At 45.0% G+C, this 57,671-nt stretch carries 54 protein-coding genes and 3 tRNA genes (2 of these 57 cut by a window edge); 16 read left to right on the top strand and 41 right to left on the bottom strand.

Annotated features, from left to right (window positions below; genetic code table 11):
- The 3 genes in view from ACYQ2L_RS10205 to ACYQ2L_RS10195 are tightly spaced (each overlapping or abutting the next) and all read left to right on the top strand, a layout consistent with a single transcriptional unit that may run on beyond the window.
- Positions 1 to 167 carry the final stretch of an ABC transporter substrate-binding protein gene (locus ACYQ2L_RS10205; RefSeq protein ID WP_460054970.1) on the top strand. The gene continues 769 nt to the left of window position 1, outside the view, so the window shows 167 of its 936 coding nt (coding positions 770-936); its start codon lies off the left edge, out of view; it ends in the stop codon at positions 165 to 167.
- Entirely contained in the window at positions 167 to 895 is a 729-nt protein-coding gene (locus tag ACYQ2L_RS10200; protein WP_460054968.1) for an ABC transporter ATP-binding protein, read from the top strand. The genes ACYQ2L_RS10205 and ACYQ2L_RS10200 overlap by 1 nt, the downstream gene beginning before the upstream one ends.
- Positions 892 to 1,644 (top strand): ABC transporter permease, encoded by a 753-nt coding sequence (locus tag ACYQ2L_RS10195; protein WP_460054963.1) that lies wholly within the window; start codon positions 892 to 894, stop codon positions 1,642 to 1,644. Before ACYQ2L_RS10200 ends, ACYQ2L_RS10195 begins: the two co-directional genes overlap by 4 nt.
- 45 nt (positions 1,645 to 1,689) lie before the next feature.
- Here the strand turns inward: ACYQ2L_RS10195 and carB are convergent, their stop codons facing one another.
- On the bottom strand, positions 1,690 to 4,917 hold the full coding sequence (gene carB, locus ACYQ2L_RS10190) for a carbamoyl-phosphate synthase large subunit (RefSeq protein WP_460054956.1): 3,228 nt from the start codon (positions 4,915 to 4,917) through the stop codon (positions 1,690 to 1,692).
- 100 nt (positions 4,918 to 5,017) lie between these two features.
- Here carB and ACYQ2L_RS10185 point away from each other — a divergent pair, with 100 nt between their 5' ends.
- The 4 genes from ACYQ2L_RS10185 to ACYQ2L_RS10170 all read left to right on the top strand — a co-directional run bounded on the left by ACYQ2L_RS10185 (position 5,018) and on the right by ACYQ2L_RS10170 (position 8,782).
- Positions 5,018 to 5,773 carry a PilZ domain-containing protein gene (locus ACYQ2L_RS10185; RefSeq protein ID WP_460054951.1) on the top strand — a complete coding sequence of 252 codons (756 nt, stop codon included), beginning with the start codon at positions 5,018 to 5,020 and terminating at the stop codon, positions 5,771 to 5,773.
- A 93-nt stretch (positions 5,774 to 5,866) separates the two neighbouring features.
- Positions 5,867 to 6,247, top strand: coding sequence for a response regulator (locus ACYQ2L_RS10180; protein WP_460054944.1), 381 nt, complete (start codon positions 5,867 to 5,869; stop codon positions 6,245 to 6,247).
- Between the two features lie 33 nt (positions 6,248 to 6,280).
- Positions 6,281 to 6,766 carry a chemotaxis protein CheX gene (locus tag ACYQ2L_RS10175; protein ID WP_460054939.1) on the top strand — a complete coding sequence of 162 codons (486 nt, stop codon included), beginning with the start codon at positions 6,281 to 6,283 and terminating at the stop codon, positions 6,764 to 6,766.
- A 6-nt stretch (positions 6,767 to 6,772) separates the two neighbouring features.
- Positions 6,773 to 8,782, top strand: a complete 2,010-nt coding sequence (locus tag ACYQ2L_RS10170; RefSeq protein ID WP_460054935.1) for an ATP-binding protein — start codon at positions 6,773 to 6,775, stop codon at positions 8,780 to 8,782.
- A gap of 45 nt (positions 8,783 to 8,827) precedes the next feature.
- Here ACYQ2L_RS10170 and ACYQ2L_RS10165 read toward each other — a convergent pair whose 3' ends face one another.
- From ACYQ2L_RS10165 to ACYQ2L_RS10150, 4 genes are all read right to left on the bottom strand, one after another.
- The gene (locus tag ACYQ2L_RS10165) at positions 8,828 to 9,772 is read right to left on the bottom strand and encodes a sigma-70 family RNA polymerase sigma factor (protein ID WP_460054932.1); all 945 of its coding nucleotides are present in this window, start codon (positions 9,770 to 9,772) and stop codon (positions 8,828 to 8,830) included.
- 96 nt (positions 9,773 to 9,868) lie between these two features.
- Positions 9,869 to 10,744, bottom strand: coding sequence for a LysM peptidoglycan-binding domain-containing protein (locus ACYQ2L_RS10160; protein ID WP_460054930.1), 876 nt, complete (start codon positions 10,742 to 10,744; stop codon positions 9,869 to 9,871).
- Positions 10,745 to 10,823: 79 nt separating this feature from the next.
- Positions 10,824 to 10,896: transfer RNA gene (locus tag ACYQ2L_RS10155), tRNA-Pro, on the bottom strand.
- A 41-nt stretch (positions 10,897 to 10,937) separates the two neighbouring features.
- Positions 10,938 to 11,011: transfer RNA gene (locus ACYQ2L_RS10150), tRNA-Asp, on the bottom strand.
- Positions 11,012 to 11,206: 195 nt separating this feature from the next.
- On the opposite strand from ACYQ2L_RS10150, the gene ACYQ2L_RS10145 reads away from it, so the two are divergent.
- A complete protein-coding gene (locus ACYQ2L_RS10145; RefSeq protein WP_460054927.1) occupies positions 11,207 to 12,736 on the top strand; it encodes a peptidylprolyl isomerase in 1,530 nt (509 codons plus the stop codon).
- A gap of 8 nt (positions 12,737 to 12,744) precedes the next feature.
- On the top strand, positions 12,745 to 14,376 hold the full coding sequence (locus ACYQ2L_RS10140; RefSeq protein ID WP_460054921.1) for a 6-hydroxymethylpterin diphosphokinase MptE-like protein: 1,632 nt from the start codon (positions 12,745 to 12,747) through the stop codon (positions 14,374 to 14,376).
- Here ACYQ2L_RS10140 and lepA read toward each other — a convergent pair.
- The 22 genes from lepA to ACYQ2L_RS10030 form a co-directional block, all read right to left on the bottom strand.
- On the bottom strand, positions 14,373 to 16,181 hold the full coding sequence (gene lepA / locus ACYQ2L_RS10135; RefSeq protein ID WP_460054919.1) for a translation elongation factor 4: 1,809 nt from the start codon (positions 16,179 to 16,181) through the stop codon (positions 14,373 to 14,375). The genes ACYQ2L_RS10140 and lepA overlap by 4 nt on opposite strands.
- A gap of 33 nt (positions 16,182 to 16,214) precedes the next feature.
- Positions 16,215 to 17,732, bottom strand: a complete 1,518-nt coding sequence (locus ACYQ2L_RS10130) for an ATP-binding response regulator (protein WP_460054914.1) — start codon at positions 17,730 to 17,732, stop codon at positions 16,215 to 16,217.
- Entirely contained in the window at positions 17,729 to 18,124 is a 396-nt protein-coding gene (locus ACYQ2L_RS10125) for a response regulator (RefSeq protein WP_460054910.1), read from the bottom strand. The genes ACYQ2L_RS10130 and ACYQ2L_RS10125 overlap by 4 nt, the downstream gene beginning before the upstream one ends.
- Positions 18,121 to 19,263 carry a protein-glutamate methylesterase/protein-glutamine glutaminase gene (locus ACYQ2L_RS10120; RefSeq protein WP_460054907.1) on the bottom strand — a complete coding sequence of 381 codons (1,143 nt, stop codon included), beginning with the start codon at positions 19,261 to 19,263 and terminating at the stop codon, positions 18,121 to 18,123. The genes ACYQ2L_RS10125 and ACYQ2L_RS10120 overlap by 4 nt, the downstream gene beginning before the upstream one ends.
- Positions 19,264 to 19,280: 17 nt before the next feature.
- Positions 19,281 to 20,177, bottom strand: coding sequence for a CheR family methyltransferase (locus tag ACYQ2L_RS10115; protein WP_460054905.1), 897 nt, complete (start codon positions 20,175 to 20,177; stop codon positions 19,281 to 19,283).
- Complete coding sequence (locus tag ACYQ2L_RS10110) at positions 20,170 to 22,341, bottom strand: chemotaxis protein CheA (RefSeq protein ID WP_460054901.1); 2,172 nt, start codon at positions 22,339 to 22,341, stop codon at positions 20,170 to 20,172. Before ACYQ2L_RS10110 ends, ACYQ2L_RS10115 begins: the two co-directional genes overlap by 8 nt.
- Positions 22,331 to 22,669, bottom strand: coding sequence for an STAS domain-containing protein (locus ACYQ2L_RS10105; protein WP_460054897.1), 339 nt, complete (start codon positions 22,667 to 22,669; stop codon positions 22,331 to 22,333). The genes ACYQ2L_RS10110 and ACYQ2L_RS10105 overlap by 11 nt, the downstream gene beginning before the upstream one ends.
- A gap of 73 nt (positions 22,670 to 22,742) precedes the next feature.
- Entirely contained in the window at positions 22,743 to 24,524 is a 1,782-nt protein-coding gene (locus ACYQ2L_RS10100; RefSeq protein ID WP_460054893.1) for a S1C family serine protease, read from the bottom strand.
- Entirely contained in the window at positions 24,481 to 26,235 is a 1,755-nt protein-coding gene (locus ACYQ2L_RS10095) for a tetratricopeptide repeat protein (protein WP_460054890.1), read from the bottom strand. The genes ACYQ2L_RS10100 and ACYQ2L_RS10095 overlap by 44 nt, the downstream gene beginning before the upstream one ends.
- A 12-nt stretch (positions 26,236 to 26,247) precedes the next feature.
- Positions 26,248 to 27,615: a tRNA lysidine(34) synthetase TilS gene (tilS, locus tag ACYQ2L_RS10090; RefSeq protein ID WP_460054887.1), complete on the bottom strand. Its 1,368-nt coding sequence runs from the start codon at positions 27,613 to 27,615 to the stop codon at positions 26,248 to 26,250.
- Complete coding sequence (pth, locus tag ACYQ2L_RS10085; protein WP_460054883.1) at positions 27,581 to 28,162, bottom strand: aminoacyl-tRNA hydrolase; 582 nt, start codon at positions 28,160 to 28,162, stop codon at positions 27,581 to 27,583. Before pth ends, tilS begins: the two co-directional genes overlap by 35 nt.
- Before the next feature lie 10 nt (positions 28,163 to 28,172).
- Positions 28,173 to 28,775 carry a 50S ribosomal protein L25 gene (locus ACYQ2L_RS10080; protein ID WP_460054880.1) on the bottom strand — a complete coding sequence of 201 codons (603 nt, stop codon included), beginning with the start codon at positions 28,773 to 28,775 and terminating at the stop codon, positions 28,173 to 28,175.
- A gap of 87 nt (positions 28,776 to 28,862) precedes the next feature.
- Positions 28,863 to 28,934 (bottom strand) — tRNA-Gln (locus tag ACYQ2L_RS10075).
- Positions 28,935 to 28,998: 64 nt separating this feature from the next.
- Positions 28,999 to 29,295: a septation regulator SpoVG gene (gene spoVG, locus ACYQ2L_RS10070; protein WP_460054878.1), complete on the bottom strand. Its 297-nt coding sequence runs from the start codon at positions 29,293 to 29,295 to the stop codon at positions 28,999 to 29,001.
- A gap of 103 nt (positions 29,296 to 29,398) precedes the next feature.
- Positions 29,399 to 29,755: a ribosome silencing factor gene (gene rsfS / locus ACYQ2L_RS10065; RefSeq protein ID WP_460054876.1), complete on the bottom strand. Its 357-nt coding sequence runs from the start codon at positions 29,753 to 29,755 to the stop codon at positions 29,399 to 29,401.
- Complete coding sequence (locus ACYQ2L_RS10060; RefSeq protein ID WP_460054874.1) at positions 29,755 to 30,936, bottom strand: LCP family protein; 1,182 nt, start codon at positions 30,934 to 30,936, stop codon at positions 29,755 to 29,757. The genes rsfS and ACYQ2L_RS10060 overlap by 1 nt, the downstream gene beginning before the upstream one ends.
- Positions 30,936 to 32,126 carry a nicotinate (nicotinamide) nucleotide adenylyltransferase gene (nadD, locus tag ACYQ2L_RS10055; RefSeq protein WP_460054871.1) on the bottom strand — a complete coding sequence of 397 codons (1,191 nt, stop codon included), beginning with the start codon at positions 32,124 to 32,126 and terminating at the stop codon, positions 30,936 to 30,938. Before nadD ends, ACYQ2L_RS10060 begins: the two co-directional genes overlap by 1 nt.
- Positions 32,092 to 33,168: a GTPase ObgE gene (gene obgE, locus ACYQ2L_RS10050; RefSeq protein WP_460054866.1), complete on the bottom strand. Its 1,077-nt coding sequence runs from the start codon at positions 33,166 to 33,168 to the stop codon at positions 32,092 to 32,094. Before obgE ends, nadD begins: the two co-directional genes overlap by 35 nt.
- Positions 33,169 to 33,177: 9 nt before the next feature.
- On the bottom strand, positions 33,178 to 33,432 hold the full coding sequence (gene rpmA / locus ACYQ2L_RS10045) for a 50S ribosomal protein L27 (protein WP_460054863.1): 255 nt from the start codon (positions 33,430 to 33,432) through the stop codon (positions 33,178 to 33,180).
- 37 nt (positions 33,433 to 33,469) lie between these two features.
- Positions 33,470 to 33,796 (bottom strand): ribosomal-processing cysteine protease Prp, encoded by a 327-nt coding sequence (locus ACYQ2L_RS10040; protein WP_460054859.1) that lies wholly within the window; start codon positions 33,794 to 33,796, stop codon positions 33,470 to 33,472.
- Between the two features lie 2 nt (positions 33,797 to 33,798).
- Positions 33,799 to 34,110, bottom strand: a complete 312-nt coding sequence (rplU, locus tag ACYQ2L_RS10035) for a 50S ribosomal protein L21 (protein ID WP_460054856.1) — start codon at positions 34,108 to 34,110, stop codon at positions 33,799 to 33,801.
- Between the two features lie 111 nt (positions 34,111 to 34,221).
- Positions 34,222 to 35,289: a threonine aldolase family protein gene (locus tag ACYQ2L_RS10030; RefSeq protein WP_460054853.1), complete on the bottom strand. Its 1,068-nt coding sequence runs from the start codon at positions 35,287 to 35,289 to the stop codon at positions 34,222 to 34,224.
- Positions 35,290 to 35,429: 140 nt separating this feature from the next.
- On the opposite strand from ACYQ2L_RS10030, the gene ACYQ2L_RS10025 reads away from it, so the two are divergent.
- The 3 genes from ACYQ2L_RS10025 to msrA are packed head-to-tail and all read left to right on the top strand — an operon-like array spanning position 35,430 to position 38,215.
- The gene (locus ACYQ2L_RS10025; protein WP_460054850.1) at positions 35,430 to 36,443 is read left to right on the top strand and encodes a lipid II:glycine glycyltransferase FemX; all 1,014 of its coding nucleotides are present in this window, start codon (positions 35,430 to 35,432) and stop codon (positions 36,441 to 36,443) included.
- Positions 36,391 to 37,701 (top strand): GNAT family N-acetyltransferase, encoded by a 1,311-nt coding sequence (locus ACYQ2L_RS10020; protein ID WP_460054847.1) that lies wholly within the window; start codon positions 36,391 to 36,393, stop codon positions 37,699 to 37,701. The genes ACYQ2L_RS10025 and ACYQ2L_RS10020 overlap by 53 nt, the downstream gene beginning before the upstream one ends.
- Positions 37,691 to 38,215, top strand: coding sequence for a peptide-methionine (S)-S-oxide reductase MsrA (msrA, locus tag ACYQ2L_RS10015; RefSeq protein WP_460054843.1), 525 nt, complete (start codon positions 37,691 to 37,693; stop codon positions 38,213 to 38,215). Before ACYQ2L_RS10020 ends, msrA begins: the two co-directional genes overlap by 11 nt.
- A gap of 11 nt (positions 38,216 to 38,226) precedes the next feature.
- On the opposite strand, the gene ACYQ2L_RS10010 is transcribed toward msrA, so the two are convergent.
- The 5 genes from ACYQ2L_RS10010 to ACYQ2L_RS09990 all read right to left on the bottom strand — a co-directional run bounded on the left by ACYQ2L_RS10010 (position 38,227) and on the right by ACYQ2L_RS09990 (position 45,067).
- Positions 38,227 to 40,269 carry a cation:proton antiporter domain-containing protein gene (locus ACYQ2L_RS10010; protein WP_460054840.1) on the bottom strand — a complete coding sequence of 681 codons (2,043 nt, stop codon included), beginning with the start codon at positions 40,267 to 40,269 and terminating at the stop codon, positions 38,227 to 38,229.
- A 97-nt stretch (positions 40,270 to 40,366) separates the two neighbouring features.
- Positions 40,367 to 41,056 (bottom strand): TIGR00266 family protein, encoded by a 690-nt coding sequence (locus tag ACYQ2L_RS10005; protein ID WP_460054836.1) that lies wholly within the window; start codon positions 41,054 to 41,056, stop codon positions 40,367 to 40,369.
- Positions 41,057 to 41,074: 18 nt separating this feature from the next.
- The gene (locus tag ACYQ2L_RS10000; protein ID WP_460054834.1) at positions 41,075 to 42,817 is read right to left on the bottom strand and encodes an AMP-binding protein; all 1,743 of its coding nucleotides are present in this window, start codon (positions 42,815 to 42,817) and stop codon (positions 41,075 to 41,077) included.
- A gap of 38 nt (positions 42,818 to 42,855) precedes the next feature.
- A complete protein-coding gene (locus ACYQ2L_RS09995; RefSeq protein WP_460054830.1) occupies positions 42,856 to 43,296 on the bottom strand; it encodes an arsenate reductase ArsC in 441 nt (146 codons plus the stop codon).
- 118 nt (positions 43,297 to 43,414) lie between these two features.
- Positions 43,415 to 45,067, bottom strand: coding sequence for an EAL domain-containing protein (locus tag ACYQ2L_RS09990; RefSeq protein WP_460054825.1), 1,653 nt, complete (start codon positions 45,065 to 45,067; stop codon positions 43,415 to 43,417).
- Positions 45,068 to 45,134: 67 nt separating this feature from the next.
- On the opposite strand from ACYQ2L_RS09990, the gene ACYQ2L_RS09985 reads away from it, so the two are divergent.
- Positions 45,135 to 46,568 (top strand): MFS transporter, encoded by a 1,434-nt coding sequence (locus tag ACYQ2L_RS09985; protein ID WP_460054822.1) that lies wholly within the window; start codon positions 45,135 to 45,137, stop codon positions 46,566 to 46,568.
- Here ACYQ2L_RS09985 and ACYQ2L_RS09980 read toward each other — a convergent pair whose 3' ends face one another.
- Positions 46,569 to 47,801 (bottom strand): alanyl-tRNA editing protein, encoded by a 1,233-nt coding sequence (locus tag ACYQ2L_RS09980; RefSeq protein ID WP_460054820.1) that lies wholly within the window; start codon positions 47,799 to 47,801, stop codon positions 46,569 to 46,571. It abuts the gene before it with no gap.
- A gap of 45 nt (positions 47,802 to 47,846) precedes the next feature.
- Here ACYQ2L_RS09980 and ACYQ2L_RS09975 point away from each other — a divergent pair, with 45 nt between their 5' ends.
- The 3 genes from ACYQ2L_RS09975 to ACYQ2L_RS09965 all read left to right on the top strand — a co-directional run bounded on the left by ACYQ2L_RS09975 (position 47,847) and on the right by ACYQ2L_RS09965 (position 49,785).
- A complete protein-coding gene (locus ACYQ2L_RS09975; protein WP_460054817.1) occupies positions 47,847 to 48,854 on the top strand; it encodes an OmpA family protein in 1,008 nt (335 codons plus the stop codon).
- Positions 48,855 to 48,868: 14 nt separating this feature from the next.
- Positions 48,869 to 49,243 (top strand): response regulator, encoded by a 375-nt coding sequence (locus ACYQ2L_RS09970; RefSeq protein WP_460054813.1) that lies wholly within the window; start codon positions 48,869 to 48,871, stop codon positions 49,241 to 49,243.
- Between the two features lie 89 nt (positions 49,244 to 49,332).
- A complete protein-coding gene (locus ACYQ2L_RS09965; protein WP_460054810.1) occupies positions 49,333 to 49,785 on the top strand; it encodes a hypothetical protein in 453 nt (150 codons plus the stop codon).
- On the opposite strand, the gene ACYQ2L_RS09960 is transcribed toward ACYQ2L_RS09965, so the two are convergent.
- The 8 genes from ACYQ2L_RS09960 to serB all read right to left on the bottom strand — a co-directional run.
- On the bottom strand, positions 49,760 to 51,133 hold the full coding sequence (locus tag ACYQ2L_RS09960; protein ID WP_460054807.1) for a hypothetical protein: 1,374 nt from the start codon (positions 51,131 to 51,133) through the stop codon (positions 49,760 to 49,762). The two genes, ACYQ2L_RS09965 and ACYQ2L_RS09960, sit on opposite strands and share 26 nt — an antisense overlap.
- An 8-nt stretch (positions 51,134 to 51,141) precedes the next feature.
- A complete protein-coding gene (locus ACYQ2L_RS09955) occupies positions 51,142 to 51,903 on the bottom strand; it encodes an outer membrane lipoprotein-sorting protein (protein ID WP_460054803.1) in 762 nt (253 codons plus the stop codon).
- A gap of 39 nt (positions 51,904 to 51,942) precedes the next feature.
- A complete protein-coding gene (locus tag ACYQ2L_RS09950; protein WP_460054801.1) occupies positions 51,943 to 53,262 on the bottom strand; it encodes an ABC transporter permease in 1,320 nt (439 codons plus the stop codon).
- A 9-nt stretch (positions 53,263 to 53,271) separates the two neighbouring features.
- The gene (locus ACYQ2L_RS09945) at positions 53,272 to 54,768 is read right to left on the bottom strand and encodes an ABC transporter permease (RefSeq protein ID WP_460054797.1); all 1,497 of its coding nucleotides are present in this window, start codon (positions 54,766 to 54,768) and stop codon (positions 53,272 to 53,274) included.
- 2 nt (positions 54,769 to 54,770) lie between these two features.
- Positions 54,771 to 55,460: an ABC transporter ATP-binding protein gene (locus ACYQ2L_RS09940; protein WP_460054791.1), complete on the bottom strand. Its 690-nt coding sequence runs from the start codon at positions 55,458 to 55,460 to the stop codon at positions 54,771 to 54,773.
- A 102-nt stretch (positions 55,461 to 55,562) separates the two neighbouring features.
- Positions 55,563 to 56,390 (bottom strand): aldo/keto reductase, encoded by an 828-nt coding sequence (locus ACYQ2L_RS09935; RefSeq protein WP_460054788.1) that lies wholly within the window; start codon positions 56,388 to 56,390, stop codon positions 55,563 to 55,565.
- A 20-nt stretch (positions 56,391 to 56,410) separates the two neighbouring features.
- On the bottom strand, positions 56,411 to 56,839 hold the full coding sequence (locus tag ACYQ2L_RS09930; RefSeq protein ID WP_460054784.1) for a DUF2721 domain-containing protein: 429 nt from the start codon (positions 56,837 to 56,839) through the stop codon (positions 56,411 to 56,413).
- A 9-nt stretch (positions 56,840 to 56,848) separates the two neighbouring features.
- Positions 56,849 to 57,671 carry the 3' portion of a phosphoserine phosphatase SerB gene (gene serB / locus ACYQ2L_RS09925; RefSeq protein WP_460054782.1) on the bottom strand. The gene runs 431 nt beyond the window's last position, so only the last 823 of its 1,254 coding nucleotides appear in the window; its start codon lies off the right edge, out of view; it ends in the stop codon at positions 56,849 to 56,851.

The following is a 57,671-nucleotide window of genomic DNA, read 5'->3' as shown; positions in this document are numbered from 1 at the left end:
TTCCCCGGCCTGCTGCAGAGCTGGTAACATTACCTGTATACCGACCTGCCCATCTTCAAGCCGATCATTTTATACAGGAAATAATCGACTGGACCAGTAGAATAATCAAATCAGACCTCGAGATAAATCCTGAGGATTTGATTGATAGATCATTTGTAGTGAACTGATGCTGAACCTTGAGAATATTTCACTGAAATACGGTCATGAGACAGCAATTAAGAATCTTAGCCTCTCCGTAGAATTCGGAGACAAAATTGGAATTATCGGTCCCAGCGGTTGCGGAAAGACCAGCCTGCTGTATGCAATAGCGGGGTTAAGGTCCTTGCACCAGGGTAGCATCAAACGCTGTTATGCAAATTCCGACTGTGGGATCATGTTTCAGGATGACCGCCTGCTTCCCTGGCTATCCGTCAGAGAAAATATCGAGCTCGGCTTACCCGAAAAGAAAACCCGGTCTGACAGCAGTCATGAAGAACTCTACAGCATGCTCGGGCTTCAGAATCAGCTTGGAAAATATCCCACCCAATTGAGCGGAGGACAACGCCAGCGCGCTGCACTGGCGAGAATGCTGATCCGAAAACCAGGGTTGATGCTGCTTGATGAACCTTTTGCAGCACTGGATGAACAAAGTAGGGAAAACCTTCAGCAGGAACTGTTAGAATACCTTCAGCGTTATAACTCAACATTAATCCTGGTCACTCACAGCATTGCCGAGGCAGTATTTCTAGGCAGCAGAATTATAGTAATGAAACAGGCTGGCATATTTCATGAGGTTCGGAATTCATGTCATCTTCAGACTCATGCAAGAGATACTGATGAGTTCTATGAAGGTGTGAAATATATCCGCTCCAAACTGAAGCAAGCTATGCAGTGCAACACAAGGTCTCCATTATGAGCAACGGTAGACGCGGGCTCCAGTATCTACTGGGCTTTATTTCCCTGACAGTTATGTGGTACCTGGCAGCGGCCTACACTAAATCTCCCGCACTTCCCTTTCCACACCGCATAGCCTCAGAAATACTGATCCAGTTGTCCCATCAAGAGATATACCGTCATATCGCAAGCAGCCTGTTTCGAATGTTCTCGGGAACATCACTCGCCCTCGCTGCAGGAATTCCGATTGGCATCATACTTGGCCGCTTGAAGCAGGCAGATTCGATTGTTTCCCCCATGCTTTACTTTCTGTATCCCATACCTAAAATATCACTTTTACCGGTTTTAATGATCTTCCTGGGTATCGGTGAACTTCCAAAAATAACGCTCATTGCATTAATCGTTGTATTTCCCATAATCCTGTCAGTTCGGGATGCGGTAATTCAGTTATCAGGACGATACCTCGAGTTGGCACGGATGCTTGATCTCTCAGCTGGACAGATAATATCCAGAATTATCTGTCCAGGCATTCTTCCCAGAGTCCTCTCCTCTATCCGGGTTTCACTCGGAATAGCACTTTCAGCACTCTTCTTTGCAGAGAACCTTGCTACCAGCTACGGACTTGGCTATTTCATAATGAACAGCTGGATAATGGCTCACTATGTAAGAATGTACAGCGGCATTCTGATATTGGGACTTACCGGAATTATTCTGTACTCATGTCTGGATATCCTGGAAAAACTGACCATCCCCTGGATCAAGCACACATGAGAGGACATTGCATGAGTGTATGCAATGTCCTTCTTTGCTGACGGATTATGAAAGCCTTGAATGCCATTCCTGCACTGAAACTATTTCAGTTCCGCTATCCAGATACATCTCGATTCCCTCTGCTGCAGCAAGTGCTGCCTGGGTAGTCGTAATATATGGAATATTACTGCGAATCGCCGCTTTCCTGATCAACGAGTCATCATGCTCACTCCTGGAGCCATGAGGGGTGTTAATGAGAAGCTGAACCTCACCGTTACGAATGGAATCAACAATATTCGGTCTACCTTCATGTATCTTGTGTACTATGCTGCAATTAATTCCATGTTCTTGAAGAAATGCAGCAGTACCTGAAGTAGCAAGGATGCGAAATCCGAGAGCTGCAAATTTTAAAGCAGCAGATACAATCCGCAATTTATCCCGTTTCGCAACAGTGATCAGTACAGTGCCTGTAGTCGGCAGGGCTTGACCGACAGCTTCCTGAGCCTTGAAAAAAGCAAGAGGAAAAGATGACGCAAGGGCAAGGACCTCTCCTGTAGAGCGCATTTCAGGCCCAAGAAGGGGGTCAACCTCAGGGAACATGTTGAAAGGAAATACCGATTCCTTGACACCAAAATAAGGAACCTTTCTTTCTGTATATGCAAGGCTTTCGAGGGTCGTACCAAGGGCTAAATAGGTTGCAGCTTCCGCCATCGAAAAACCACAAACTTTTGAGACAAGAGGCACAGTTCTTGATGCTCTTGGATTGGCTTCAAGTATATATACCTTCTCATCTGCAATTGCATACTGGATATTCAGCAGACCAACAACTCCAAATCTCAGAGCAATTCTTCTGGTGTACTCCTTGATGGTGCTTATGTGTTCAGGAGATATCCCTGGTGCAGGAATCACACATGCTGAGTCCCCGGAATGAATCCCGGCAAACTCAATATGCTGCATAACCTCAGGTACGAATGCAGTATGTCCATCGGCAAGTGCATCAGCCTCGGCTTCTATTGCATTCTCAAGAAATCTATCGATAAGTACTGGCTTGTTTGGCGTAACGACCGCTGCCTGAGTTACGTACTGATTCAAACCTTCCTCATCAAAAACTATCTCCATTCCGCGACCTCCAAGCACATAGGACGGCCGTACAACCACTGGATATCCAATCTTTCCAGCAATCTGGACTGCCTCATCAAGTGAGGAAGCAAATCCCGATGCAGCCATGGGTATGCCAAGTTCAGTCATAATACTCTCAAAACGCTCGCGGTCTTCAGCCAGATCAATTGTTTCAGGACTGGTACCTAAAATCCGAACACCTGCCTCTTCAAGTTCCCGAGCGATGTTGAGGGGAGTTTGTCCGCCGAACTGAATCAGTACACCATAAGGCTTTTCATGTTCATAGATAGCAAGTACATCCTCAACAGTCAGCGGTTCGAAATATAAAGTGTCGGATGTATCAAAGTCGGTACTCACGGTTTCAGGATTACAATTGACCATTATAGTCTCGTAGCCTGCTTTTCTCAGGGTGAATGCTGCATGGACACAGCAATAATCGAACTCTATACCCTGCCCAATGCGATAAGGACCGCCACCAAGAACGATGACTTTTTTACTGCTTACATCCGATCTATCTGCTTCCGGATATATGCCATTCCCGGAAACACCATTGTAACTCGAATAAAAATATCTGGCATTCACAACACCACTGACAGGAATAACGTCCCAAGCGGCTGTAATGCCTGCCTCACAACGCTGTCTGCGAATTTCTTTCTCGGGAATATCCAGAATTTCAGAGAGATATCTATCCGAAAAACCATCAAGTTTAGCTTGTTTCAGAAGAGCCGAGGGTACAATTCCCTCAGCTGTTTCTGACAGGATTCGTTCTTCAAGCTGAACAAGCTCCTGCATCTGCTGGAGAAACCATTTTGTTATGTGTGTTCTTTCGAATAGGTCCTCAACACCTGCACCTTTGCGAAAGGCTTCATATAAAATGAATTGACGCTCACTGCTTGGTTCTGCCAGGAGTCCATATAGACTTTCAAGATCCAGTTGATTGAAATTTTTGGCAAATCCCAATCCGGACCTGCTGTTTTCGAGACTGCGAACCGCTTTGTGAAATGCTTCCTTGTAGTTGCGGCCGATACTCATGACCTCACCTACCGCCCGCATTTGAGTTCCCAGTTTATCTTCAACTTTCTTGAACTTTTCGAATGCCCACCGGGCAAATTTCACAACAACATAATCCCCGGAGGGGGTGTACTTCTCAAGGCTGCCATCACGCCAATAAGGAATTTCATCCATGGTCAATCCACACGCAAGCAGAGAAGAAATCAAGGCAATAGGAAATCCGGTAGCCTTACTGGCCAGTGCAGAAGATCTCGATGTACGAGGATTGATTTCAATTATGACTATCCGGCCGGATTCAGGATCCCGTCCAAACTGGACGTTAGTACCGCCAATTACCCCGATTGCATCAACAATTCTGAAGGCATAATCCTTCAATTGATCCTGCACGTCTTGCGGGATTGTAAGCATTGGAGCCACACAAAATGAATCTCCGGTGTGAACCCCCATTGGATCCACATTTTCGATATAGCAAACAGCGACCTTCTGACCTTTAGTATCTCTTACAACTTCAACTTCAAGTTCCTGCCAGCCAATTACAGATTCCTCAATCAGGATCTGATGAACTCGACTTGCCTGCAATCCTCTATGAGCAATTTCCCTGAATTCATCAATATTATAGACATGACCGCCACCGGTTCCGCCCATAGTGTAGGCTGGACGGATAACAAGCGGAAATCCAAACTTCTCTGCTATAGATTCTGCTTCCTCAAAACTATCTGCGGCTGCACTTCTCGGCATGCCGATCCCTAGCTGTTCCATTGTCTTCTTGAACTCAATACGGTCTTCCCCACGCTTGATTGCATCAAGCTGAACACCTAATACCTCGACATTGAACTCATCAAGGACCCCTTCTTCTGACAAGGCAGTCGTCAGATTGAGACCGGTTTGTCCTCCGAGGTTCGGAAGAATTGCATCAGGCCGTTCTTTTTCGATGATTCTTCGCAGACTGGCCGTATTCAGGGGTTCAATATAGGTAGCATCCGCATATGCTGGATCTGTCATGATCGTCGCCGGGTTCGAATTGACCAGAACAATATGGTACCCCAGGCTTCGCAGGGCTTTACAAGCCTGCGATCCGGAATAATCAAACTCACCTGCCTGTCCGATTACAATCGGTCCAGACCCAATAATTAATACCTTATGAATATCTGTACGTGCTGGCATGGGGCCATTATGAGTATCATAAAGAATGTTGTAAAGCACTATTTTTAAATATAAAGAAAAGTGACTGGTAAAATTCAGGATCTGCCAATAAGATAAGCAGATGGAAAATTGTGAATCACGTCGGGTTTTCTTTCTTTACCCGCATTCAGTATTTCAGGAACATCTTCTCGACATTCTTGTCCAGGGCGAGTTTGAAGTGGCTATTGTAAATGACCACAGTAGAATCCATGCACTGCTTGCGAGATTTCCCAATTCAATCCTTTTCATTAACGTCGAACACAGGCTTCAGGACACCAGCTGGGAAAAAATCATCACAAACATTATGGAAAACGAGACTACCAGGAATACCAGAATTGGTGTACTTGCCTATAATCCGGATCCTGAGTTAAGCAGGAAATACATCGCCGATATCGGTATCCAGTGCGGAGTAATTACTCTCAAACTCGGAATAAAAGAAAGTGCAGCGATCCTGTTGAAAACACTGGCTGTGAACGAGGCTCGTGGAAGACGGAAATACGTCAGGGCAAATTGTCCATCAGGAAAAGGCAGCTTGAATATACGATTGAATCTTGACGAAATAAAAGGTCAGATTCTGGACATCTCCAGTGCAGGTTTTGCAGCCATTCTCGATACTGCCATTGAAAAGGAAACTGAATGTGACGATGTACAGCTGAATCTATGGGGAACACGCCTCCAGATAAGCTGTAGGTGTTACGGCTCACGAACGATAGACTCAGGTGAGGTAGTCTACATCTTTCTTTTTGAACCCGCGCTTTATGGAATCAACCGTGGCAAAGTACATCAGTTTATCAAGAGGATTATTCAATCCGAAACAGATAACCTTGTAAGTAAGTAGGAATGTCAGCAAGTAGTCCTTTGTAATAATTCAGTCTCATATTGCCAGGATCCTCTTGCATTCCCGTAAGGAATTCATAGACTTAGTGTAGCTATGAATATACTTGTGGTTGATGACTCACGCATCATGCGGAATATTGTAAAAAACACTGTCGCTAATCATAGAATATTGAAAACCTCAACATTCCTTGAAGCAAGTGATGGTATCGAAGCCCAAAACGTGATGGATGAAAACCAGATTGATCTATTGCTCCTTGACTGGAATATGCCAAGGCTGAATGGAATTGAACTCGTGCAGCAGCTCAGGAATGATCCTCGCTACAATAAATTGCCGATTATCATGATCACCAGCGAAGCAGCAAAATATAATGTAATTGAAGCCGTAAAAACCGGAGTGTCAGACTATCTTATAAAACCTGTCTCAGAAAAGAATCTGATGCAGAAAATAAAGCGTCTGTTTCCGGATATTCCATGATCTGCCCATTCCATAACAAAACAGGAGTTTTCAATGAGCATTAAATATATCGAGCCCTTCGTAGATGCAACCATCCGGGTTTTCGAGGACTTCTTTCAGGAAACACCTTTGCCAGGCAAGCCCTATCTCTTTCACAGGGATGAACACCAGAACTGGGACTTATCAGCATTGATAGGAATCGGAGGTGATTCTCGTGGTGTCGTTGCAATTATGCTGACCGGAAAGCTCGCCATTAACCTCACCAATACATTAACGGGTACTCAATCCACTGAAATCACTGATGATGCTGTTGATGCAATCGGTGAGGTAGTCAATATTATTGCCGGAAACGCCAAAAAAGGCCTGGAACAATACATACTCACTATATCATTGCCTTCGATCATCTGCGGTTCAGTTCATAACATAAGCTGGCCATCAAGTATCCCGATTATTGCAGTTCCTTGCAGGACTTCACATGGAGAATTCGTACTTGCTGTGGGCCTGGAAAATATAATCAGCAACACAGAGACAGGCAGGTGATACTAAATGCAGATTAAGAAAGTTGGCTATAATATACTTACGAGCGGCACATACGATACCTACGAAATTTCCATGAAGAGCCGTGTTATTTTTCTGAATACAGTCATGATAGTAGGTTTTATAACCCTGCTGCTTTTTTCTGGACTGAGCTTTTATCAGCAGAATCTATTTCTGGCTATACCGACAGCAGCTACTGCAGCACTGCTTGTAATCGGCTTTGTCTATATACGCCTGACCAAAAATTTCCAGACAGGTGATTATATTGCATCATTGGTGAACTTTGTACTGTTCACGTACCTGTATTTCTCAGGCGGTCTGGATGGTTCCGGAGTGCTATGGTTGTTCAGTTTCCCTCTTATTGCACTCTTCCTGCACCAGGTAAAAATGGGAACATTTCTTTCCGCCCTGATGCTTGCAGTTATTCTCTCCGGCTTATTTATTCCAGGGATAGGCGCACATCAGTACTCAATTGCTTATGGCTTGAGAATTATCGGGACTTATATTTTCATTTATCTTTTCAGCTTGATATATGAAATCGTACGTAATAAGACTTTATCAAACCTGTCAGAAGTGAATAGTAATCTGAACAGAACTGCACACGAGTTGAATCAGGAAAAGGTTCAGACTGACGCAGTTTTGGCCAATGTACAGGAAGGCATTTTTCTCCTGAACAGTGATTTTATCGTCGAACCTTCATACAGCAAACATCTAACAACCTTATTTGAAACTGATGAGATTACCGGTAAAAAACTTACAGATTTAATCGGTCCGTATCTGAGTCAAAAAAATGAGGAGGCATTAAAAGATTATCTTCCAATGCTGCTGGATGAAACGATGAACCCTGAGCTTATTCGTGACATAAACCCCCTTGAACAGATACGATTTGCCATTCCCCTCTCGGGAGATGCAGTCAAGGAAAAAACTCTGGAATTCAGTTTCTCTACAATCAATATCGAGGGCAAAAACAAACACATTCTAAGCGTCGTGCGGGATGTAAGTGAACAGGTCGAATTAAGCGCCCAGATGGAAGCAGAACAGCACAAACACCAGAGAAACATGGAAACACTTTTTCAGGTACTCCATGTTGAGCCTGAGTTAATGGCAGAATTCATAGAAGATTCAGAGCTTGAACTGGAAAGTATAAACACTATGCTGAAGGATCAGGATTTAGGTATTCCCGAAACCTTGCTGCAGATGTTTCAGGTAATTCATGGAATCAAAGGCAACGCATTGTTACTGGGTCTGGAGGAAATGGCAATAACGCTTCATAATCTTGAAAAAGAGATTCAGGACAGTATTGAGATTAAATCTGTTACATGGAAAGATATACTTCCGCTCACGGCCTCTATTGGATTTATCCAGCAGGCTTTTGAGGAAACACGCGGTATTATCCAGAAATTGATGAGCTTCCAGCATGCTTCTAATCTGGCAGGGCTCAATAAAACAGGTATGCTTGAACGAGCCATCCGCAGAATAGTGGACCGGGAGAGCCTCGAGACAGGCAGGACAGCTCAAATTGCTTTCAGGAACCTGGATATCCTCCCGGATTATGCCAGACGTCAGACCCGCGATATACTGGTTCAATGCGTAAGAAATTCATTTGCACATGGACTTGATAGCGAAACTGAGCGGGCTCTATATAAGAAGAGCCCGGATTTCCAGATACATGTATTGGTAAATGATGTAGGTGATTCAATCAGTATTACATACCAGGATGACGGCAAAGGCATTGATATAGAGAAAGTAAGAGACAGAGCAGCCTCCCTTCCCTCCTTACAATCAACAAATATTGCGGAAATGTCGGATTCCGACCTGATAAGATTGTTATTTCACCCAGGACTTTCAACGAGTAATGAGGAATCATTATCTGCGGGCAGAGGAATTGGAATGTCGCTGGTACATACAAGAATCAAGGAATTGAACGGGCGGATAAAAATATCAAATAATCCAACACTCGGTATGAAGCTAAGCCTGATCTTTCCGAAAACAGAAGTTCTGGCGATACAAAGTGCGTAAATATCCTGTGCAGTCTGAGATTCTTATCCTGAATCCGAATCCTGGCTATCTGAACTCCTGATATTCACGGATGCAGTCCGCACTACGAAGTTTTTGAATCGCCTTCTCCTGGATCTGACGGACACGCTCTCGGGTAATTCCCAGAAAACGACCGGTTTCTTCAAGTGTATATGGACCTTGACCATTCAGACCGTATCTCAGGGTAATGATGCGTTTCTCTCTTTCTGTCAACTCCAGAAGCACATCCTGAAGGGTATCCCGCAGAGATAGGTAAAAGACTGATTCGAATGGAGGTTCACTGAATTCATCCATAATAAGATCAGAAAGCGCAGTACTATTTTCTTCGTCAACTGTAGTATCCAGAGAAGTAGTATCCTGACTCAAGCGCATTATTTCCTTGATTTTTTCCTCAGGGAGATCCATATACTCAGAAATTTCCCGGTTATCCGGATCTCTGCCCAACTCTTGAGTCAGGTGCTTTGCAACATAAAAACATTTCTTGATAGTATTAAGCATATGAATAGGGATTCGGATAATTCTGCCCTTATCAGCCAGTGACTTGATTATTGCCTGACGGATCCACCAGGTTCCATACGTAGAAAAACGGCACCCTCTGGTATAATCAAAGCGCTCTACAGCCTCGATGAGTCCGATATTACCTTCGTCAATAAGATCAAGCAGACTCAGTCCCCTATGCTGATATTTTTTTGCAATGGATACTACAAGTCTGAGATTGGCATTAATCATGCGCGATTTATGTTCGCGCAGGTCTTTCTCCAGTTGTGTGCTGTGTTTCATGTACTCCTGAACACAGCCGCCACTCTTGTGATAGTCAGCGGTAAGATCGTTTAGCTCCTGCTTCAGATCTACAATCTTCTTGCCGATTTCAAGTTCCTGTTCGACAGTCAGAAGTTTGTACCGCGCTATTTGCTTCAGATACAAGGACAGCGAATCACCGTCGCCAGCGATTACTCGGGCATCTTTCCCCACGTTTTAACTCCATACACCACAGTATTGCAAACCCTCTCCGCTTATAAACTATCTCGCATTTTCAACGAAGTCAATTTTTTAAAGAAAAAAAGTTAATTAAGTCCTTGGAGCTGTATCAGGATGAAGAAATTCATCATCCTTCCATATACTGAAAAAGACAGTTTGCTCTCTTGTCAGAGGATTAGTACCGATTCTTCCAACTACGGTCCCTGGATTAACAGAATCGCCTACCTTCACATTTGTGCTAGCATTACCACCATATACATAAATATACCCATGCTGTGATTGAACAAATACTACATGACCAAAAGCAGAATGAGGACCTGAATATATAACCCTGCCTGAGCTTACACTGACAATATCATCACCTTGTTCACCGGAAATATATACACCAGGGAATTTGCCGTTAGTGGGTACTCGATTTCCGTTATGCGGCCAGCGCTGTTCGTTACGGGAAGAGATATCGGCACCTTCGTTTTTGCCTTCAGCATTCAATGCTGTATCTGTTCTGCCGGAGTTATGTTGAGAATCAGTATCTGCAGAGTCCGTCACTGAAGGTTTCTGTGAAGAATCAGAGGAGGCATTGCTTGTGCTCACAGAATCTGAAGGAAACATGAGTTTCTGCCCGACTCTGAGCATATCAGAATCAAGACTGTTAATTTTACGGATTTCACTGACACTCGTTCCGAACCTTCGGGACAAACCATACAGTGTATCTCCGCGTACAACGGTGTACTGATCAAACTCTTCCATTTCAGGAGGCGCAAGTTTCAACTCCTGACCTATATAAATGCGCCCTTCCTCATCGATATTGTTTAATGCACGAAGTTCCTGTACGCTCATATCGTATTTTCTGGAAATTCCAAAAAGGGTATCCCCTCGTACAACTGTATGCACAGGCTGCTGTGCATAGACCACTGGCAAGGAAAACATAAAAAACAGACATGATATAATGATTATTTTTCTTGTCATAAACGCACCTTCTGTTGCATTAATCGACAGAAACAGGGTTGAGCATAAGGGAAGAATTACAATGGGCAGAAGATTGGAATCGGGCTGAGTGGATTCGAACCACCGACCTGATCGTCCCGAACGACCCGCGCTAGCCCCTGCGCTACAGCCCGATTGAGAGAAAAAGAAAAACCCCGCCTTACAGCGGGGTTTACGGGAGCGACGGGACTTGAACCCGCGATCTCCGGCTTGACAGGCCGGCGTGTTAACCGACTACACCACGCCCCCTCAACGCTTACGGAATATATCAGAGTGCAGTTTTCCTGTCAATCATTCATTGACTATTTTTAGAAAAACTTTTGCATCACATAATCCAGAAAGACAGAAAACACCCCTCCGGTCTGATTCGTTGACAAAGGGGGGGACGCATGGTAATTTTAGCAATCAATATCCAATCAACAGGATCGCAAGGAATACACACGTATGGGATCAAACAAAGACACCAACATTTCAAAATTCCCGGGAAAAGAACCAACCGAGAAAAAAACCAATAACCGTAAAGGTCTGTACATATTCAGTATCGTAATTCTGGTACTTATTATTGTCACCTTTGTAGGCGGACCGCTTGTAGGCTCTTTCGGCTCCGGAGCTGCCGGTCAAAGACTTATTTTTGGTTATTACCGAAACCGTCCAATTGAATACGCTCCCGGAAACTACTTTGCATCACAACTGCAGATGCTTGAGCGCCAGGCTCAACAGGATGAGATGCTCCAGCAGCAGAATCCCCAGATGCAGGTTTATACAGTATGGCGAGGTGCTTTTGACCGCACACTGATTCATGAGGCAATCCTCTACAGAGCTCAGCAAAGCGGAATCAGTGTTACCGATGAGCAGATCGACCGAGTTATAGCAATGAACCCGGATTTTCAGGAAAACGGGAGATTCAGTGACCGACTTTATCAGCGCCTTGGAGCTCAGCAACAGAGCGCACTTAGAGATCTAACCCGCGAACAGCTGATTCACCAGAAGTACCTGAACGATGTCCTGGGCTACAATAATGTTTCAAGTCAGGAATCTGCGTTTTTTGCAGGAATGGCATCACCAGAGCGTCGCATTCAATATGTCAGTCTTTCATACTCGAACTATCCGGAATCGGAGCTCAGCTCATTTATAAGTGAGAGATCAGAGCTGTTCCGCAGTGTTTCAGCATCAAGCATCAGCCTTCCAAAAGAACAGTTTTCACTACAGAGGGCAAATGAAATCAGAAAAAGTATAATTGATGGAGACCTTCTTTTTGAAGATGCGGCACGCGAATATTCAGTAGACATGTACGCCGAAATGGGCGGCAATGCCGGTGAGATTTTCTACTACGATATTCTCCCTGATTTTTCCGATGAAGCTCAGCTTAATGCGCTGTTTTCAGCATCTGCGAATACAATTACTGATCCACTGGAATCAAATTTTGCTTATATTATTTACCAGATCCATGAGTCAGTTTCAGAAGCTGATCCAACAGATCCTGCATCGATTTCTGCTGCACGCAGTTACCTGCAGCAGTTTGAACGGGGTCGTATTGCGGATTTCTTCGAAGCAGAAGCAGAAAGACTTGCCGCAGCAGCACAGGCTTCAGACCTTGCAAGCGCAAGCTCCGAACTGGGCTACAACCTGCATGAAACTGATTTTTTTGCAAAAAATTACGGCAGTTTGCCCTACTTCAGTTCTGTGCCATCCAATCAGCCCTTGGGAACCGTCAATACAAGCATGCCTTTTTTTGAAGCTGTTTTTGGCACACCCCTACTTGCAAGCTCTGCTCCGGTAATACTTCAGGATCGAATTCTCGTAGTATCGCCTGTAGAAGAAAGACAGGCGCAAAACGCAGAAATGCTTGAATCATTCTATCCAAATTTTGCCCAGCAGGCGAAAGGTGAACAACTCGAGACTATCCTTCTGGATCCTGAACATATAACAGATAACTTCCTGGATATTCTCTTCAGCCGAATAATTCAGCTGTAGGCAGAAATATGATAGGGGCAAATGGTCCCGAAATCCTTGTTTCAGGGGACCAGGTTTATTATGGAAACCGGCCCCTGTACAGTGATATTGCGCAGGATGGAGTAAACAGGCGATTAAATAGCGTGCCGGTGCATGCTAATTGCCTGTACATCCTGTGCAGCCCCCTCCTTGGAATTGGACTGAAAGAACTACAGAGAATCATTCCAGAAAGTTCAACCCTGATCCTCCTTGAACTTGATACAGATTTACACCACAGTCTTCACACCGCTTCCTGTCAATATTCCGATGAATATTTCGGGCCTGATGAAATAGGTAGGCTCGAGGAATTCGCTATACACAGTTTTTCCAATGGCATAAGGCGAGTTCATATGATCAATCTGAATGGCGGATATCGTATACGACACCGACAATACGACCTGATACATGAGCTGCTAATCAAATTACTGCGAGCTAAGTACCAGAATACTGCAACAGAGCTGGCTATCGGCCGCTTATGGATCAAGAACAGTATTTCCAATTTTCCGTATGTCTATGCAAATCAACAAATCAAAAGATTCTATAGGAATAAACTACCTGTACCAGCAATATTGCTTGGGGCCGGTCCTTCAGCTGAATTATTGTATCCGTGGATAAAGCAGTTATCAGAATATGCCTTGATTATTGCGGTAGATACCATATTACCGGCATTTTCAACTCTGGATTTTCAACCTGATATTGTGGTAGCTCTCGAATCACAGTTTGCCAACGTTTTCGATTTCATTAAAAATCGACCTGAAAAAACGCGATACATTCTTGATACAAGTTCATTTCCTGGAATTAACCGAATAATTCCTGAAAAAAATATCACCTGGGTACATACCGCATTCAAGGATCTTGAACTGCTGAGGCGTTTATATTCTGATGTGACCAGAATCTCTCCGGCAGGTAGTGTCGGTCCCGCGGCTATGCAGTTAATCGAACAGATGCTATCCGGACCGGTCCTCTGTGCCGGGATAGATTTTGCATACACCTATGAAAAGACGCATGCAAAAGGTTCAGCTCCGGACATCAGCAGGCAGCTGAATCTACAACGGATGCATTCTTCGCCTTGGTATAAGCAGGCAATCGACAGGAATGCAAAATTAACAACGGCTCGCAACGGCGAACCGATTTTCACTGATCTTGTGCTCAGGCGTTATCAGGAAACTATTTCAGTCTGGAATCCAGGGAATAAGTTCTATACAGTAGCCGGACCGGGACTACCCATCGGCCTGGAGGAAATTTCCCCGCTTGATTTCTACAACATGATCAGGGATGAATTTCCAGTACTGCCGCATCCAAACAGCTGCACAACTGATAGACTCAGCACACTGCAGGAAAAATCTTTATCTGCTTACCCCAAGCCGGAAACAGCTGAGGCATGCTTGAATGCAGAGCAGGATCTGGAAGGCAGGATAAACGTTGAAATCAGCATTCTGGAAAAAGCTATCGATACGTTCAACAGAGACTCCAGACTTGAACAGGATGCTGACTATATACAGTTCGGGTTACCGGAAAATCCTGGTAACCAGCATGTACACATTATGTTAAGGTATTATCTGGAGCGCTGGCAGCAGACAGCTGCCAGCTTCAGAACAGGACCTGAGAAAGACTGTTTTTAACTGTCATCACTCGATTTGAGTACCGACAGGAAAGCCTTTTGAGGAAGCTCGACATTTCCTACCATCTTCATTCGCTTCTTACCCTCTTTCTGCTTTTCAAGCAGCTTTCTCTTTCTGGAAATATCTCCACCATAACACTTGGCAGTAACATCTTTCCTGAGGGCTGCAATGGTTTCCCGGGCGACAATGGTTCCACCAATTGCACCCTGGATCGGTATCTTGAATTGATGTCTAGGAATTTCATCCTTCAGTTTTTTACAGACATTTCGTGCCCGGTGCGCTGCACTGTCTCTGAACACAAGCATGGACAGGGCATCCACTATGTTCGAATTCAGAAGAATATCCAGACGGACGAGGTCAGTTTTCCGCATATCGATTACTTCATAATCAAAAGAAGCATAGCCTCGACTTAAGGATTTGAGCTTATCATAAAAATCGTATAAGACCTCTGATAAGGGCATTTCATATATGAGCTCAACTCTTTTGCGGTCAAGATATATCATGTCCACCTGAATGCCTCTTTTCTCTGTACAGAGGGTAATCAGATTACCAAGATATTCAGTAGGCATAATTAAAGTGGCACGAATAAAGGGCTCATAAGTTGCTTCAATTGAAGTCTGAGCTGGATAGTCCTGAGGATTTGTTACCGTAATACTTTCTCCATTGTTCAAGTCGATACGATAGCTAACCGAAGGTGCAGTAAAAACAACAGAAAGACCAAACTCACGTTCAAGGCGTTCCTGTATGACTTCCAGATGCAGCAATCCCAGAAAACCACATCTATATCCAAATCCAAGCGCGGCAGATGAGTCCTTTTCAAAAAATAAAGAGGCGTCGTTCAGCTTCAGCTTTTCCATTGCGGTAGACAATTCTCGATAATCATTCGCATCTACAGGAAAAATCGAAGAAAAAACAACAGATTTCACCTCTCGAAAGCCGGGCAGAGCTTCAACACAGGGCCGCTTTTTGTGAGTAACTGTTTCACCGACGCGTATATCACTAATTGTTCTGATACCGGCAATAATATAGCCAACCTGCCCCGCCTGCAGCTCTTCACATGGTTCGAAGCCAATTCGGAATCTGCCTACTTCCTCTACACCGAACTCAAGTTGAGTCTTCATGAAGTAGATGTTATCCCCTGGTCTGACCACACCATCAAACAGCCGGCAATGCATTATACCACCACGAAATGTATCATAATGTGAATCAAAAATCAGAGCCTTTAGAGGAGCATCATAGTCGCCTCCAGGTGGAGGAATCCGCTGAACAACCGTTTCCAGAAGCTCGTCAATGCCGATTGCGTTTTTTGCGGAAATGCATACGACATCATCTGCCAACAAGCCCAAATCATGTTCAATCTGTTCAATTACACCTTCTACGTCAGCACTGGGCAGGTCTATCTTGTTAATTACCGGTATGATTTCAAGATTATGTTCAACCGCCATATAGAGGTTAGCCAGGGTTTGGGCTTCAACCCCCTGACTTGCATCGATGAGCAAAAGAGCACCTTCACAGGAGGTAATTGCACGTGAGACCTCATAGGAAAAATCGACATGGCCCGGAGTGTCGACCAGATTAAGGTGATACAGGTTGCCATCCTGAGATTCAAATGGAACCGTTACTGCCTGTGATTTAATGGTAATACCGCGTTCTCGTTCAATGTCCATATTGTCCAGGATTTGATCCTTGAAAAGCCGATCTTCAACGACGTGCGCACGTTGAATGAATCGATCTGCAAGTGTGGATTTACCATGGTCAATATGTGCAATAATACAGAAGTTTCGAATAAATTGCTGTGGAATCATGTAGCCTGACTATATCCTAATACGATCTTCAATTCAAGTTGGCGCTGCATGCAGAGGAAAATAGATATCGAAAGCGGTACCTTTACCTGGAACTGTATTAATCTGAATATATCCTTTACTTTGCTTCACAATTCCATACACGATTGACAATCCCAGACCAGAACAGCCATTGCCTTCCTTCGTTGAATAAAAGGGTTCAAACACATGTTCAAGCATCTCTTTCTGAATACCTGATCCTTCGTCGACGACGCTCACAACAAGATAATCGCCGGGAGGAACAGAATCCATAACTGTCTCCAACGGGTTGTCAATATGTTGTGTGCCAGATGAAATACTGATTGTTCCGCCGGTATGCATTGCGTCCCTGGCATTGAGCACGAGATTGATGAGCACCTGCTCTACACTCGAATAATGAGCATAGATCTGTGCCTCTCCTGCACGTTTATGTATTTTGACATTAAAATCACCTATCAGTAATTTTGGAAGGTCCTTTTCCAATTGATCGAGTAATGAATCAAGTCTGAAAGAAGACATTCGTGTGACATAGTTCCTGCTGAATGCCAGCAGCTGCTTTACAAGAGATCCTGATCTCTTCACTGCAGCCTGTGCTCCGCCGATGCTATTGTCAAGCCTATCTCCGGGGTCAGCGTTCATGCTGTCTGGAAATGCTTTGATATCATCCCAACTCTGCTGCAGAACAGCCATATGCCCGCTGATTATAGCCAGAAAATTGTTGAAATCATGAGCAATACCCTCAGACATCCGGCCAAGAGCTTCCATTTTCTCGGTATATCTAAAACGCTGCTGGGTTCTCTTTAAATCTCTCTCTGCAGCAACTCTTTGGCTGACATCCCGGAAAATGTAGATTTTCCGGGCAACATTCCCCTGCAGTGGACGGATATAAATTTCGAGCCAGAAATCATTATGTCCTTCGACCTGACATGGTGATCCATCAATCCTCAGACCGAAATCGCTGAATATTTCTGAAGAAATCCGAGCAGATACATCTTCTTTTTGAATGCCAAACATCTGGCTGAACTTCTGGTTAACTTCAATGACTCGATCTGATTCATCACTGATCATTATTCCATCCGGCAGGCCCTCGACAGCAGAGAACAGCAACTCTTTTGCCTGCAATGTTTCCTGTTCAACACGATGCCGCAGCAATGCAATTGTAATAGTTGTCTTCAGATCCCTGATATCAAAGGGTTTGACCAGGTATCCATATGGTGAGGCACCAAGAGCCTGGGTAATTGTTTTCTGATCTGAATATGCAGTAAGAATAATTACCGGAAGAAAGAAATTTTGTATGACATGATCCGCGGTTTGAATACCATCCATATGTCCGGCAAGATGAATATCCATGAGTACAATGTCCGGGAGATGCGGAGATTGTTCAAGTAACTGAATTGCCGCTTCACCGCTTTGACAGACAGAGAACAAGATAAAGCCACAACGCTGCAGACTTGTCTGTATGTCCAGAGCGACTATATGTTCATCTTCCACTACAAGTACAGAGGCAGGGCTGCTCAGGGCATCTACCAGGGTCATATAAGCTTAAGTTTCCTGAGCTCGTTTATGACTTTGTCCGGATCTATAGGCTTGACCAGATAACTGGATGCCTCACCGTGATAATATGCCTTGATTACCGTCTGAGGGTCTTCCAATGCGGTGACCATAATAACCTTGACTTCCTTCCCTGGCTTGATACCATTTTTCTGCTCAATCTTCCGTATTTCGCCCAGGGCTTCGAGGCCATCCATTTCGGGCATCATGATATCAAAGAAAATCACATCATAAGGATTGGATTCCTGCCAGGCAAGTGAGAATGCCTCCACAGCTTCCAGGCCATTCACTACCACATTTCCGAAGCCATGCTTTGACACAATGGCCTCCAACAGTCGCCGGCTGGTCAAGTCATCTTCTACAATTAGATATCTCATTCCGATTCTACTCCCCCTCGCACACCTGATGATCTGAGAACTGCTCCGGCTATTGCTTCTAACGGAAGCTGCTCCTTTACTGCACCTAATTTATGCGCTTCCTGCGGCATTCCATATACAACACAAGTTTCCTCATTCTGTCCGATGGTGTACGCACCACAGTCCTTGAGTTCCAGCATCCCCCGGGCTCCATCATCCCCCATACCGGTCATGATAACTGCAACGGTATTTTTTCCGGCATAACGGGCCGCTGATCGGAAAAGCACGTCAACCGAAGGACGATGCCGGCTGACAAGCGGGCCGTCAATGACTTCGACATAGTACCGTGCCCCGCTACGTTTTACGAGTGTGTGCTTGTTCCCTGGAGCAATGAGTGCTCTCCCCCTGATGATTGTATCATTGTTTTCTGCCTCTTTAATTGAAATTCTGCAGAGCCCGTCAAGTCTCTTTGCAAAAGCTGCAGTAAACTTTTCCGGCATATGCTGAACTATAACTATACCCGGAGCATCCGGGGGTAATTCCTCTAGAAAGACTCGGAGCGCTTCAGTACCTCCGGTAGATGCACCAACAGCAACTATTTTCTCGGTCGTCTCTATGACCTGATTATTCCTGGGTAATGAAAGAACAGCATCTGCTGTCAGCTTTGGCTGAGGAACATCTCCGGAAGAGTAAGAGGACGGAACAGATGGCGGAATGGCTGTACGTCCGGGATTTATTTTCACAGATTTCAGTTTTGACAAGCGAGCTGAAGCCGCAGCCTTTACTACATCACATATCTGTGTCTGTGACTCAAGCAGAAACTGCTTGGTACCGACCTTGGGTTTTTCTATTATATCGACAGCCCCATATTCCAGGGCTCTCAAGGCATTTCCCGATCCATCTTCTGCTTTACTTGAGCAGATTACAACCGGAAGAGGGTGTTGACTCATCAATTTTCTGAGGAAGGTCAAACCATCCATTCGTGGCATCTCTATATCCAGGGTTATTACATCCGGCACCAGTGTCTGCAGCTTCCTGGCTGCGATATAGGGATCCGCAGCAGTAGCGATAACCTCTATACCTCGATCTGAACTGAGGACCTGTTGGAGAGTTTCCCGTACAACAGCGGAATCATCTATAATCATTACTTTTATTGACATATCCTACCCTGGTCCTTTCATCCTTTCTTTCTGTATACGGTCGGTGCGACAGAAACAAATGGAACATCCATTCCTGCAAGCGTCTCGGAATGACCTAAAAACAGATATCCCCCCGGCAGCAAATGTGAATGCAGCTTGCTCATTAACTCAATCTGCCGCTGCCTGTCAAAATAGATGATAACGTTTCTACAGAAAATAATATGAAAATTATCACGAATACCATAATCATCATCCATAAGATTCACTCTGTGAAACATGGTTTTTGCTCTTAGTTCGGGCTTGATTTTCACCAGACCAGCTGTTTTATCTTTGCTTCGCAGCAAATATTTCTTTTTCATTTTCTCGGGTACCGGGATCACCCGATCAGAAGCATATACTGCGGAAACGCATCTATCGAGCATTCGGGTTGATATATCCGTTCCAAGAATCTTGAACTGATAAGGTCTGTGTTCATCTGCAAAGTCCTGAAGAACCATTGCCAGGGTGTAGACTTCCTCACCACTTGAACTGGCACAGGACCAGATCTTCAGTAGTCCTTCCTTACCCCAGGAATCCTCTTGAAGATGCCTGGGCAGGAGTACGCTACTCAAATATCGAAAATGCTCGGATTCCCGAAAGAAATCGGTCTTGTTGGTAGTAACCGCATTAATCATATGGATGAGCTCGGTGTGAGTTCCCTTTTCACTGAATACAAGATCAATGTACTCCCGAAAACTTCTCAAGCCGAGGGTACGCAGGCGCTTGAGCAAGCGGGATTCAAGCATAACCCTTTTTGCGGGAGGCATCTTGATTCCTATCTCTTCCTCAATATATTTTCTGAATACATTGAATTCCTTATCCTGTAATTTGGGAGCAGGCCCTATGTGACTCTGATTTTCAGCATCCTTGAGCTGTTTTCCATTTGCATCAAGCATTTATTTTCTCCCGCTCTGACTGTGCTACTTCGCTTGATAGACGCTGAATATCCAGTATAAGCGCGACAGATCCGTCACCTAATATGGTCGCTCCTGAAATACCCGGTATATCCTTATACAAACGGCCAAGTGGTTTGATCACGGTCTGATGACTGCCAATTACCTGATCTGCTATAATCCCGATTTTTTCATTTCTGTGGTTCACGACAATAGCCTGGTGAATATCCGGCCATTGCTCATCAATAGAAAAATAATTCCGCAGTAAAATAGATGAAATCATTTTTCCTCTGTTCTGAATTGTAAGCACTTCTCTGCCCATGCCCGATTCTGAAGATTTCCCGGAATCCGGAGACCACTCAATGCATTCTTCAACCACTGACAGGGGAATTACATAGTATTCGGTGCCGGTTTTAATAAGCAGTCCATCAATAATTGCCAGAGTGAGTGGGAGCACAAGGACAAAACACGTCCCCCCTCTCTCACTGTCGTAGACCTCGAGGGTTCCATTGAGTGCATCTATCTGCTGCTTTACAACATCCATACCAACACCACGGCCGGAGACTTCGGTTACCTCTGACACAGTGGAAAAACCTGGCATGCTGATCAGATCCAGGATATCCTTATCATTGAGTGAAGAAGTATCAGAAATAAGATTCCTGGCGATTGCTTTTTCAAGAATCGCATCACGATTCAAACCTCTACCGTCATCTTCTATACTGATGAGAATGTTGGCACCGAATTGTTCCGCCTTGACCAGTATTGTGCCACATGAGGGTTTTCCGGCAGCAGTACGTTCAGCAGGATACTCTATTCCGTGATCAACAGCATTTCTGATCAGATGCATAAGAGGATCTGTCAATTTATCCAGAATCGTCTTGTCAAGTTCTGTGTCTTCTCCTCGAGTCTCCAGCTCAATATTCTTGCCGAGCTTCTGACCGAGGTCACGAACCAATCGACGGAATTTTGAAAACACCCCACTGATAGGAAGCATTCTGATACTCAGCGTGCTCTCTCTCAGTTCATCGGTGAGGTGCTGAAGGTTTTCTGCGAGGTTACTCATGGTCGCATGATCCAGTTCATGAGCAGTACTACTTACCCTCGCCTGTAAGGTAACCAACTCTCCTACGAGATCAATGAGATCATCAAGCTTTTCGGACGCAACACGAACACCTTGTCTGGATGGATCATCGAGCAAACGCTTCCTGCTTCGTTTTATGTGCTCCTGTTCCTCCAGTGCTGCCTCGATATCAAAAGCATTTACACCTTCATCCTGCAGAACCTGTCCGATTCTCATCTGTTTATCCAGGGCGGCGGATACCTGTTCTGGCTTCACCACACCTCGCTCAAGCAGAATTTGACCGAGTCGTTTGGAAGGTTCAAGATCATCCATTGAGAGTTCATCAATACTATCTATTTTCAGAGCACAGCGATCCCGAACAAAAAGAAATACATCTTCAATCTGATGGATTTCTGCACAGCTGGTTAAAATAATATCCCAGTAAAAATAACTGGATTCAGGTTCGATATCTATCAGATCAGGAACATTATGTGTATAGGGAATACAGGTACAGTCACCTAATTCACGTAATTCACGGAGTAATGCCAGGGGATTTGAGCCGTTTCTGAAAAAATCATTGTCAGGTACTAAACGGATTCTGTAGGTAAGCATCTCTGTACTTGTAAAGCCGGATTCAGTAATCTGGTTTGCACCTGATAATGAGGACTGAGTTGTGGATGCATGAACCTGAGAAGCGCCTGACTGACTGACGGGGCTGTCATTTGTACTCCCGCCTCCAGCCTGCCGAACTTTTTGAAGTATTTTTTCTGAAGCTTCCAATAATTCTGATGGCGGTGGATCGGCTTCGTCCAGCATATCTCTTATATGATCCCTGCTTACAAGAAGGATATCTATCAGATCCTGATTAACGGCCTTTTGACCCTGCCGAACCATATCCATGAGATCTTCAATCTCGTGTGTAAAACGAGATATATGAAGAAACCCGAACATGGCTCCCGAACCTTTAATTGTATGCATTACCCTGAAAACTGAAGAAATAGATTCTGCATCTCCGGGATCGCTTTCAAGATCCAGAATAGTACCCTCAAGTGTTGACAGTAGTTCAAGCGCTTCCAATTTGAAGGTGTCGCGGAACTTATCCTGCATGCTTACCTCCACTTATACCAACAAGTGCTGAAGCAAGATCTTTTGCCTGCCTCGGAACTTCTCTGCAAAAACCACCGGACAAAAGGGCTATCTCCAGGGGTTCCGTGACCTCACCAGAAAAATCTGCTCGGATACCTCGTGCCTGCGCCAGACGAAGAACAGAATACAGAAGCTGAATACCGCTGCTGTCTATTTCCTCAATAGCCCCTACATGAAGCAGGATATTTTTAGCATTGCCTATATCTTTCACAAGTTTACTGTGAACAACGCTGATATGTTGGATTGTCAGCTTTGCCGGTACATTTATTACTTTCATTCCAACACCCATACACCCTCCATGGTAACAGTACTTAAACTATAGAAGCTGAAAGCCAAAAAATCCAATGTAGAGATGCAAACAATCAAAGAATGTTACTAGTGAGTATATGAACCGGAATTTGAATGGAGCTGTCCATGTATCCAGATTGCCGTTTTTTTACCCGGAGTTGCAGACGAAGGATCTCGGTTTCTTCATTGTACTCCCATTTTTGCAGACTCAGGGGATCATTAACTGATAGCCCTGCTTCATCGGCAATCGAACCTGACAGGACTCTCTGAATGCTGTAATCATTCACAAACCAACCGCTCCTGATTTCTTTTACAAACATACCGAAAAGTGCTGGAAACAGGCTTTCAGGAAAACTGGAGACACCTCGAATACTAGCCTCCAGCGGTCTCTCCGGCCTCGCGGTCAACTGCACTCGCTGAATAATATTTGTGTTCTCTTGTATTCTTAACCTGACAGTCATCAAGCTGCCTGGTCTGTACTGCAGCATGATACGGTTCGCCTGTTCAATGCTGTTAACGGAATTCCCCTGGATTTCGACAATGAGATCCCCAACCTGAAATCCCGATCGATCGGCTGGTGATCCCACAATTACATGGGTTATTTCAAGACCATTGTGCCGCTCAAAAACTGAAGCCCCTAAATAACTGTGCTCTATTCTACCTGGTTCATATAGCCTCTCGAGAATACCTCTGAGCCAGAACGAGGGTACTGCAAAGTTTACTCCGTCAAACTGGGCAATACCTGCATAAACAACACCAACCAGATTACCATCGATATCAAGAACAGGGCCGCCACTATTCCCGGGATTCAGAGGAGCATCAACCTGCAAAGCCTCACCAATCTGTAGAAATCTACGTCCTCCAGCGGATATGATCCCAGAAGTTATGGTATTCGAAAGCCCGCCAGGACTGCCAATGGCGAATACCTGACTTCCAACGGGTCTATCACGCATCCCGGTCAATGGGAAGACATAGTCAGGGGTATAGGGAACCTTTAACAAAGCAAGGTCAAGTATCGGATCGAATCCGATTACGGTTGCAGGTATCCTTGTCTCTGGAGCATCAGGAGGGCGTATGTACACGCGGGAATAGCCGGAATATCTTGGATTCACCTCACTCTCAATTACGTGATAATTAGTAAGCAGGTGACCCTGATTATCTATAAAAAAACCGCTTCCGATCATGCGATCCGGCATGCCCACTCCTCTATCAAGTCGGATGCCCTTATTTACCCAGATCATGGCTGTGCCTTTTATCTGTTCAGAAATTGGTACAGAAGAAAATCTGAATTCCTCAGCATCATACTCGAAATCGGAACCTATTATGCGAAGTGCACTCTCAAAAGCGAACTCATCATTTTTTGAATGTATGTACCGAAGCCCTTCCTCAATCCTCTCCTTTGACAGATAATCATAAGAAAGCAGCTGCAGAAAACTATTTATTGCCAGAGGTCTATTCTCATTCTCAATATGCTTGAGCCAATGCTGTTCCAGTAGAGCGAGATAGCTGTCCTCATCGGGGGCATACCCAATGTTTCTGAGACTATGATACAGTTCTATTGCTTCAGCCACATAGCCTTCTGCCGAAAGACGCTGATATTGATTCTGAAGCCCTGCAACGGCGGTTCTATCGACAGATTTCAGCCAATCATAATTCCATCCACTGCGCAGCTGGTATAGATCTACCAGCACAAGGGCTTCAGAGAAATTTTCTTCTTCAATCAGCCTTTCTATGTTTGATCTGGCAGCGTCCTCCCTCGCCGGAGCTACAGGAATTGGGCCAGAACTGGCACAGCCGGATAGAATGATAAAACTAACGAACAGGAAACAAATCGGGAATTTCGTTTTCAATTTCATGTAAGTACAATATATCAACTTCTGGCACTGAATCAAAGTGGGGGTACATCCGCAGCCCGAGAAGCGGGTCATTGCTCAATTTCCAGATATGCTGAGCTCGTTCATTACTGTAATCCAGCCAGTAATCAGCTTTTCCATCCCGATTCAAATCAAAAGCATCAGATGTCAGAAGCCCAGGCGAATATTTTCTGACCCTGTCAAAGTAGCCATCTTCCTGCATCGATATGCTGCTGCGACTTGGTTCACCATCTGTAAATTCTGTAATTCTGATCATGGTGCCAACCGGGTTATATGCATACTCCATCACAGGCAATGCCCTGAAATACTCCTGCACCTGACGATAGCCGGTGCTTTGTATTACTTCGCGTGTCCTTATATGCACTGATAAATCAGAATCAATTCCCATACTATCCGGAAGTAGATTCAACTTTCCAGGCAACTGCCCTCGCTCAAATTCAAACAGATTCGAGAAAATTCTGTGCTCAAGTGAAAAAGGGATCAGTTCATATCTATAACGCTCACCGCTTTTATCATCATGTATGATATATTGTATTACCCAGGGATACATATGATATCTATAATTCTCGTATTTCATCCGACCGAAAGCCTCTATGGATTGAGGTATGTTGTCCGAAAAATGCACTATGTAATCCAGTCTTCCATTCGAACCCGAATCAAGATGCCAGCGGATAATTTCTCCATCGCGGAATTCTATCCATTGACCAGGAAACTGTTTGAATGCGTCGTACCAATAAAGACTGCCGCTGAATGAAGCCAAATGGTCAGATATTTCCTGAATTAGTTCTGTGGGGAAATCAAGGTTGGAGTTCTCAATAGACCGTAAAAGATCCCAGCGCAGCAGCCCCCCGGAATCTTTAAACCTGTTCCATCTATCAAGAACGGTGTCTTCCTGCCCTATCAGTACAGCGTTCTCCAGATATATCAATGCTCCGTCAGCCGATCCACCGCCGAGGGAAAAATACTGATCAAGAATTTCTTCTCTGATCACAGGCGTCTGACTCTGTGCCAGACGAAGCAATGCCTGCAGATAACGGGGTGAAGACTGCATTGCATACTCAATATACGCTCTGGTAAAAAAACCGGGAAGCGGATCTCTTTGTATAAGGATATCCGCAAGAACATCACTTTCCGGAAATAGTCTGATTCCCTCATACAGCCACCTGTCTGCCAGGCTGTAGTCTCTCATGAGATACATCAGTTCTACATTTGCTTCGATTAGCCTGCGACCCGGCAGCTGACTGTCTTCCGGAAATGGTAATACCTCCCGGGCTTTTTCATATTGACCGGACGCCATATATAACTCAGATAGATATATCCGCGAATCTTCGGGTCTGAAATACCGGAATCCGCCAAGTTCTATTGCTCGCTGCATTTCAGATTCCAGTAGTTCGAGACTGATTACGTCCCTGCCAATGCTGAAAAAATATAACAGAAGCGCATCGGGATTGTCAGGATTATAGGTCAAGGCAATCTCTGCAAGTTCCTTAGCCTCCTGCAGGGATCCTTTCTCAAAAAAATCATAGGCCATAGATGTATAAATATCTGCAATCGATTGCTCTGAAGCTGTAAGCTGAATCGAATTAAACGACAGGGCCAAAGCGCAGACGACAGCAAGTACACGGTAAGCAACAGTCCTCCGGGCAGAATAAACTGTATGGAACGCAGTTGTAGATACTGAAAAAATATACATGATTCAAATCCTTTATCGCCCTGCCGGCTTCTGTTTCCAGACAACCTTTGCTGCAGGTGAGATGATCGCATATATTCCTTTGTGTATGTGCTCGGCTATAAAATAAGCAGGCCGCAAATGCTGAGGAATCTTATTCCTCTGAAACCATTGTTTAGCTGACTCTGAGCTGCCAATCCGGTCTCCAGGCTGAACACTTCTAAGATAAATACATGCACTCTCATTAAGTGAAAACGAGTCCTTTAGATTATCGGCCAGTGTCACTGAAAACAGTAATTCAGCTGCTGACAATCTACAGCGTATATGCTGAAGACTGATCCGTTCAGATGCAAAGTCAATCGATTCAACATTGATCCATACTGCGATGCCGCCAGCATTCAGAAGCTTGGTCCATTTTGATTCCCTGCTGTTAATGAATATGCTGTCCAGATTTTCAAAGGCTGCAATACTCTTTCTGGATATCCGGGCTGGAATTCCGGTATTACCATGTTCACCCTGGGAGAGTGCATTTTGAATTGTACAGAAAAGCCGGAATCTAAGAACAGGAGGTAGAGATAGTACACCGACAGTTTTGCATCTAATAATGAGTCCATTAAGTACTGAATGCATTTCAGAATGCTCAGCGATAGTTCGATCCTGCCAATCGAGCAACTCACCGAAATCTTTACTTATTGATTGAACTCGATCCGGCAAATCAGGAAACTGTGTATACAGATTTGGTACTATCAAATTCCGCACTGCATTCCTGCTGATATCAGTATCATGATTGCTTGAATCTGTGTGGAATTGAAGCGGATATACCGAATAGGCGACCCGGAGATCCTCTTCTTTCAGACATAATAGAGGCCGGATAATTTTAACCGAAGGATTCAACTCGCGTATCGAGGGAATAGCACTCAAAGCTGATAAGCCTGTGCCGGAAGCAAGTCTCAGGAGCAGGGTTTCCACCTGATCATTTCTATGATGGGCAAAGGCAAGGAGCACTGGAGTGGTTTTCCCGCTTGCAATAGAAAGACTCGTATCTTCAAGAAATTGATGACGGAGAAGTCTTGCGGCAGCTTCCATCCCCAGAGACTTTCTGAGTTCAGTAATTTCTGATTTTAGAACATTCCCGGTTCGCAAGGGAATTCCAAGTTCATTACATTGGGCAGTAACGACGGCTTTCTCTCTGGATATTTCATCTACCGGCCGCAGCGAATGGTCAAACCAGGCCGCTGTTACGCTGTCTAAAACCTTGCAGACTTTCAGATCAGATAAAATATGCAGGAGCAGCATACTGTCCCGACCACCGGACAGAGCAAGGATTACATGACGGCAGTCAGCAAATGAATTACTGTCCCACCAGGTTCTAATTTGATCCAGAATGAAATTTCTGTCGACCATTCAGCACTTCCATTGCTTTTTTGCTATCATCTGACAACCAGAGCCTGCAGGCCTCAATAACCGTATCTTTGTTACTGTTCAGTGATTCAATCTGCTGTTGAGAAAAATCACCCAGCACATAATCGATAACCGAGTCCTCTCCGCGTCCGATTCCAATGTACAGCCTGGAAAAACCAGAGTCGCCTATACTGGAAATTAATGATTTAAGGCCGTTGTGCCCTGCACTGGATCCGCCTTTTTTCAGCCGGGCTTTGGCACAAGGCAGATCCATATTATCCACAAGGACCAGAATATCGTCCGGGCTATCCAGGGAAAATTTTGACTGTAGAAAAGGCAATACTGAACCCGAACGATTCATATAGGTTAAGGGCTTGATGAGAACAAATTCCGGATCCGGAAATACTGCATACAGAAATGGCCGCAGAAAAGCTTTTTTCCAGCGGCCACCATAATACTCACACAGCATGTCTGCAAGAATGAATCCCGCATTATGCCGTGTATTTATGTATTTTGATCCGGGGTTCCCAAGACCAATAATTACCTTCACAGATAATTCCTTACTCTGCTGTCTCCTCGACAACCTCTTCTTCGGAATCCTCATCACTGGCCGCAGCAGCTTTTGCATGTACAACGGCAGCAACAACAGCGTCGGGATTTGTAAGAATCTTTACGCCTTCCGGAGGTGTAATGTCACCTACATGAAGAGCGTGTGCACTGCTCAGGTTCTTGATATCAATTCTGATATCTTCAGGGAGATCCTTCGGAATACACTCAATTTCTACTTCATGCAATGGATTTTCAAGAATACCACCTTCTCGAACTTCGTCGGGAGTGCCGGTAAGATGAATCGAGACATGAGTTCTGAGTTTTTTACCCTTTTCGATCTCGTAAAAATCGACATGCAGAATTCTGCCGGAAATAAAATCTTCCTGATAATCCTTTATAAGGACCTCAAGGCTCTTCTTTTCAAACTGAAGGTTCAGGATTGTACTTTCAGATACTTTATGAAATTCCCTGGAAAACTCCCGTTCATTGAGGGCGATACTGACAGCATCCGAATGGCCGTATACAACAGCAGGGATTTTTCCACTGCTTCTCAGACGATTATTGGGACCTTTACCGGTTTCAGTACGCTTTTCTGCGGTAATTACATGTTCCATATTAAAAAATCTCCTTATATGACATAGCGGCACATGACTATCTGGATAATCTTCACTACCGGAAGCACACCTGAACCGCATGAGAATCTGGGACGGCAGGATTCGAACCTGCGCATGACGGGACCAAAACCCGTTGACTTACCACTTGTCCACGTCCCAAGGCAACGGGCGATATAATACGAGAAATCAAAAAAAAAATCAATCGTTATTACATTTATTTTTATTAGTGATCCTCGTCTTCTTCAGTGGATTCCACAGAGCCGTTGAGTACATGCTCTTCGTAGGCCTTTAGAATCTGCTCCTGTAATGAAGCTCGAAAATCAGCGTGAATCGGATGAGCAACATCCTTGAATTCGCCGGATTTTGTTTTGCGGCTGGGCATTGCTATAAACACCCCGGTTTTACCTTCAATAATCTTAAGGTTATGAACCACAAAGCTGTCGTCAAATGTAATTGTCACATAAGCTTTTAACTTGCCTCCGGATGACACATTACGAATACGTATGTCGGTAATTTCCATGTCTCCACTCCTCCAAGCAACTACCGGTATGCAATTGATAACGATAGCATACATGGTATTCCGTGAGAATGCCAGAAAAAAAGGAAATAAACGCGAATTTCAATTATTCAGACTGCTTGTAGACCACTTCTGCTTCATGCCAGAGTCTTTCCAAATCATAAAATGACCGTGCTTCCGGGCGCATAATGTGAATTACAAAATCTCCACAGTCTACATAAGCCCACTGGTCATCGTTTGGACGTTTTGTAGGATTTTTGCTTGTTACATCATGAGATGAAAGCTCTTTATCCAGACCTGACATAAGACCCTGCAGCTGAGCCTGACTCTGAACCGTTGTTATTATCAAATAATCGGTATAGCCCGAGATCTTGCTCACGTCCAATGCTACCGTTCCTGCCCCAACCTGTTCTGCAATAAATTCAGCCACAGCTGTTACTATTTTTCTTGTTTGATCTTTCATCAGTTTTGTACCTTCCATCCGTCAAAATCTGCTCCGAGTATAATTGTTACATCAGTAACTACATCCGTATCATAATTTGGTTGAGACTCAACCCTGCGGGCATTGATTACATCTGCCACTGCCTGTGTTTTTTCCATTGCCCCTTGCCTGTCAAATACTAGCGTATGGGGGTAATCAGAACTGTCAGCGTTACCAACAGAGACCACCTGGAACCCATACCCCTCAATCACTTCACGTGAGCGGGCTGCGAGCCCCGTTCGCGTAGTTCCATTCAATAATTCAACTCTGATCATCTCTCCTCTACCAATTGCATCACCGGCAGCAAGTGTATTCTGTACCTGCCTGACAGTATCCTTTAGAAGTTGCCCCTCAAAATGCGGGAAAAGAAGTTCCCTGCTCACACCTTCTATATCAACAGTCCTGATGGTACCAAGCACCCTTTGCTGAATCAGAGTATCAATCTCAAGCGTACGCATGAAAGAGGCAAACGCAGCAAACTCACGCCGATCAAGATTTTTATCCATTCTTCTCTGCAGAAGCTGATAGTTGCTCTTTATTATAGTCTCCTGCCCTGCCAGACCATGCAGAAAGCCTGCAATTACAACCTGATAAATGGACATAGATTCATGAGCGCTGCGGTATTCAGAATCAAAATGCAGATAATCAAGAACTTTGGTTCCATCAAGACTGTTCCTGCCAGCCGGTAGAAAAACCAGCTGCTCGAAGTCCTGAACCGGGTCCGGCATAAATAGCTGAAGGCCGCCAATCAGATCGATCAGCTCCGATAAACCAGCTTCATCAATCGCTATGTAATAATTAATATCAGTTCCTGTCAGATCCTCGATTTTATTTAGATAATTCTCAATCCTGTTGTGTTCGAACAATACACTGATGCTGTCAACACGATTAAGGCGAGGTATAATCGCACCTAGATTACTTGGTATATCAAGTAATGCAATCCGGAATGATTCAGGATGCACAAACAAAACCTGGCTTGTCATCAACTTATCATCATCATGGACCATGATTAAGATCGAAATATTCTCATTATCCCTAAGCAGGGCCGAGAATTGATCGACCCTGATTTCCCTGGCAATAAATATTCCGACAATCGCGAGAGACAAAACAATCCCGGCCAGTAAAATCAGTGCAAAAATATTTGAAGATGCATTTTTCTGCATTAGTCCCCCCGCAGCCATCGATAAAATGATTCAGTAGCCGGTAATAGTGAACCAAACCGTTTGTTCTGGTCCTCGATTATTCTCATACATGATTGCGATAAATTCATGTTTTGTAAAGTCAGGATGTCTTCCATAGCCAGGATACCACGGCCTGGCTCAATATAATCAGCCAGATATAATATCTGCCCAATCTCATTCAAGCCTGCACAGCCCAATGTATGATGCCTGACCGCCTGTATGAGCAACTCATTGCAAATACCGTACTCACTCACGATTATATCAGCCGCAACAGCACCATGCAGAAGAACGGGCTGCTGCAGCATATAATCGTCAACTTCAAGGCCCCTGTTTTCAACATAACCGAGCAAACGCTCTGACTTCCACTCGCGGGCAATATCATGGCTGATCGCTGCAAGACAAGAGGCTTCCGGATCATGCCCATGTCTTACTGCAAGCTGCCGCGCTGTATTCTCCACAGACAATGTATGGATATACCGTTCTTCACTGAGATCAGATTTCACACGTGCCCGTATCAATGAATAACTGCTGCTACCATATAAATTGTTGGATACTATATAATCAAGCACTGCTTGAGGGACGAGATCAGAAATCTGGTTCTTGAGATCGAGAACAGCCGCCTTTTGCCGAATTGCAGTAGACGAAATCCGGATTTCGGGAAGGTCAATTCTCTGCATTCTTCCGCCATCTGAAAACAATTGCTGCTCGCATTGCTCAATATTCAGGTTGGAATTGCCTTTCCGATTGAATACCAGGAACTCAGCTATCTGTATCAGACGCTCATATTCAAACCATTCAGTTAAAGAACAGAATGCATCGTCACCAAGCAAAAAGCCGATCGGCTTTTTAAGTCCATACTGCTTTCTCAAATCAAGAAGTGTTTCAAGGCTATATGAAGCACCACCACGGCGTAGCTCAATGTCAGAGATTATACTCCAACTGCAACCGGACAGAGCAGCTGTCAACATTGATAATCGATCGTGATCGGATGCCTCAGGAGAATTTAATTTCAGGGGATTACGTGCTGCGGGCACCCAAATCACGGTATTATAATGAGTTCTTGAAATCAGCTCTTCAGCAATGCGGATATGTCCGCTGTGAACAGGATCAAAGCTTCCACCGAAAACTGCTACAGGCTCACGCATCTTCTCGTGGATTTTCCAGGCCATCATAAAGCATAAAATCAGGAATTGAATCAGCTTCTTCCTCAGCCTTCAGCTCCGAGCGTTTCTGTTCAGAATATAGGTCTCTTATTGCCCGGATAACATCATCCATACCCTGACGTGAATATACTGATAGCGGATATATTTGCTCATTGTTTATCTCGGCAGCAAACGCACGAAACAGTTCTCCATCAGGATCAAGATCACATTTATTTGCGATAACGATTCGAGGGAGTTCCAATAATTCATCGGAATAACTTTTCAGCTCTTCCAGCAGCATAGCAAAAGTTTTGCCTGGATCCGGCTCCGAAACATCGATCAGAAACAGTAAGCCCTTTGTTCTGGCGATATGTCGCAGGAAGCGCAATCCAAGTCCGTGCCCCTCTGCTGCCCCTTCAATGATCCCTGGTATATCAGCGATCACAACATCGGTATAGCCAATAGTCAGGACGCCTAGATTTGGTATTTTCGTGGTAAAAGGGTACGCACCGATTTTCGGATTAGCATTGGTGACCAGATCCAGGAGACTGGATTTTCCTGCATTTGGGAGCCCTACAAGACCGACATCAGCAATAATCCTGAGTTCAACCTTTACCTGTAGCTGCTCACCTTCTTCACCAGGTTGTGAAAACCGTGGAGTTTGGTGACGGGATGTCGCAAAATGTGCATTGCCTTTCCCCCCTCTGCCACCACGCAGTACCGTAATCTCGTCCCCGACATTCGTAAAATCCCCGATCAGCTCTTCAGTATCGACTCTGGTAACCATTGTTCCAGGCGGAACATCAATAATTACGGATTCTCCGTCTGCACCATGACGATTTTTTTTGGCACCAGGCCGACCATTATCGGCAAAATAACGGTGCTTCATTGTCAGGTGAGTAAGGGTTTTAAGATTATCCCGGACACGGAAAACTACATCTCCACCGCGACCACCATCGCCACCATCAGGTCCGCCGCGAGGTACATACTTTTCCCGTCTAAAAGAAACCGCCCCGTGCCCACCAGAGCCCGAGGCGATTTCGATAGTTATTTGATCAATAAATCTTTCCACGGAGAGGCCTTAAGCCTGAACCTCGATGGATACAGTTTTTTTGCCTCGGCGAGTGCCGAATACGACAGCTCCAGCTTCCTTGGCAAACAAGGTATGATCAGTTCCACAACCGACGTTTACACCGGGGTGAATTCTTGTACCGCGCTGGCGTACGATAATTTCTCCAGCCTTCACAAGCTGACCGCCGAATCGTTTAACACCAAGACGTTTACTTTCTGAATCTCTACCATTCTTTGAGCTACCGCCACCTTTTTTATGTGCCATTGCTTACCTCTTTATTATAATACTATTATTTATACAATTACTTTCTGATAATCTCAAGGGCTATATTAGCCGGATACTCTTCCTGAAGACATTCCAGAGCATGTAACAGCATTGAGCCAGCACACTCAGCATGCGCTTCATCCTGACTATCATTAATTACCAGTGAAAATAAACCCGGGCTGTCTGCAGCCCCGGAAATCCGATGATTCTGATTCCCGGTTATTGTAAGTGCATAAGCTTTCGCTACTGCACTGACCGCAGTACATACTGGATCATTAGCAGTCATGGAATAACCTGCATGTCCCTGAATCTCAACACTCGTTACGAAAGATTCCCGGATTACAGTAATTCCGGCATAGATCATGATCAGGCATTAATACCGGTAATACGCAACCTGGTAAAAGTTGGCCGGCTTCCCTGTTTACGTGCGTAATTTTTCCGACGCTTGTACTTAAAAACAATGATCTTCTTACCTTTGTAGGTATCTTCGACAGTGGCAGATACTTTGGCACCGGCTACATAGGGTGTTCCCCATGTAACTTTTTCATCTTCACGCAGCATAACCACATTGTCGATTGTCAGGGCACTGCCTGCTTCATGGCTTAAGCGATCAACCTCAAGTACTTTGCCTTTTTCAGCTTTGTACTGTTTTCCATTTAATTCAATTATTGCGTACATACGAATCCCTTATAATTAATGAGTACCGGACTATAGCATACCGGGCCGTTCAAGGTCAACTCGGCTGTGATTAAAACAGCATCAAGGCTGTGAAAAGCTCTCAAGTATCTTTCAATCCCGTAGATTCCGGAGTTTATCCAGGAATCCTGCTACAGCATCATCCGGAGTAGCCCAGGAACTAACAAGTCGCACAGCTGAAAGTGAAGATACAGATTTCATATCAGCTTCTGTTTGTTCTCCGATTTTCTGCCAGACATAAAAAGAATAATCCTGCAAGAGCTTTTCTATTACATAATCCGGAAAAACCGGAAAAATCTGATTGCTTTCAGGAGGAAACAAAAAGGAGTAACCTTCTTTTTTAATTCCTTCCGCGAGTTTCCGTGACTGAAGATTGGCATGCCGCGCCATACTGTAATACAAATCCCCGGAAAACAGAGTCCGGAACTGAATGCCGAACAAGCTTCCCTTAGCGAGTAATGCTCCTTTTTGTTTCATAAAATAGCGGAAGTCTTTCTGAAGATCAGGTTTACAAAGTACAATAGCTTCACCAGCAAGAATACCATTCTTGGTACCGCCTATATAAAAGACATCTACCAATGAGGCGATATCGGACATAGATAAATCATTTGAAACAGAACACAATGCGGAGGCAAGTCTGGCCCCATCCATATATAAAAGCAGGCACAGTTCCCTGCATGTGTGAGACAGATCCTGAAGCTCCTGTCTTGAATACACAGATCCTAATTCAGTGGAATTCGAAATAAACACCAAACGTGGCTTGACCATGTGCTCATCAGTATGCTCCTCAATAACAGTGATTATATCAGAAGATCTCAGCTTTCCATCTGCAGCAGGAACTGTAATTATCTTATGTCCTGTAGCTTCGATTGCACCGGTTTCGTGAACGGCAATATGACCAGTGTCTGCAGCTATCACCGCCTCATGCGGCCGTAATAATGAGGAAATAACGGTAAGATTGGCCTGGGTCCCACCGCTGACAAAATGAATATCGGCATCGGCCATAGCAATATGCTCCCTGATCATCTTCCGGGCTTCATCAGACCAGATATCAGTCCCATAACCATCTGCCTGAACTGCATTATTTCTGATAATGGCATCCAGCACTTCGGGGTGTGCACCTTCACTGTAATCATTCTTGAAACTGTATATTTGAGACATGCTCAGATATTAGTGAATACCAGAGACCGTAGCAAGCATATGCATCCACTTGAAGTTAAACTACTTCCTTGTTAAGGTCAGCAAGTATCATGAAGGTTTCAAGCATACCAGTCAGCAGTCTGTACGCAGGAAATACTCTTATGCAGAGCCCTAGATGGGCTCGTATAAAAAAGGAGCAGGGTTTCCCGGTATTCTGCTTCAAGCTCGGCGTCAAAAACAGGAAAGACACATTACTCTGTATTATGCAGAAAGGACCAGGTAATACTCGCATTGCATATTTCCCCTGGTCTCCCAGAATACAACAGACAGAGAATTACACGGCCGGTCAGCTTCTGGAAAACCTTGCTGACAGCCTGGCAACCTGGCTACCGGAAAATACACTGTGCCTGCGCTTTGACCTTCCTTGGGAGTCACCGTATGACGGTCCCCCTCCAGATGATCAATGCCGTACTTTACGCATGAATTTCGGTACAAAATATCATGCCTTCAGAAAAGCCCCAACGGATATCCAGCCGACAGCAACTATAGAGATTGATCTGAACAAAAGTGAAAGTGAACTTCTGCTGGATATGAAGGCCAAGACCAGATACAACATCCGGCTGGCAGAACGGAGAGGTGTGAGCGTGCGCTTTGGTACACCAGATGAAATTGCGGACTGGTACAGCCTTTATAGACAAACCATGAACAGGCAGGACATACCGGTTCATTCGATTGACTATTTCACCAGCATCTACAGAGCAGAAATGAGCAGCCGAACCGACAGCTCATTTCACCTCCTGCTCGCAGAGCAAAACAGCAACTTGCTGGCAGGAATGCTCCTGGGGATTACCGGCAGCAGAGCAACCTACCTATATGGTGCAAGTTCTGATATCGGCAGGAATCATATGCCTACATATGCATTGCAATGGAATGCTATCCAATTCAGCAAAAAAACTGGATGTCGTATTTATGATCTTTTCGGTATTCCTCCAGACCCGCTACCCTCTCATCCTATGTATGGCTTATATCAGTACAAACGGGGATTCGGCGGGCAGATAGTTCATCGCAGGGGCTGCTGGGACTATCCCTTGATTCCAGATGTATACAATGCTGCACAGAGTAATGAAATTACCATGGGCGGTTATCACGGCCTTCGCAACCAACAGAAAAGCTGATTTAAAGAATCTGCTTGCCTGCCATGTCGATGGAAAGTATTTTAACAGCATGCATAATGCTTTCAAGCGGCTGGAATTCCGGTTTCATGATTCCATGGCAGACATTGATCCCGATGGGTGGAACAGAATTGGATCTGCTGCTTCATTTCTCATTAAACATTCATGGCTTGCAAGCCTGGAAAAAAGCAGATCAGTATCTCCTTCAACTGACTGGAGCCCGTTACATGCGCTCACATACGATGGGAACAAGCTGATTGCGGGCATGCCCATGTACCTTCGCAGCAAAAGCAGCGAAGGTGAATTCGTCTTTGACTATCCATGGATTCAAGCAGCTGAACAGCTCGGACTCCCTTATTTCCCGAAACTGGTCGGCATGAGTCCAGCCACACCCATACCGGCCCAGGATATATTACTCGATGAGTCCTGGTGCAGGGAGATGAATGTCGAACCTGTTATTTTCAGGAGATGGTTTCTTTCGAAAATATGCCAACATGCACAGGAAACCGGAATCGGCAGTATCCATCTGCAGTTTACTAGAAAAGCCCTGAGCACCGCGGCTGTCGACCTTGGCTTCGGAACCTGGGAGCATTTCGGGTTTTCCTGGGAAAATAGTAGCTTCAGGAACTTTGATGATTTTTTGCAGAACATGACAAAGGACCGCAGGAGGAATGCGAGGCGTGAGAGACGCAGGTTAGCTGATTCAGGAATTAGATTCAGGATGTTTCAAGGCCATGAAGCTGAAAGCAGACTGCTGGATACACTCTACACCTATTATGTGAATACAACAAATCAATTCGGACCCTGGGCTGCCCGCTATCTGAACCGCGATTTTTTTATGAACGTTCTCGAAACTGCTGCAGATAACCTGCTGATTTGTGCGGCCTATAAAGCTTCAGAGGAAGAACCGGTGGGAATATCCATGATGCTAATAGACGGTAAACGGCTGCTTGGAAGATATTGGGGATGCAGAGAACAAGTTGAGTTCCTCCATTTTGCCTGCTGTTACTATGAACCTATCGAGTGGGCAATAAACCACGGTATGCAGAGCTTTAATCCAGGCATGGGGGGTGAGCACAAAATACACAGAGGGTTCAAGGGCTGTACTCATTATAGTCATCACTGGTTCAGGGATGATAGAATGAGATGGCTTTTTCATGCCAACATTCACCAGTTTAACGATTTTACAAAAGAACAGATCCAGGAATCTGTAATTAAAAGCCCATTAAAAATATCAAGGAGCACAGTAAATGCCAAATGAAACAATAATTCTCGGAGGAGGATGCTTCTGGTGTATAGAAGAAGCATATCGTTATGTTCCCGGTGTCATATCTGTTCAAAGTGGATATGCTGGGGGAACAACTATTAACCCTGATTACAAAGACGTCTGCAGCGGGTCGACAGGGCATGCAGAGGTAGTCAAAATTGAATTCGACACAGACAGGACCAATCTCGAAAAGATTCTGGATTTCTTCTGGCATATACATGACCCAACTACATTGAACCGTCAGGGTGTTGATATCGGAACCCAATATCGGTCAATCATCATAGTATCAGACGAAGGACAGAAAAAAGCAGCTGAAGACTCAATCACTCAACTGAACAATAAAGCCATCTATGATGGCGCCTGCACCACGGAAATAGTTTGGAATGCTCAATTCTATCCGGCTGAAGAATATCACCAGCGTTATTTTCAGAGGAATCCGGAAGCTGGTTACTGCAAGGCAGTGATTGCCCCTAAACTTGCAAAGGTCAGAAAAATAAGATTTGACTGACAGGCAAAAAATCAGGTCCTGGAATGAGAAACCATGTAGGTAATCACATCGGTTCTGCTTGGACTCTTCACTATCTCATCAACTGCCTCCTGATTATTCAGCACCCCCGCTATACCGCTCAGAACCTGTAAATGCGGCCCGGGATCCCTGGCGGGCGAGACAATCAGGAAAAATACTTTAGTTGCCTTTCCATCGAGTGAATCAAAATCAACACCGTTAGGTACAAGCCCCACCGCGACACAAAGTTCGTTTGCCCCTTCACTTCTGCCATGGGGAATTGCTATACCATTCTGCATTCCGGTACTCATACTTTTTTCACGTTCAATAACTGCACGCTGAACTGTTTGTAGGTCGTTCAGCTTATCAGCTTTATGAAGCATATCTATAAGTTCCAGAATAATAGCTTCTTTGTCGCGGCTTCTTAGCTGTAGACTGATGCAATCGATGTCCAGAGTCTGATACCAATTCACACTGGTTCTGTTATTCTTTTCAACAAGGGTTTTCTGCAATTCAACGGGTTTGCTGATTTTCCTCAGCTCTTCGACTCTGGACTGAAGTGTCAATATTGATTCATACACGAGATTATTTATAAATGTCACGTCTTCTTTCTGACTTGAGAAAAGAAGAGTATTATCACTAACGACAAGAGATATATAGACCAGCTCTCTGCGCATCTGAAACAAACGCTGTTCCATTTCGCTGATATGAATAAAGAATCCTTCACTCTGAAAACTGGCAATAATGTCTGTCAATAAAAAATCGGTTATTTCGCGTGAACCAAACTGAAAATCTGTATTGACACTCTCACTTCGCTCCAACTCATTACGAGTTCCCCGGGCAGTGCCGGACAGGCTTCTGCTGAAAAAAGGGGGAGCTACAAGTGTTGTAATAAGAGTCATAAGAACAACAATACCGAACAGTGTATCGTTCAGCAAACCAGTACTTATACCGATACCTGCGATAATTAAGGCTACTTCACCACGAGGCATCATTCCCAGACTGATTCTCAGGCTTCCTCGCCATGTAAAACCGGTTGCCAGAGAAGGTATACCACAGCCTATAATACGTGCAAGCAATCCGAGTACTCCGAAAAGAACTCCGTAGAATATTACGGTAGTACTAAAAAGTATCTGAAGATTAATCAGCATACCTATTACCACAAAGAAAATCGGGTCGAAAAAGTGATGGATTACCTCGATTTTCTCCTGTATTACATAGGATAAATCAGTATTGGAAAGTGACAATCCGACAACGTAGGCCCCGATGATCATCGCAAGCCCGGCTGACTCGAAAAGACCAGCCACGATGAGAGCCATTCCTAAAGCAAGAACTGCTATATGACTATGATTCGGTTCAAGTTTCAGCAGTCGGGATATCTTCTGGGAAAATAAAATCCCGAGAGTCATTGTGACCAGCCAGACAGCCAGAGCACGGACCGCAACCAGCATAATTGCCGTGTAATCAAAACCTGCATCACTGATATAGCTGTCAACCCCAATAACGACAGCCAGAATTGTAATGCCGATGACATCTTCAATAACAGAAGCAGCAAGTATCGTTACTCCCTCAGGAGATGCCATTTTGTGTCTGTCACTGAGTATTCGGGCAGTAATATCTACAGACGTAGCAATGGCAGTAACACCTAGAAAAAAACCGCTGGGACTCAACCATTGGCCATCGAAAATCAGACTACCGATGTACAAGCCGGTGACCAATGAAACCAGTGCACCTCCAATACCTACTATGCTTCCTTTGCCTGCGAAACGCAGAAACAGTTTCACATCAGTTTGCAGACCGCTGAGAAATAAAAGTACAATTGAGGCAACCATTGCAAAGCCGAAAAGCTCAGGAGAAACGGCAACAGCAGATCCTGAATGAGGAAACAAACCGGAAGAAAATCCCGGCAACGGTACAGCACCAAGTAAAAACGGCCCGATAAGAATACCGATCAGCAACTCCCCAAGTATGGCAGGAAATTTGATTTTACGTGCAATACGGGCGCCCAAATACCCAAAGAAAATAATCAAGCCGAGCTGCAGAGCGAGCAACATCATGCTATGAGTAATATTATCTGAATGAGCTCCTTCTCCGGCTCCATCTGCCCAGACAGTCAGAACCGGAAGAAGAAACAATATAGCGGTCAGGCCTGCCCTAATTCCTGTTGCTGCTGGGTTTGGGCAGGTACGGATGAATTTCACTGGCTAACCTCTGGATAGACATTGACTGCAGCCAGATTCTTCCTGGCCCGGTAAGAGTAGTTAAAAAAAGTCCTTCACCGCCGAAAAAAACGTTTCCAAGACCTTTTACCATTTCGACATTCATAGAAACGGATTCTTCATACATTGCTACCGCGCCGGTCTCTATTTTCAGCATCTGCCCAGCCGCCAGATCCATAGTAACAGTCTCACCATCGATCTCTACAAAGGCAGTTCCTCTCCCGTGAAGTCGCTGCATGATAAAGCCTTCACCACCAAAAAAACCGCTGCTCAACTTTTTCTGGAATGCAATGTCAAAATTCACGCCGTCAGTACATGCCAGAAAAGAACGCTTCTGACATATGAGTGACTGCTCACCAATTTGCATTGGCAAAATTGTTCCGGGAAAACTGTGTCCAAACGCTACACGTTGGTTCGCAGCAGTAGCTTCAAAGCTGTTCATAAACCCGCTTTCGCCGGAGACTGTCCGCTTGAAAAAGCCGCCAATTCCACCGCGAGCCTTGGTTTTCATGCTTATCCCGCTGTCCATATACTTCATGGCACCAGTTTGACAATGAATTATTTCACCAGCCTCAAGAGTACATTCAAGCATGGGCATGGTGGTACCCATAATCTTGTATTGCATGACTATTCTTCCTCCCTGCTACTGCAGATACAGATACCGCTTGATCTTCATAGTCGGCGTCTTTTCAAATGGCTCATCTTTCAGGACAAAATCGGATAAACGAGAAAATGCATTCAGCTCGGTGTTAACTTTCTTTCTGAGATCGCCAAGATACTCTTCTATATCTGATTGAAATTGCTTTACTCCCTGGCTTACTGCATCGGCACCATCTTTCACATTGGTTTGCAGGGCATCATGCCAATCCTTTACATTTGTGTGCATCGACACAATATGCTCCAGCAGAGCCTCGTAATTCAGGTACACCATCGCTACAAGCTGATCTCCAACCTTGGTAACAAGGGAGTCCTCAACGAAAGGTTTTTCATTGATCACCGCTTCAATCTCTTCAGGATAGATATTCTCACCGCTTGGGCCTAATATCATATTCTTGATTCTGCCCCGAATTGAGAGAACACCATTCTTGTCGATATGGCCTATATCACCGGTTTTAAACCATCCATCATCCGTAAATACAGCCTTTGTGCGCAGTTCATCCTTGTAATAACCCTTCATAACATTGGGACCATTAACCTGAACTTCAGGGGCATCCGGATTATCTTCCCCAGCCTGAAGTCTGATCTCGACTCCATGAACCTTAGGACCAATAGACTGGTAAACTGTGTGCTTCGGATTGCAGCCTGCAACCAGGGGTGATGTCTCTGTCAGACCATAACCAACAGCATACGGAAAGCCTGCATCTCTGAGGAATTTCTCTACATCCGGTGCAAGCGCTGCACCACCAACACCAAAAAAATGCAGCCGGCCGCCGAACATGGCATACACTTTTTTACCGGCTGCCTTATGGAGGATTTTCTGAACAGGGCGAAATTTGTAAAGCAGTGCAAGTGCAGGTTTGGATGTAAACTTCGGAAGAACCTTCCCGCGGAAAATTTTCTCGATAAAAAGCGGCACGGAAAGCATTAAATGTGGACGAATTTTTTCAAGCGCCGGCATCAGCACAGATGGTGATGGAGGCTTACTCAGATAATATACACAAGCACCTGAGGCAATCGGAAAGAGAAAGCCCAAGGTACACTCATATGTATGAGACAGCGGCAGCAGGGAAAGCATTGACTGGCCCACTTCAATATCCGGTATTAATTTGGATGCTGCCACATTGCTTGCAATATTGTTATGTGAGAGCATAACCCCTTTAGAGTTCCCTGTCGTTCCTGAAGTGTAGATTATTGCAGCAAGATCATCTGGCTGCCTGGAGACATCAGAAGAGTCAACAGAATCCGAAAGCATAGAAACTGAAGAACTCATATCCGGCATCAACTCGGACACCCCTGTGTCCTCGCGGGGAATTAGATGAAAATCATCAAGCAGTATTGCCTGAACAGTGCCGTTTGCATGCAGATCGGCTATCTTGTGAAACTGGCGTTCTGTAACAAATATTGTCTGCACTTCAGCATGCTGAATAATATTATTCACCTCAGCAGGGCTGAAATCCGGCAAGACAGGTACAACAACAGCCCCGATCCTGCTGATAGCAAAGTAGGCGATGCCCCAATTCGGCATATTCTCACCAAGAACCGCAACATGATGGTCTGGCTTGACTCCCATTTCTGACAGCCCACCACCCAAACGACGGGTCATGACATCGAGATCCCGATACGTAACAGGATCACCATCTACGAAGGACAGGGCGGGAAGTTCTCCATAAAGCTCAACGCTGTTCTGAAGAAGTTCCGGTATCGTGCGAATAACTGTATCACTCATACTTTACAGTGTAAAACTAAAGCGCTAACAAGACAAGCTCAGATATCACCTTTCCGATATTCCTCCAGAAAATCCAGCACCTTCTGGCGGATTTCCGCTTGTATCAGACGAACCTTTCCCAGCTTTTCTTCAAAGCTGCCCTGAACAGCGGACGGATCCGGAAATGGCCAGTGAAGTCTTTTCTTTTCTGCCTTGAAAATAGGACATTTCTCTTTGGCCTCCGGATCACAGACAGCGATTACATAGTCATATTCTCTGCCCTGTGAATGCAGATCAAAAACACTTTTTGTCTGCTTACCCTCAATTTCTATGCCATCATCCTTTAGGAGTTCAACAACTACAGGATTAAGCTTTCCAGGTTCAAGACCAGCACTGTCCACTTCAAATATGTCGCCGCCAAACAAACGCAAATATTCTTCTGCCATCTGACTTCTGGATGAATTATGGATACAAATAACCAGGATTTTTTCTTTAGTCATATTAACCTCCTGAGCAAAATAATAATATTTCCGGATTTTGAAAAGCTCATACGATAACATAAAGTGAGAACTAATGAATTTTTAACAATTATCCAGCTATATACCTGTCACAGCGTTTTCAGGAACGGAACCTGACATCGAGAGCTTCTGGCCTTCCAAAATGATATCCCTGACCAAAATTAACTCCCATATCCAGAAGATGCTTTTGATGGGCTTCACTTTCAACGAACTCGGCAATCACCTTCATTCCGGCCTGTTCTGCAAATGTCACAACCCAGGAAACAAGACGTTTCACCCTTTCATTAACCACTATGTCCTTCACGAGAGAACCATCTATCTTGAGATAATCAAAGTCAAGCTCAATGACACGGCGAAGATTTGAATAGCCGCTGCCGAAATCATCAATAGCAGCACGGGCGCCGCATGCTTTAATCTGACGGATAAAAGTTCCTATTCTGTCAAAATCACTCCTATCCTCCTGCTCAACAAGTTCTATTATGAGATTCCTTGCAAATTCAGGATTGTTTTTTAATACCTGTAGGGTGTGATTAACAACGCGTTCATTTTCTATATCTACAATCGAATAGTTAATTGAACAATACAGATTTCCGGACGAAAAAGCCCTGCACGCCTGATTCAGCATATAGATTGTCATTTCCGGATAATAGCGGCTGTTCTTTGCAACACCAAGAAACTGATACGGCGTCAGAATAACGCCACTGCTGTCACGTATGCGCATCAGGCATTCATAACCGATCACCTCTGAATTCCGGAGATCGACCAGAGGTTGTACATAACTTATAACATGATCCTCACGCAAAGAATTGCGGATAGTAGTCAAGGTTTGCAGGTTATTATGAATACTCTGACGATGCTCGGCGACTACCTCATTTGCAAACACGATGTCGGGTCCAATATGTAGATCCCTGCCATCCTCGAATGCGACCAGACCATCTGATAAAACATCGTCACCTGCCAGACTCACAACCAGACGGAAATCACAGGTAAAAAGCAGATTATTAACTTCAAATTCTGCATCAGATAAGTGATGTTCAAAGGTCCGCATGATTGTAGGAGCAGATTCCATATCGATATACCGGTTATTATCCAGAAAACGGAGAACAAAGGCACCTCGATCAATTACATACAGCACACACTCGACCTGAAACATCTGCGAAGCAATTTCTTCAATTTTACCACAGAGGGCAATTTCCAGATTGTTTCCGATCTGTGTACCATACAGCCTTCGAACTGCAGAAACCTCTTTTGAACGAAGAAACAGCAGAGGATTCGCGCCATTTTCATTTTCTACATCCTCATGTAAGGCAAGCAGGTTCGGACGGCTTGTTACGTGGTCAATAGTTGCCAATACAAATTTTCTGTTGACTTCCGCCAGCTTGAGATAGCTGCGGATCTGTGCGCCTAACTGCACCCTGTCAAATGGCTTATGAATATAATCAAGCACTCCGGATTCAAATGAGCTTATCATCTTGGAAGAGTCAGTTTCACCGGTGATCATCAGCATTGGAATACGAGCAGCCAGTGGATGCTGACGTATTAACGCTACGGCTTCGGGTCCATCCATTTTCGGCATGCGGTAATCCATCAGAATCAGATCGGGCAATACCTCCAGAGCAATGCCGACTGCTTCCTCGCCATCCTCAGCCTCAATTATGTCCACATGTAAATCCCTTAGAATTTCACAGACCATTTTTCTGGAAGCAATGCTATCATCTACAACTAGTACTTTCGGTGTAAACTTTTCTGCCATGACCTATAGCATATAGCCTTGGTATGAAAAAAGCAAAAGATGAAGTATAATTTCCGCGGGAGAACAAATGATCAAGCAGTCTATCAATCAGGATACTCCTCTTAAAACCAGAAATGTCGCTGCCTATGGAAGTGGGGATATTTTCGGCGGAGGTGCGACAGTCCTGATAGGACTCTACTTCTTTTTCTTCCTGACAGAAAACGTCGGCTTATCCCCTCTGATTGCCGGAAGCATCTTCGCCCTTGGGAAACTCATCGATGCCGTCAGCGACCCTTTCATGGGTTACTTCAGCGATATTACCCGCAGCAAATTTGGAAGACGCCGGGTATATTTCCTTATCGGAATTCTCCCGATCGGGATCAGCTTCTTCCTCCTCTGGCTGCCAGTACACACCAACAGTACAGCTCTGCTCTTTATCTATTACTGCTCGGTATACATCCTGTTTTCACTTGTGTACACGCTTGTAATGGTACCATATTCGGCCCTCAATGCTGAACTCAGCAGATCCGAATCCGGAAGGATGCAGTTAGCTGGCAGTCGGATGTTTTTCACCCAGGGCATTACCTTTATCGCGATAATAGTACCTAACTGGCTCCTGGATGCCATGAATATTCAGGGTTATTATGTAATGGGTATAGTTTTTTCTATCATTTTCTGCATCCCCTGGATCTTTGTTTTTCTGGGAACCTGGGAACTCCCATATAAACACAGAGGCACACGAATATTCTTTGGCTCCTACCTGAAGCAGTTTTTTTATATAATTAAAAATAAAACAGCAAGATGCCATATAATCATGCATGGAGCCAGTTATGCCGCCATTGACATCATGATGGTACTGGCCCTCTTCTTTTTTATATACTATCTTGCTGTCCCCCAGTCATTATACCACTATGCATTAGGTGCTCTCATGCTCACAATGATCTGCACACTCCCTGTATTGTATAAGGCTTCAAGAAAATTCAGCCCCAAGCTTATATACTGTGTTTCACTCTCGATATGGGCAGCGGGACTGCTGCTTGGCTATATTTTACTCAAGCCAGGCAGTCATTGGGGCCTGGTAATTGCCGTCTGTGCATTTATGGGTATCGGAACCAGCGGCGGAATGCTGATTCCATGGACAATCTTTCCATCAGTGATTGATTTGGACGAGTACGTAAGTGGAGAAAACCGGGCAGGAATGTATGCAGGTGTCCTTACCTTCATCCGCAAGGCTGTACAGGGACTACTGGTTATGCCCTTGACCGGCGTAGCCTTACATTTTATCGGGTATGTGCCCCAATCATCTGTACAAACTGCCCAGACCCTCTCTGGGCTCCATAATCTGTTCTTTCTTGCTCCTGCAGTCTGTATAGTGATTGGACTTACAGCGGGAATACGCCTGCCGCTCACCGGAAAAAGAGCTGCACTTCTCAAAAAAATACTCGGAAGTAAACGAGGGAACGGTGTCCCTGTCATGACCTCGGATGAACTGAATGAAACCGAGCTGAAATACCTTGTTTAATTACGGTGAAGCCGCCTGCTTTCCCTGCAGATCGGTCATCAGTTCAACTGAGTTGGTTTCAGTCAGTACGGTACGGAGAATACCCTGGAATAAAGGTGCTTTGCCGCCGCCTTTCCAGATGCCGGGGAAGTTCGAATTCCAGAAATTCTTTACCTCCGACATGGTCCAATCTGCAATCACGGCCCAAAGTGTACTGTCCTCATCTGATTCCTGGGAACAAAGCAGCAAAAAAGGATCCCTGGTTTCTGTATGATGCATTTCCGCCAGATTTCGTGCAACCAGGGGGAATAAACTGGAATCCTCGACAAAAGCCAATGCAGAATCACCAGATTGTGCATAGATTTTTGCGGCTATCATTGCCGCGAGCTGCTGTTTAAGGTTTTCATTCTCACTTCGCTGTGTCTGCAGTAGTTTGTCTATCTGTACAACCCGTGACTTCAGTTCAGCCAGAGGGCTTGAGAGTTGCATCCCGATTGAATCACAAATGTCTGACATTTCCAGATATTCCTGCACTGCTCGATTTCCGATCCTGAATGAGAGACGCAGCCTTCCCCGAATTCGCTCTGTACCTGTAAGTCTGATAACGGCCAGTTCTCCGGTACTCCCGGCATGGATTCCTGCACAGGCGACACAATCCAGATTCTCTATTCTGACAAGACGAACTGAGCCGATTCTGTCCGTCGGGCGCCTGAGCTCACTATGGTCGATTTCATCGTGCTGAAGCCATTGACTGCTGATCTTCAGGTTGCGCTGAATACTCCTGTTAACCTCGGACACAAGCTCATGCAGTACAGAATCTGCCAGGATCTCCTTGTTTATTTCAATTGTGGTAATTTCGGAGGACTGAGCAACGGACACGGTATCTGCCCCTGCAGTCCGTTTGAGAACTGCAGAAATAAGATGCTGTCCTGAATGTTGCTGCATGTAGTCAAAACGCCAGCCCCAATCGATTTCAAGCTGTACGGGGTCGCCCTTGCAGAAAGGCTGCCCTGGACTCTCAAGAACATGAAGGACGCCACCTTCAGAATCCTTCCTGACATCGACTACATTTTTTCCGTTAATCGTCCCCTTGTCCGAGGGCTGTCCTCCTCCAGCTGGATAAAAAATAGTTTGAGCAAGATAGATTACCCAGGAATCACTTCCTTCGGCTTTTCGGCAATCAATAACCTCTGTTTGCAGTTTGGTCAGGTACGGATCGGTATAGTAAACCTTATTTGTTTGTTGAATATGCATATGATCATTGTGCATAGAATTTAAGTTCTATGGTATACTTTCCCGGTGAAGGCGAAAAAACAAATACTAATTCTGGCAGGAATTGAGCTTGCTCTTTTCCTGCTCATTCTCGTAGTTGTCATGATCATGCAGTCTCAGGGGCGTGTCTACACCCAGCGCCCGATCGTTTTCAGAGGCCGCAGCATTGTTACCTATGTGGTCGGTGATGTTCAAATCAGTCCTGATGGAAGCAGCTGGCAAAACATCAGCATTGGCGACAGAATACAGGAAGGGCTGTTAATCAGGACAGGAAATGACAGCCGGGTAGATATTCGTTTTTCTAATGACTCGGGCATAAGACTCGAAGAAAACACGAATTTACGCATAGATACACTTGATGTGCGTGAAACTGATCTGTTCGTAGAAACCGGTACTATTTTTTCCAGATTTTCCAGAAGATTTATTGAACAACAATTCAGAATACGAAGTGAAACCGCTACAGCCGGCATTCGCGGGACAGCTTTCTCATTCTCGGTACAGGGCAATGCAACGAAGGTATCTGTACATTCCGGACTGGTAGAGCTGATAGCAAAAAGCTTCCCTGAGTCCCCGGTAATGATTTACCCTGGTGCATATTCAGTAGTCAGACCCGGTAGGGTTCCAGATTCTCCACGATCACTTGATCGGAGCGAACAGCAGGATCTTACATTGAAGATACAGAATATCCAGCATGAACAAGTACTGTTCATTTCCAGGACCATTCAGTTCGAAGCTAATACGGACAGGATATTACCGGATTCATTACCGGAACTTGAGTTTGTCCTGAAGGAATTGCAGAAAAATCGGCACTCAGTCAGAATTGATGGACATACAGCAAATATAGGCGCAGAATCCGCTATGGCAGATTTATCCCTGCAGAGGGCAAAGCGAATTCGTGATTATCTGATTGACAACGGCATTCCAGAGCGAAGACTGCAGGTTAATGGTGCAGGAGCATCAAAACCAATAGCAGATAATAGCAGCACAGAAGGACGTGCGCTGAACCGCCGTGTAGAATTCATAATAATTGATTAGAAAAGGAAACTTGCATGAATGCACTTATCGTAGAAGACAGCCGAGCACAACAATTGCTTGTAAAAGAATATCTCAAGATGCTGAATATTTCTGCGGATATCGCTGAGGATGGTGCGTCTGCTTTACAGTGCATAGAATCAAAAGCGTACGATTTAATTATCTGTGACATTATACTTCCACAGATGGATGGCATTGAACTCATAAGAAAAATCCGGAAACAATGTAATTATCCGGTGAAAATTATTGCCGTATCCGGCGGACTTCCCGGCACCGTACAAGGCAGTCTGGAAACAGCAAAAATCGCAGGCGCATCGGCTGTATTACCAAAACCATTTCAGAAACAAACACTGCATACACTCATCAAGCAGTTGAGTAGTTCTGAATCATGAAAAGCAGAATCAGTAAGGACTCAGGCTTACACTCACATCGTCACGGCATCCACATTTTTTTGGCCGCTTGCTTGTGTCTGATTTTATTTATGCTGCTTCAGACAAGCTATGCCGTGCCCGATACTGAACTCCTCCCTTCTGCAGAGCGCATATTCAGTATTCATGAACAGATGTCCAGTAATGAATCCAGCCATTATCGTGTTTTCAGATTTCTGGATATGTTATTTCCACTTTCATATACATTGTTTTTCTATTTGAGCTTACGCGAACTTACCGGATTAAACCGGTCCCTCCCCACGGGAGAAAAATCAGCCAGCAGAATACAAGGCTGGCTTCCACTGATTCCGCTGGGAGCAATGGCAGGCGACTATGCAGAGAATATCTTGTTTCTTACAGCATTCAATTCACATCCGGCAAACAGCCGGGCCGCTCAATTCGCGGCCTGGCCAAATGGCATTAAATGGTTGTTTCTTCTGATTACTGTGGTAGTGACAGTCTATCTTCTGACACAGCGAGTCAAAAGCGTCCGCCACCGATCCTGAGTTCAAGGCTGGCGGCAGTTTTTCCGAATGGATTTCTGAAGGTAGATCCTCCTGCCTGGTAATATCCCCCGAATTCGGTACCTGCGTCCCCATAGGAGTAATGCAGTCCACCGCCAATACTGAAGCCCTGAAACCATTGCCATCCCAGGTTCACTGAAACCAGACCGGAAAGGTCTGACCATGCAGCCTGCCATTGGAGACTTCCGTACAGTTTTTCTGTGAATATTTTGCTGTGTGAAACAGATAACATGCTGTGATGCCTGCCAAACAGGCGAAGTATTGCAGGAGCCTGCTGCAGGAGATCCATATGTTCCGCACTGCTTTCAGAGGCATCTGCAGTTGCGGCAGTTGCGGCAGCCATCGAGTTAAGATAACTGGACAGCATTCCATCTTCTGAATAACCCTCGGCTTGATACAGATATTGCGCGATCAGGGCAAAGTTACGCTTTTGCGGAGTCCAGCGAAAACCGGCTGTTCCGGAAAAATACAGATTGTCATCGGGTTCGAGACTGAAGCTCAGCCCGTCTTCAGCCGGGACATACCGCTTGTGTTCACGCCCGAAACTGATTCGGCCTTCGGAAAATCCGAGAACATCTCCTATCGGAATATTCAGGGCAGAAATAATACGCAATGGTTTTTCACGCTGGTATGCACTTCCGAGTGTCAATTCGACCGGTGCCAAATATAATACTGCCCGGCCGGCTATTCCTGTATCAGATATTCCCTGCATGGCATCGTTACCGATGAAATACAAGTCAATACTGTGTTCCCGTATCGGTATTGTTGCTTTTACCGATAATGGCCCTTCACGCTCGGCTTCAGGTTTATCTGGATCAATAGGCACAAGGCTCAATATGTCAGCTGGCGACCAGAAATAGCCGCTGCCCCATTGAATATTTTGTTTTCCAACCCGAAAGAAAATGCTGTTGTCGTAATGCACATCCGAGAACAGCTCACGAATTTGAATGGCTTCAGTGAATGGATAACTGCTTCGAGCTTTTGCGAATATTCTTAGATCCGAATGAGGTCTGGCATCGAGATAGATATCTGAACTCAGGTTAAAATTTAACCCATGAATAGACTCTGATTTAAAACTGTTCCAGCCATCCGGAAATTCGCTCCATGCCCAGTAACTGCTGATAGAAGATACAAGGTTGCCTCCGATTCCCAGATCATCCTCAAACCATGTGAATGAAGCTGCTTCAGAAGATTCCTGAATCTCTTCAATACCTTCGTCCATAAACATAGACTCATCATCCCAGTCAAAGTCAATGGATACAGCTGGTGAAGCAGTAAAAAAAATCAGGATGAGTCCCATCAACGGGAACAGAATTTTCCCATGTTTCATTGTGTACATCACCGGCCTATCCTCTCGAGATAGCTGCGGGTGAAGACATGATCAGGAATAGGAGCAAAGCTTATGTTACGGACCGTGATTTCACTCCGCTCACCTTCATTCAGATTGTCCTGAATAAGTATTTTGTTGGCAACAAATCTACCCTGTACCGAGGCATAGCCAGGGATCAGTACAGTACGCATAAGCCGGTCAGACAGGCTGTAATTTTCTTCCCGCAGAATAAGATTGTTATCCTGACGCAGCCATAGCTTGATCCGTGGAAATGTAACACGGTCATTTACAGCCTTGAGATCAAGAATATAAACATCATGTGCGCCAAGACGGCCAGTCTCTGCTGATATTACATCGTAATTAGCACTTATCGTCAGTTCTGCGAAATCACTGGTTCTGGCACTGGAATCCTGAAAATTTTCCTGTAAAGCGAAAATAGCAAACTCACGGCTTTCGGGATCATACGACCATGCAGTGTCTCCAATCTGCAGATATCCCTCTCCTCTCCTGGACCCGGGTTCAAGTATGACCATAGTCAATTTATCCTCATGATCACGACGGAAATTCTGCATTCTGAAAATACTGCGTTCATCACCGGGCTTCTGGGTTACGATTGTGTACTCTGCAGAGAAATCAGTTTCCGGAAAGGAATTCAACTGATCAAGATTCCTGAGTATTGCCTCGGTATCTATGTTTTGAGCAGCTATTCCGGATGCACAGAAAAAGCCCACAACCGCCATTACTAGTAATAGTATTCTTTTTATTCTCATTGTTTCCTCCAAAGCAAAGTGCAAATCATTTGTGATTACTCAGGCTACGCTGCGCAGAGCATCAGCCGGAAGCAAGCGGGCAGCTTTCCGGGCTGGAAGCGCTGCGGCCAGAACAGTAAGTATTGTTATCAGAATAAAATTGGCGATCAGACTCCCCGACTGCAGCGGAAAGCTTAACTGCCCTTGGGCAGTAAAAAGCGCAAACGGATTTTCGAGCGGAATAGCTATAAAACCAAGTCCGAAGGAAATGACTATTGCCATAATCAATCCACATAGATAACCAACCGCGGCAAGGCATGCTGCCTCATAAAGAAAAATACGGCGTATGCTCTTTCTCTGCACGCCTATTGCTCTCATCGTTCCGATTTCCCGTACCCGCTCGAACATAATCATTCTGAATGTGTTCACCACACCAATCATCGTAATTACAATGAGTACCAAAAGAATACCGGTACCGGTTGCATTCAGAGCAAGCGCCAGCTGGTCAATCTCATTCGTGAAGTCGTTGATATTCTGCAGAACAAAACGCTGTCCACTCCAGCTTTGCTCCGGCCGATCCTGATGCACAAACATCGGACCGTCAAGTCCAAGACCGGAAGCGTTCTCCGCGCGTTCAGCAACAGCAGCCCTGTCCGATAATGCCTTGTACAGCAAATCGGTCACACGCTCTGTATCCTCGATTCGCGGTAGATTTATATGTACAGCCTGATAGGATTCCGGAGAAATATTGATCAGATTGTTGACAGTACTGCGGTGGGCATAAGAAGAAATACTACCCAGGATACCTGGGTCCTGCATTATACCAGCTACCCTGAGACTGATAACATTCTGCTGTCCGCTTACCGTGGAACTCCGGAGCAGGATAGTTTCACCAACCTCAACACCCAGACGACGAGCAGACTGCTCATTAAGTACAATTGCATCAGGATCATTTACTACATCCTGAATAGACCCGGATAAAAGGACAAGCCTGTCCTGCAAGCCGCTTTCCTCTGCCCAGTTGATCCCGTCGATATTCTGCTCGCTGGTCCTTCCACTGAACAGCAGGGTTCCAAATGCTGACGATCGCCGTACGGTATTCTTGCCATCCAGCCCCAGATCAGAAAGAACCTCATCCAGAATGTCTATATTCCGGAACTCCGAAATGACTCGATCGTCATCCCTGCGTGTCTGCTCTGAGACATATACATGCCCTGCAAGCAGATACGAAAAATTGTCTTTGAGATTGACTGATGCCCCGGCTGTAAACCCATTAATGAGTGTGATAACCATGATCCCGAAACCAATAGCCCCGCCAAGCAGAACCGTGCGCTTCTTTTGCCTTCTCAGATTACGGATTGCTATCTTTAAAACCTGCATATATGCCCCCTAATTACTCTGCATTGCCTGTACCGGCTGAATACGCAGCGCAACTGATACTGGATACAGGCTGGAAAGAAAGCCCACACCAAGCATCATGAATGCTGCCTGGAAAAAGCTGCTGTAAGAAAACACCGGACGCAGTACTGAACCGCCAAACAGCATTTCAAAAAATAAATTGGGAGCAGGAAGACCAATTACTCCAAGAACAATTAGCAGCACTGTTCCCAGAAATAACCCGATCATACCGAAAACGATTGAAATACTCATTGTTTCAAGAACAAACATCCGTCGAACCATCGATTTTCTGGCCCCAAGAGCTCTCATAGTACCGATCTCGGCTGTGCGTTCTACAACCGAGATAACAAGTGTATTCATGATAATGATTATTGATACAATGGTGATAAGAGCGACGATTATCAGGAACAAAATCTGGAAAGCCTGGACAAAGGTAGCCATTCCACCGGACGCAGCACCCCAGCCCACGGCCTCGACACTCCAGCCATTCTCCTGAAAATCGTGGTTCAACTGGTCGATAAAACTCTCGGTTGCGCGCCCATCTTCAAGCATCAGTAGAATATATGACCACGCACCTGAATCAATCCTGGAATATGATGAACTACGTTCTGGAGTACCTTCAAACAGACTGTCTGGATCAATCTGAGCCCTGCTGGAGATATCATTCACTTGCTCCTCGACCGAGAAAAACAGGGAGTCCGAAAACAAACTGTCGAAATCATCCTCAACATCCAGCAATCTCATGTCGTACTCATCTATTGCTACCACATCGCTGGTACCAATGGTCATGTTCGCCAGATCACGGACAGTAAATACATCCATAAAGGACATACCATCCATGGCAGGTGCTTCAACCATAAATTCATAGATTCCCTTTACCTTAACCTCACGAATACGCACACCGCTTCCGGCACTCATGGATTGAAGCCGGACAGAATCCCCTGGATTAACCTCAATACCAAGAACCTCTATCAGTTCATCACGAATTTTTCTGTGCAGCACAATTCCCTGCTCGTTCTCTTCAAGAAATCTACCGGCTGTCAGCTTGACCGAGTCAGGGAACATCCTCAGATATGAAGTTGGCTCAATCCCGAACAGAGGAATCAGAGCAAACTGATTCTGTCCTTCAGTACTGAAATCCATCCGTGCGAAAAATGGAACCTGAGGGTTCATGCTTTTTATCCCGCTGTAATTCTGAAGATGGGAATATATGTCTCTGTAATGAGGGAGTCTGGGACCGGATAAATCTTCCATAGTAAAACCAGTTGCTCCAGCTATAGAGACCGGGTTGTCACTTTGAGCCCGTACCATCACATGACCGGTAAAATTATCAATAAATACCAGCTCTGTCCCACGTGCGGCAGTAGCCAGCAGAGAATTTCCTACAATCAGAAGAAACACTCCCAGAGCGATCAGAAAACCGACAATAACAGTTTTCGCCTTGTGCTCTTTCAGGTTTCTCAGCGCGATCCGCAGTAATACAGACATGCCTACCTCCGTTCTTCCCTGATGATTTTTCCGTCAAGCAAGCGTATAACGTGATCTGCAATATCAACAATCGTTGAATCATGAGTGGAAAAAATGAAAGTTGTGCCCTGTTCGCGATTGATTTTTTTCATAAGTTCGATTATCAGCTCACCTGTCTTGCTGTCCAGATTAGCAGTCGGTTCATCCGCCAGAACAACACGCGGTTTGGTAGCCAGTGCCCGGGCGATCGCAACCCGCTGTCTCTGTCCACCTGACAATTCATTAGGTTTGTGTGTCTTCCAGTCGCTCAAGCCTACTTCCTCAATAAGATGATCAATCCACTCTTTTCTCTCTGTCTTTGTCATGCTGCTCTTACCAAGCAACAGCGGGAATTCAATATTCTCATAGACGTTCAACACAGGCACCAGATTGAAACTCTGAAAGATAAAACCGATAAATCGATGACGCAGGTCAGTAATTTTCTTATCGGTCAGGGTTTTGGTATCCGTTGAATCAATTATAACCGAGCCATCACTCGGGACATCAATACAGCCAATAAGGTTAAGTATGGTCGATTTACCAGATCCTGAAGGGCCAGCAATGGAGATGAAATCTCCTTCCTGAATCTCGAAGGAAACACCTTGCACAGCATGTACTTCTGTTTTACCAAGCGGATATACTTTGTGAACGTTTTCCAATGATACGATTGCCATCAAATACTCCTTGTCAGAAACCTATACCGGTTACTGATATTTTTATTCAGAAAAGGGCAAATAATTTGCGATTTTCCCGTGTTCAATTTACCTGGGTTCTTTTTACAGTATTTCTTCATCGAAAGGATAGCTTCGAAGATGTCCGTTTACAGTGCGTCTGAATATCGGGATAGCATCAATCAGAGCAATATCACCGGGAGTCAGACTGACAGTGGCTGCTTGTAGATTTTCGCTCAGATGACTGGAACTGCTTGCCTTGGGAATTACGGCCATTCCTTTACTCAACAGCCAGGCAATAGATACCTGTGCAGCAGAGATATTATGCTGGCTGGCAATATCATTCAGACAAGGGTCATTTAATACCTGTCCATGGGCCAGAGGCGAGTATGCGGTAATCAGGATATCGAGTTCTCTACATTCACGTAGAAGTTTTTCCTGTTTCAGATGAGGATGATATTCGACCTGATTTGTAACAATTGGAACAGGACTGACCGCTGCTGCTTCACTTGTGATTACAGAATTAAAATTACTGATTCCAATGCTCCGCAGACGTTTTCTTTTTACGATATCAGCAAACGCATTCAGGGTATCGGAAAAGGGAATCTTTGCATTCGGCCAGTGAACAAGAAGCAGATCAAGATACTCTACATCGAGTTCCTTCAGCATCCGGTACTCAAATGTCCGCACCTGTTCAGGTCTCAGCTTACCAGGCGGGATTTTTGTGGTAATAAATAGTTCGGACCGGTCGATTCCGCTTAGACGTATACCCTCTGCTACCTGCTCGTGATTATTGTACATAAATGCGGTATCGATATGCCGGTAACCTGACTCTATTGCCCGACAGACCGTATCGATGCAGGTCTGCCCCGTCAACTCCCAGGTTCCCAGGCCGAGTGCCGGCATTAAATGTCCATCTGAAAGTTTAATCATTTCCATAGAATAAAAATATCTCAGGTATCCGGACAGCCTTCAGACTTGTCGATTGTCTGCATATCATTCAGCTGGAGTTCAATGGCATTCATAGAGATTCCGACTTCAACTATAAGCACCAGCAAAGCAGCTGCCATGCACACAAGCGCTCCGGCAAACATGATCCATGACAGTATTATCATCTGTATTACAATGAGTATCATAGACACCGTGCAAAACAGGAGTGAAAGTGCACCAGCGATCTGTGTCATTTTGATTAGATGCATCCGTTTTCTGAGATTATTAATCTGCGATGAAATAGCAGGGTCGCAATTGACTAACCACTGTGAATGCAGTCCCCGCACGAGGCTGGCATAGGATATAAATCGATTGGTGAATGACAGAAAGAGCAATGAAATTGCCGGAAAAAGCAGCCCGGGTGTTGAAAAAGAAAGCGTCATATCCTGCATGTAAAAAGTCTAAACCTTTCCTGGCTTGCTGGCAAGCGAGTCCTGTAATTCCCTGTCCCGGAAACCAAGTAAATACAGAACGCCATCGAGACCAATGCTTGAAATTGCATGGTCAGCATTCTCTTTTACCAGCGGCTTAGCCTGGAAAGCTATTCCCAGGCCTGCCAGACTGAGCATAGGCAGGTCATTCGCACCATCACCAATCGCAATGACCTGTTCCAGGGTAATTCCCATTTCAGCTGCAATCTGTTGTAGATATTCAGCCTTTTTCTGGCCGTCTACAATTTCGCCGATATAATTCCCGGTAAGTTTTCCGTCTGCGATTTCAAGATGATTCGCATATACATAATGAAAGCCCAGTTTTTTCTGTAGATATTCTCCAAAGTAGGTAAATCCGCCTGAAAGTATTGCAGTTTTATATCCTAGCTGATGCATTGTTGTCAGTAGTGTCTCGACACCTTCTGTCAAAGGAAGATTGTCAGCGATATCCTGAAGTACTGATTCATCCAGCCCCTGAAGCAAGGCTATTCTCTGCTTGAAGCTTTCTGAAAAGTCGATTTCGCCACGCATTGCTGCTTCGGTGATCGCATGTACCTGTTCCCCGACCCCTGCACGACGAGCAAGTTCAACTATGACCTCGGTCTGTATCAGGGTAGAATCCATATCAAAGCAGACAAGCCGGCGGTTCCGCCTGTAAATACTATCCTCCTGAAAGGCGATATCTATACCCTGCTGAGAGGCTGTTTCAAGGAAACTGGCTTTCATACCAGCCAGATCTTTTGCTTTGCCTCGAACCGATATCTCGACCGAAGCTTTTGATCTTGAATTTTCC

This window comes from Spirochaeta dissipatitropha, assembly GCF_054657935.1.
The sequence above is the reverse complement of the archived record's forward strand: the minus strand, read 5'-3'. Positions and strand labels throughout refer to the sequence as shown.

What these genes read in the sequence shown, in the direction of transcription:
- ACYQ2L_RS10200 (WP_460054968.1), top strand. Translation starts at nt 167, where the DNA reads ATGCTGAACCTTGAGAATATTTCACTGAAATACGGTCATGAGACAGCA.
- ACYQ2L_RS10195 (WP_460054963.1), top strand. Translation starts at nt 892, where the DNA reads ATGAGCAACGGTAGACGCGGGCTCCAGTATCTACTGGGCTTTATTTCC.
- carB (WP_460054956.1), bottom strand. Translation starts at nt 4,917, where the DNA reads ATGCCAGCACGTACAGATATTCATAAGGTATTAATTATTGGGTCTGGA.
- ACYQ2L_RS10185 (WP_460054951.1), top strand. Translation starts at nt 5,018, where the DNA reads ATGGAAAATTGTGAATCACGTCGGGTTTTCTTTCTTTACCCGCATTCA.
- ACYQ2L_RS10180 (WP_460054944.1), top strand. Translation starts at nt 5,867, where the DNA reads ATGAATATACTTGTGGTTGATGACTCACGCATCATGCGGAATATTGTA.
- ACYQ2L_RS10175 (WP_460054939.1), top strand. Translation starts at nt 6,281, where the DNA reads ATGAGCATTAAATATATCGAGCCCTTCGTAGATGCAACCATCCGGGTT.
- ACYQ2L_RS10170 (WP_460054935.1), top strand. Translation starts at nt 6,773, where the DNA reads ATGCAGATTAAGAAAGTTGGCTATAATATACTTACGAGCGGCACATAC.
- ACYQ2L_RS10160 (WP_460054930.1), bottom strand. Translation starts at nt 10,744, where the DNA reads ATGACAAGAAAAATAATCATTATATCATGTCTGTTTTTTATGTTTTCC.
- ACYQ2L_RS10145 (WP_460054927.1), top strand. Translation starts at nt 11,207, where the DNA reads ATGGGATCAAACAAAGACACCAACATTTCAAAATTCCCGGGAAAAGAA.
- ACYQ2L_RS10140 (WP_460054921.1), top strand. Translation starts at nt 12,745, where the DNA reads ATGATAGGGGCAAATGGTCCCGAAATCCTTGTTTCAGGGGACCAGGTT.
- lepA (WP_460054919.1), bottom strand. Translation starts at nt 16,181, where the DNA reads ATGATTCCACAGCAATTTATTCGAAACTTCTGTATTATTGCACATATT.
- ACYQ2L_RS10130 (WP_460054914.1), bottom strand. Translation starts at nt 17,732, where the DNA reads ATGACCCTGGTAGATGCCCTGAGCAGCCCTGCCTCTGTACTTGTAGTG.
- ACYQ2L_RS10125 (WP_460054910.1), bottom strand. Translation starts at nt 18,124, where the DNA reads ATGAGATATCTAATTGTAGAAGATGACTTGACCAGCCGGCGACTGTTG.
- ACYQ2L_RS10120 (WP_460054907.1), bottom strand. Translation starts at nt 19,263, where the DNA reads ATGTCAATAAAAGTAATGATTATAGATGATTCCGCTGTTGTACGGGAA.
- ACYQ2L_RS10115 (WP_460054905.1), bottom strand. Translation starts at nt 20,177, where the DNA reads ATGCTTGATGCAAATGGAAAACAGCTCAAGGATGCTGAAAATCAGAGT.
- ACYQ2L_RS10110 (WP_460054901.1), bottom strand. Translation starts at nt 22,341, where the DNA reads ATGCAGGATAAGTTCCGCGACACCTTCAAATTGGAAGCGCTTGAACTA.
- ACYQ2L_RS10105 (WP_460054897.1), bottom strand. Translation starts at nt 22,669, where the DNA reads ATGGGTGTTGGAATGAAAGTAATAAATGTACCGGCAAAGCTGACAATC.
- ACYQ2L_RS10100 (WP_460054893.1), bottom strand. Translation starts at nt 24,524, where the DNA reads ATGAAATTGAAAACGAAATTCCCGATTTGTTTCCTGTTCGTTAGTTTT.
- ACYQ2L_RS10095 (WP_460054890.1), bottom strand. Translation starts at nt 26,235, where the DNA reads ATGTATATTTTTTCAGTATCTACAACTGCGTTCCATACAGTTTATTCT.
- tilS (WP_460054887.1), bottom strand. Translation starts at nt 27,615, where the DNA reads ATGGTCGACAGAAATTTCATTCTGGATCAAATTAGAACCTGGTGGGAC.
- ACYQ2L_RS10080 (WP_460054880.1), bottom strand. Translation starts at nt 28,775, where the DNA reads ATGGAACATGTAATTACCGCAGAAAAGCGTACTGAAACCGGTAAAGGT.
- spoVG (WP_460054878.1), bottom strand. Translation starts at nt 29,295, where the DNA reads ATGGAAATTACCGACATACGTATTCGTAATGTGTCATCCGGAGGCAAG.
- rsfS (WP_460054876.1), bottom strand. Translation starts at nt 29,755, where the DNA reads ATGAAAGATCAAACAAGAAAAATAGTAACAGCTGTGGCTGAATTTATT.
- ACYQ2L_RS10060 (WP_460054874.1), bottom strand. Translation starts at nt 30,936, where the DNA reads ATGCAGAAAAATGCATCTTCAAATATTTTTGCACTGATTTTACTGGCC.
- nadD (WP_460054871.1), bottom strand. Translation starts at nt 32,126, where the DNA reads ATGATGGCCTGGAAAATCCACGAGAAGATGCGTGAGCCTGTAGCAGTT.
- rpmA (WP_460054863.1), bottom strand. Translation starts at nt 33,432, where the DNA reads ATGGCACATAAAAAAGGTGGCGGTAGCTCAAAGAATGGTAGAGATTCA.
- ACYQ2L_RS10040 (WP_460054859.1), bottom strand. Translation starts at nt 33,796, where the DNA reads ATGATCTATGCCGGAATTACTGTAATCCGGGAATCTTTCGTAACGAGT.
- rplU (WP_460054856.1), bottom strand. Translation starts at nt 34,110, where the DNA reads ATGTACGCAATAATTGAATTAAATGGAAAACAGTACAAAGCTGAAAAA.
- ACYQ2L_RS10030 (WP_460054853.1), bottom strand. Translation starts at nt 35,289, where the DNA reads ATGTCTCAAATATACAGTTTCAAGAATGATTACAGTGAAGGTGCACAC.
- ACYQ2L_RS10025 (WP_460054850.1), top strand. Translation starts at nt 35,430, where the DNA reads ATGCAGAGCCCTAGATGGGCTCGTATAAAAAAGGAGCAGGGTTTCCCG.
- ACYQ2L_RS10020 (WP_460054847.1), top strand. Translation starts at nt 36,391, where the DNA reads ATGAAATTACCATGGGCGGTTATCACGGCCTTCGCAACCAACAGAAAA.
- msrA (WP_460054843.1), top strand. Translation starts at nt 37,691, where the DNA reads ATGCCAAATGAAACAATAATTCTCGGAGGAGGATGCTTCTGGTGTATA.
- ACYQ2L_RS10010 (WP_460054840.1), bottom strand. Translation starts at nt 40,269, where the DNA reads ATGATGTTGCTCGCTCTGCAGCTCGGCTTGATTATTTTCTTTGGGTAT.
- ACYQ2L_RS10005 (WP_460054836.1), bottom strand. Translation starts at nt 41,056, where the DNA reads ATGCAATACAAGATTATGGGTACCACCATGCCCATGCTTGAATGTACT.
- ACYQ2L_RS10000 (WP_460054834.1), bottom strand. Translation starts at nt 42,817, where the DNA reads ATGAGTGATACAGTTATTCGCACGATACCGGAACTTCTTCAGAACAGC.
- ACYQ2L_RS09995 (WP_460054830.1), bottom strand. Translation starts at nt 43,296, where the DNA reads ATGACTAAAGAAAAAATCCTGGTTATTTGTATCCATAATTCATCCAGA.
- ACYQ2L_RS09990 (WP_460054825.1), bottom strand. Translation starts at nt 45,067, where the DNA reads ATGGCAGAAAAGTTTACACCGAAAGTACTAGTTGTAGATGATAGCATT.
- ACYQ2L_RS09985 (WP_460054822.1), top strand. Translation starts at nt 45,135, where the DNA reads ATGATCAAGCAGTCTATCAATCAGGATACTCCTCTTAAAACCAGAAAT.
- ACYQ2L_RS09980 (WP_460054820.1), bottom strand. Translation starts at nt 47,801, where the DNA reads ATGCATATTCAACAAACAAATAAGGTTTACTATACCGATCCGTACCTG.
- ACYQ2L_RS09970 (WP_460054813.1), top strand. Translation starts at nt 48,869, where the DNA reads ATGAATGCACTTATCGTAGAAGACAGCCGAGCACAACAATTGCTTGTA.
- ACYQ2L_RS09965 (WP_460054810.1), top strand. Translation starts at nt 49,333, where the DNA reads ATGCTGCTTCAGACAAGCTATGCCGTGCCCGATACTGAACTCCTCCCT.
- ACYQ2L_RS09960 (WP_460054807.1), bottom strand. Translation starts at nt 51,133, where the DNA reads ATGAAACATGGGAAAATTCTGTTCCCGTTGATGGGACTCATCCTGATT.
- ACYQ2L_RS09955 (WP_460054803.1), bottom strand. Translation starts at nt 51,903, where the DNA reads ATGAGAATAAAAAGAATACTATTACTAGTAATGGCGGTTGTGGGCTTT.
- ACYQ2L_RS09950 (WP_460054801.1), bottom strand. Translation starts at nt 53,262, where the DNA reads ATGCAGGTTTTAAAGATAGCAATCCGTAATCTGAGAAGGCAAAAGAAG.
- ACYQ2L_RS09945 (WP_460054797.1), bottom strand. Translation starts at nt 54,768, where the DNA reads ATGTCTGTATTACTGCGGATCGCGCTGAGAAACCTGAAAGAGCACAAG.
- ACYQ2L_RS09940 (WP_460054791.1), bottom strand. Translation starts at nt 55,460, where the DNA reads ATGGCAATCGTATCATTGGAAAACGTTCACAAAGTATATCCGCTTGGT.
- ACYQ2L_RS09935 (WP_460054788.1), bottom strand. Translation starts at nt 56,390, where the DNA reads ATGATTAAACTTTCAGATGGACATTTAATGCCGGCACTCGGCCTGGGA.
- ACYQ2L_RS09930 (WP_460054784.1), bottom strand. Translation starts at nt 56,839, where the DNA reads ATGCAGGATATGACGCTTTCTTTTTCAACACCCGGGCTGCTTTTTCCG.